The following is a 56,223-nucleotide window of genomic DNA, read 5'->3' on the forward strand; positions in this document are numbered from 1 at the left end:
CGGTTTTGGTCCACGGCATGGTGTCCTCCCTCGAATCTTTGCAAATCCGAAGGAATCACAAGCCGGCCAAAACCGCTCACCCTTTTTCGGTCAGGCTCTGAGGTCATCTCGGGGAAATAGAACCAGCGGTGGTTCGGATTGTACCTTACCGAATAGGTCTCGCCGCGACGGTTGGGATAGATTAAATCGGAAGCGACGAGATCGTCGGGCGCAACCGTCGTGCCGTCGGCCATTGCCAGCGGTGAATCGCGCAAGGGGCCGCGGATCGGCCGCCACAGATTGATCACCTGCACGCGACCCTTCAGCAACTCTTCGGCTTCGTCAGGCAGATGCTCGCGCACGCGGTTGGCGCCGGAGACGGCGGTCTGGTCGACATGCACGCGTGTCGCTGGCTGGCGCGGGCCACCGCCACGAATGTCGGCGGCGCCCTCGATGCGCTTGCGCACGGTGTGGTCGAAGATGAAGACACGATCGGCCTTCAGCGTCGCGCGCAGGAATGCCTCCACGGCGGGATAATAGACCGCCCTGACCTCCTCCTCGTTGTAGAAATCCTTCACGCGGGTCGGATGACGCACCAGCGCGAAGCCTTCGCGATCAAGCGAGAAATTCTGCGCAATCAGCCGCGCATCAAAGATCGGGACCTGATGCGGCTCGGCAAGCGCCGTGCTCTTCGGCTCGCCCGGCGGCGGATCGAAGGCGTAGGTACGCGGCTTGCCTAAGACCGGCGCGAGATAGTTGAGTTCGGCTGTGACGAAGGGAAGCGATTCGATTTTTGTTTCTTGTAGGCCCATGGCCGGTCTCCCGATGTGGTCGTCTAAAGCATCTTGGCGGGAACCGGCGTGGCGCAAGGGAGCGGGCGCAAATAGCAATGGGGATGTTGTCGGGGACGCGAAATGCAGAAGGAACGTTTCGAGAGCGGCTTTCGCGTAGAAGGGCGCATTCTCATCTCACGGACGCATGAGCAATGCGTGAGATCTCGTGCCTCGTACGCCGCCGTGTCCGAAACACAAGATCTTGCAACAGCAGCGCACCGGCTAACACGAGCCGGATCATTCCGCGGCCTCGCCGCGAACAGCCTGACGCTTCGTAATCAGTTCACGCGTCAGCGGGATCAGCTCGCGGCCATATTCAATGGCGTCGATCAGCGGATCGAAGCCGCGAATCAGGAAATGGCTGATACCGAGGTCGTAATAGTCGCCAAAGACTTCCGCGACCTGCTCGGGCGTACCGACCAGCGCGGTGGTGTTGCTGTTGGCGCCGGTGAGCTTCGCGATCTCGGTCCAGAGCCGCTTGTCGATGCGGCTGCCCTGGTCGGCGAGTGCGAGCAGGCGCCGCGCGCCGGCCGTGGCGTGGCCGTCGGCGGGCTTGCGGTAGCCGGTCTTGTCCTGAAGCGCGGTCGCGCGCGCCAGAATGTCTTCCGCCTTCTCCCAGGCCTGTTGCTCGGTCGACGCAATGATGGGCCGCACTGACAGGCTGAAACGCGGCGTCGGCCGCCCGTGCCGGACCGCCGCGTTGTGGACGCGGGAAGTGACGTCGCGTACCTGCGCATAGGATTCACCCCACAGCGCGAATGTGTCGGCGTGCTTGCCGGCAACGTCGATCGCCGCATCGGAAGCACCGCCGAAATAGACGCGGATGCCTTCCGGGCGATACGGCTTCACTTGCGAAAAGGCGTTCTCGACCTGGTAGTACTTGCCCCTGTAGGTGAACGGCTTGTCGCTGGTCCATTCCAGCTTGAGGACGTCGAGGAATTCGGAAGTACGAGCGTAACGCTCGTCCTTGTCGTCGAGCGTGTTGCCGTCCTGCCGCAGCTCGGTGGCATTGCCCCCGGTGATGACATGGATCGCGACGCGGCCGCGCGAGAATTGGTCGAGCGCCGCGAACTGCCGCGCCAGCAGCGTCGGGGCGGTGAAGCCGGGCCGCTGCGCGATCAACACGTTCAGGCGATCGGTGACCCCGAGGACGTGCTGCGCGACCTGGAGCGCATCGGGCGAGGTCGAATGAAACGCCAGCAGCGCACGATCGAAGCCGGCATTCTCATGCGCTTTCGCCACCGTCTCGATGTGGGTCGGATTGAGCACCGGCCCTTCGCGGACGATGGTCTCGGACGAATGGTTGTTGCTGATGAAGCCGATGAACTCGATCGACATGACCGTCTCCCTGATTTTTCCCGAAAGCTAGAGGCCCAATGCGGCGCGGCCGAGACCGGTGCGCGTGGAATCGTCCTGCGGTGTGTGCACGCGCCCGCACAGCACGTCGCGATAGTGACGCTCCAGCGGATTGGTGCGACTGAGGCCGTGATTGCCGGAGATCGACAGCGCGTCCTCGACCGCCGCGACGGCATTGTTGGTGACGGTGAGCTTGATGACGTTGGACTCGCTCGCAGAGAGCTGGACGCCGTCATCGAAATCGCGCGCAAAAGACTCGATCAGCCGTGCATTGACCGCGAGCCGCGCCTCGATGGCGCCGACAATCTCCTGCGCCCGCGGCAAGCTCGCGAGCGGCGCGCCGAGGCCGGCGGGAACGCGCTGCTTCAGGAACGTGATCAGCCAGTCGCGCGCGGCGCGGGCGACGCCGTCATAGATCGCGGCAACGAACACCGTATGGATGGTCGCCTGCGTCACGTCGGGCGTGCGCCAATCCGCCGGCTTGCGGAGATCGACCTCGGCATCGAGCGGGATCACGACATCGTCGAAGATGACGTCATGGCTGCCGCTGGCACGAAGGCCGTGGTGGTCCCAGGTCTCGACGATGCACGTGCCCGGCAGGCCCGCCGGCACCAGGAACTGCCCGACCCGCGGCTCCGCCTCGTCGGTCCGGGCCCAGACCAGGTACCACTTCAGGATCGGCGATCCCGTCGAATAGATCTTGTGGCCGGAGAGGCGCCAGCCGGTTCCGGTGCGCCGCGCGATCGTCGCCGGCAGACCGCCGCGCGCGGGCGAGCCGAGCTCCGGCTCGACGCGCAGCGCGTTGATCAGCGCCAGGCCCTCGACGCTTTCGCGCGCAAGCTTGCGTGACAGCCGCGCCGGCCAGGTCGGGCTCCGCGACATGACGAGATGATTGATGTAATGCATTGACAGCACCAGCGCCGTCGACGGATCGGCCTTGCCGATGATGCCGATCACGCGCGCGGCGTATCGTGCGCCGGCGCCGGCCCCACCATGAGCCGCAGGAACCGTGAGCGACAACAGGCCCGCTGCGGAGAGCTCGCGAAAATTCTCGAAAGGGAAGCTGCCATTGCGGTCATGCTCGGCGGCGCGTGCGGCAAAGCCTGCTGCCAGGTCTTCAGCACGCGCGATGTAATCGGGCTCGGTGGGGACTATGCGCCCTTTGGCTACGGGAGTCACCATGTCGCGTCCAACCCCAGCAGACCGAGAATCTGGCGGCGCAGATCGGCCAGATAGGGATCGCCGCGGTGGCGCGGATAGGGCCGGTCGACACGGATGTCGGCCTTGACCCGTGCCGGGCGGTCACTGAAGACGATGACGCGGTTGGCGAGCACCAAGGCTTCCTCGGCATCGTGCGTCACCAGCAGCGTGGTAAAGCCCTTGCGCTGCCACAGCGAGACAAGCTCGGCCTGCATGGTGATGCGGGTCAGCGAGTCGAGTTTTCCCAATGGCTCGTCGAGAACCAGGATCTTGGGATCGTTGACCAGCGCCCGCGCCAGCGCGACGCGCTGCGCCATGCCGCCGGAGAGCTGGTGCGGATAAGCGCTGCGGAAAGACGACAGCCCGACGAGATCGAGAGCATCGTCGACGCGGTGACGCTGGCTCTTCAAAATGCCCTGGGCCTCGAGGCCCAGGGCGACGTTGTCCCAGACCGACCGCCAGGGAAACAGGGTCGGATCCTGGAACACGACCACGCGCGAGGGATGTGGACTGTTGATGCGGCTCTCGTCCTCGCGCAGCGTTCCGGACCTCGGCTTATCGAGGCCGGCGACAAGCCGCAGCAAGGTCGACTTGCCGCAACCGGAGGGACCGAGCAGCGCGACAAACTCGCCGGGCTCGACAGAGATGCTGACGTCGCTGAGAACGGGCAGCTCGGCGCCGTCGATGTCGAAGGCGTGGCTGACCTGCTCGATGTCGAGCGCAGCGCCGGCAGCCGGACGCGCGATCGCTTGAGCCAGAGCTACCATTTTACGGTCCCCTTCTGCCAAACTAGCAGGCGGTCGCGGATCGAGAACAGCAGCGTAATCGCGCCGGAGCAGAGCAGCGACATCACGATCAGTGCCGCATACATGTTGGCATAGGCGGCCCAGCCCTGCGCCCATTGCAGGTACCAGCCTAGCCCGGCCTTGACACCGATCATCTCGGCGACGACGAGCACCGCGAAGGACGCGCCGAGCCCCATGAACAGCCCGACGAACACGTGCGGGAGTGCCGCCGGAATCGCGACCTTCAGCACCAGGAAGGACGGCTTGGCCCCCAAGGTCCGCGCGACGTCGTAATAGGCGTTGCTGACGCTGGCGACGCCGGACCAGGTCAAGACGGTGACCGGAAAGCCGGTCGCCAGCGCGATCAGGAAGGTCGAGGCGCTCCAGCTCGACGGGAACGTGAAGAAGGCAATCGGCAGCCACGCGGTCGCCGGCAACGGACCGATGAAGCGCAGCACCGGATGCACCCAATAACCAACTGCGTGCGACCAGCCGATCGAGACGCCGGTCAGGAAACCGATCGTGGCGCCGACCAGATAACCGCCGAGCTGCAGTTTTACGGAGGCAAAGACACTGTCGAGCAGCTTTGGCAGATCATCGGTATAGACCTCGACGATCGATTGCGGCGGCGGAAAGAACGGCAGCGGCAGCCAAGCAAATTTTGCCGTTGCGACCTCCCACAAGGTCAGGAACGCGCCGAGCGCCACCAGCCAGGGCGCGCGTTTGCGCAAGCCGCGGCCTGCGGAGCCGAGATAATCGGCACCCAGCGTTCCGAACAAGGCAACCGCAGCGACGATGAAGGCTGCAATGCCGACCGAATGCGTGCGTGACCAGTCGCCGACATCCTGCCACCACAGACAGGACAGGCCAAAGCCGATCCAGGCGATGCTTGCGAGCACGCCGACGCCGGTCTCCCGGAGCCAATTCGCAAGCAGTGGCGCGCGAGAGAGGCGCGGCGCGCCGGAGGCGAGGCCGTCAGACAGCGAATACGTCGACATAGATGCGCTCCGCGAATTTGGCCGTGTCGGTGCTCGGCTTGAAGACCTGCACGCTCTTCAGATCATCGGCATAGGCCTTGAGCTCGCGCTTGAGCACGTCGCCGACCGGATGATGATGGTGGGTGTGGTAGCGCACCATGCCCTCGATGTCGGCGAGGGTGGCCGCCTTCGGTGCGTAGGGCTGGAATGATTGTGCGGCAATCGTCGCATTCTGCGCGGTGAACATCGCGGCATCGAGCAGCGCTTGCGTGATGGCCCGGGCGATCTGCGGCTCCTCGCGCACCAGGCTGCCGCGCAGGCCGAGGATGCAGCAGCTCTTTTCGCGATACTCGCCGTCGAGATTGGAAGCGACTTCCTTGTACTGAGTATCCTTGAGCCAGAGATAGGCGAGCGGATCGGAGGACAGGAAGGCCTGCACCTCGCCCTTCTCCACAGCGACATTGAGCAAATTGCCGGGATAGGCGCGCCAATCGACGTCCTTGATCGGATCGATGCCGAGCTTGGCGAGCTGGATCGAGAAGAAATTCTTGTCGGGGCCGGCGAGGTCGCCGACCGCGACGATCTTGCCCTTGAGATCGGCGAGCTTCGCGACGCCGGAATCGCGGCGCGACAGCACCCGCATGCAGCCGCCATGGGTGCCGGCGGCGATCTTGACGTCAAACCCCTGCTCCAGCGGCTTCAGCCAGCGCAGCGCCATGCCGAGGCCGGCGTCGCTCTTTCCGGTCGCGATCGCCTCGAGCAACTGGTCGGTCGAGCCGGAATAGTTGACGAGCTCGACGTCGAGATTGTGCTTCTGGAAGAAACCGTGCTCGATGGCGACCGGCACGGGCGCGAGGCAGACGGCGCCGGCATTCCACGACAGTTTCAGCTTGCGCGGAGCGCCAGTAAGCGCAGGTGCATTCGATGCTGTCTGGCACAATGGAAATTCCGAGAAGTCGACGCCGGGCGCGAACCCGCGCGGCGCAAAGGCGTGTGCCGCACCAAGAGCGCCGAACGGCGCAGCAAAGGCTGCCGCAAGCCCCGCCTGGAGCAGATGGCGCCGGTCGAGACTCGATCCACCGCGCTTGTCGTCATTGCTCATCGGTCCCACTCCTGCGCTGGCACGGCTCCGCTACATGCGCAACGGCTCGCGTTGCGCATGTTCCGTGCGGAGCTGCGTTTGAGAGAAAATCTTTTCGCGGGCGCTTCACGCGCCGCGTTGATGCGATGCGCAAATCATGCGGCGCAGTCGCCGCATCGTCAATGAAATGGAATTTCGAATGTTCGACGAAGCGAAGTCATTCTCTCCATCGCCACCCTCGCGAACGATGAAAGGATTTTCGCCGCTGCATCCTTTGGCAGAGCGCCGGGCTTCCCGCTCCCTGCTTCTTTCCTACGCAATTTCGGCCGCGCACACCGCACTTTCTCGAAAGCATCACTTTGCTAAAACGTCCTTGCCTGTCGCCTTTGCAATACGGATAGCCATTTCATTGACTGCGCTCCGCGCGGCCCTAGACTTCATGACCTCGCTGCATCGCTCGCTCACGCGTCGTGAGCAAAGCAACAAGACAGGCCACATGCGCATCAACTCCCATCATCACCCCATCACCCGCCGTCTCGCGGCATCGCTGCTTGCCGCCGCCCTCACCTTGTCGACGGCCGCCGCATCGTTCGCGGCCGACACCGTCGTGCTGCGCGTCGGCGACCAGAAAGGCGGCAACCGGTCGCTGCTCGAAATCTCCGGTTACACGAAAGACCTGCCCTATAGAATCGAGTGGTCGGAATTCCCCGCGGCCGCGCCGATCCTGGAAGCGCTCAACGCCGGTGCGCTCGACGTCGGCTATACCGGCGATCTCTCGTTCCTGTCGGTCTATGCGGCCGGCGCGCCGATCAAAGCGATCGGCGGGACGAGGTCAGACGCCAAGACGCAGGCCATCCTGGTGCGCCAGGATTCTCCAATCAAGTCGGCCGCCGACCTCAGGGGCAAACGGCTCGCCGGCACGCGCGGCGGTTGGGGTCAGTTCCTGATCGACGCGACGCTGGAGAAGGCGCAGATCAAGCTGGAGGATGCGACCTTCGCGCCGCTCGGACCGGTCGACGCCAAGATCGCGCTGCTCGCCGGCTCGATCGATGCATGGGCGGTGTGGGAGCCCTACGTCTCCTTCGCGACGCTGAAGGACAAAGCCCGCGTGATCGCCGACGGCGAAGGCCTGACCCCAACCATCACCTTCATCGTCGCTTCCGACAACGCCATCGCCACCAAGCGCGCGGCGGTGCAGGATCTTGTGCAGCGGCTGAACAAGGCGCGGCTATGGTCGCTTGATCACCTTTCCGAGTATGCCAGGAACACGGCCGAGCTGACCAAGCTGCCGGAAGACGTGCTGCTCTCGGCCTACACCGCGCAGCGCACCAGCCCGATCGTGATCGACGAGAACGTCGTGAAGGAGGTGCAGGATGCCTCCGACCGCTCGACGCGCTATGGCATCCTGCCGAAAAAGCTCGACGTCGGCAAAGCCGTCGACCGCAGCTTCACGGCTGCGGCCGCAGGATCGAACTAAACGCACCCGGCGGGATGCGCAGGCTTCGCCTCGAGGCCGGCCCGCTGCATCTCGCCGCGATCGTGCTCATGCAATTCGCCTGTATGAGCATGATCGTGTGGCTCGCGCTCTAGCCGCGCAAAACCTTACCAATATCCGCGATAGTAAGGCCGGTGAAAGACCCGATATGGCCGGTAGTAGCCGTAACGATAGCCGTAGTACGGACGATACGGCCGATAGTATCGCGGATAAGCGTAGGCCGGCCCATAGCCGTAATAAGCCGGGGCATAACCATAGCCGTACCCCGGATAGCCATAACCGCCGTAATACGGGCCGCCATAGTAGCCATAGCCGTAAGGCGCGGTGCTGGCGGCGATGGCGCCGCCGATGATCGCACCGGCCGCGAGGCCGCCGAGACCCCATCCCCAGCCACCGCCGCGCCAATGTACCTGCGTGACATCATCGCCGACGGCAGCCTTCATGCTCGCGACGTTGGTCGGCATCGGACCCGCCGCGGCCTGCTCGATTTGGCCGGCCATGACCACGCCGGCCAGCGAACAGGCAATTGCCGTTTTCCAGATCCTCATCGTCTTACTCCCTATCTGACGTTTCGCTTGGAAATGGATCGCATCGCCATGATCGAACATCCTTGCGCCTAGTCAAAGCCTCGAATTTGCGTGCGGCGCACAAGTGCCCTTCACGTCTCGCTGCGAGACGGCCGCTGGCGGGCCAGCGCGCCTGCTCGGTCGCCATGTGACACCGGCGCGACGCCGGAGTTCGGTGGCCAAGAACGGCATCAAGCCAAAGCATTAAGCTTGCCGCGCTCGCAACTAACAACCTACTTCCCGATTTACTATTCGTGCCGTTACTATCGGTTCCAATGGGCGCGGGACCGCGGGGCTTCTCGCGACAAAAGGCCTCGGCAAGCGCCAGAGCGCGGGAGGATGACATGAGTGCCGTCGGTAGTGAACCGCTTGCCCGCCAGGCGCTGGCGTTCGTCCTCGCTGGTGGACGCGGCAGCCGGCTTTTGGAGCTGACCGACCGGCGCGCCAAGCCGGCGGTCTATTTTGGCGGCAAGTCCCGCATCATCGACTTCGCGCTGTCGAACGCGGTGAACTCCGGCATCCGCCGTATTGCGGTCGCCACCCAATACAAGGCGCACAGCCTGATCCGGCACCTTCAGATGGGCTGGAACTTCTTCCGCCCCGAGCGCAATGAGAGTTTTGACATTCTCCCGGCGAGCCAGCGCGTTTCCGAGAACATGTGGTATGTCGGAACGGCGGACGCGGTCTACCAGAACATCGACATCATCGAATCTCACGCCTGCCGCTTCATCGTCGTGCTGGCCGGCGACCACATCTACAAGATGGACTACGAGGTGATGCTGCGCGAGCACGTCGAGAGCGGCGCCGACGTCACGGTGGGCTGCCTCGAGATGCCGCGCGCGGAATCATCGGGCTTCGGCATCATGCATATCGACGAGAAGGGCTGGATCCAGTCCTTCCTGGAGAAGCCGAAAGACCCGCCGCCGATGCCAGGCAAGCCGGACGTCTCGCTCGCCAGCATGGGCATCTACGTGTTCAATGCGAAATTCCTGTTCGACCAGCTCAGGCGCGACGCCGAGGACCCGGACTCGAACCACGATTTCGGCAAGGACATCATTCCATACCTCGTCAAGAACGGCCGCGCATTCGCGCACCAGTTCTCGACCTCCTGCGTGCGCTCCAGCAGCCACAACGGCGCCTATTGGCGTGACGTCGGTACCGTCGACGCCTATTGGTCCGCCAATATCGATCTCACCGATGTCGTACCGGAACTCGACCTGTTCGACCGCGCCTGGCCGATCTGGTCCTATGCCGAGATCACACCGCCGGCCAAGTTCGTCCACGACGAGGAGAGCCGGCGCGGCCAGGCCGTGAGCTCGCTCGTCTCGGGCGGCTGCATCATCTCCGGCGCCTCGCTGCGCCGCTCGCTGCTGTTCACCGGTGTCCGGATCAACTCCTACGCCAATGTCGAGAATGCCGTGATCATGCCCTACGTGAATGTTGGGCGCGGCGCTCGCTTGAAGAACGTCGTGATCGACCGTGGCGTCGAAATCCCCGAGGGCCTCGTCGTCGGTGAAGATCCCGAGTTCGACGCCAAGCGCTTCCGCACCACCGAGCAGGGCATCTCGCTGATCACCCAGCCGATGATCGATGGGCTCAATAAATGACGCCTGTTCGCGTCCTCGCGGTCGCTTCTGAAGTCTATCCCATCGTCAAGACCGGCGGCCTCGCGGACGTCGCTGGCGCGCTGCCGGTTGCGCTGAAGGCGCATGGCGTCGAGATGCGCACCCTGATGCCCGGCTATCCCGACGTGACGCGGCTGCTCGCCGGAGCGGAGGAAATCCGGCGCTGGCCGGATTATTTCGGCGGGCCTGGACGCCTGCTCGCAGCCTCGCACGACGGCCTCGATCTGTTCGTGCTCGACGTGCCGCATCTCTATGCGCGGCCGGGAAATCCTTACGTCACCAGCGAAGGCGTCGACTGGCCGGACAACGGCGTGCGCTTCGCCGCGCTCTCGCGCGTCGCCGCCGATATCGGCCACGGCCTGGTTCCGGCTTTCGTGCCCGACATCATGCACGCCCATGACTGGCAGGCGGGGCTCGCGCCGGCCTATCTGCATTATGACAACCGGCCGCGGCCCGGCACCGTGATGACCATTCACAACATGGCCTATCAGGGCAAGTTTGCTCCCGAGCTGATTGGCGCGATCGGCCTGCCCTGGCACTCCTTGAACGTCAACGAAATCGAATATTTCGGCGGCATCAGCTTTTTGAAGGCGGGCCTGCAATTTGCCGATCGCATCACCACGGTGTCGCCGACCTACGCGCGGGAGATCCAGAGCGACGAAGGCGGCATGGGGTTCGGCGGCCTGCTTCGCGCACGCGCGAGCGTGCTCAGCGGCATTCTCAACGGCATCGACATCTCGGTGTGGAATCCGCAAACCGATCCGCACATTGCCTACCGCTTCGGCGCGGAAGACCTCACGTTCCGGGCTGCAAACAAGGCGGCGCTTCAGCAGCAGTTCAATCTCGATTCCTCCGACGAGGCGCCGTTGCTCGGCGTCATCAGCCGGCTGTCCTGGCAGAAGGGGCTCGATCTCCTGCTCGAGGCCATTCCAATCATATTGGGTGAAGGCATGCAGCTCGCGCTGCTCGGCAGCGGCGATCGCGATCTGCAGGACCGCTACCAGGCCGCCGCTCGCGCCAATCCCGGCCGGATCGGAGTCGTGATCGGCTACGACGAGATCCTGGCGCATCTGATCCAGGCCGGCTCGGACGCGCTGATCGTGCCGTCGCGCTTCGAGCCGTGCGGCTTGACCCAACTCTGCGCGCTGCGCTATGGCGCCGTCCCGATTGTGTCGCGCGTCGGCGGCCTCGAGGATACCATCGTCGACATCGGCGAGGCCGACGCATCCGGCCATGATGCCACCGGTTTCAAGTTCGGCCCCGTCACGGCGGACGCCCTCGCCGGCACGCTGCGCAAGGCCAACACCGTCTTCCACGACAAGCTGACCTGGCGCCGGCTGCAATTGAGCGGCCTTGCGACCGACGTCTCCTGGCGCAACCGCGCCGGCGACTATGCCGCGCTCTACCGCGACCTCATGGCGGCCCGCGCGTGAGCATTGCCGAATCCATGCTATAGAGCCGGCATGGACCCCTTCGCGATCAAGCTGCTCGGCTTTGCCGCCGCCACCTGCACCACCGTCGCCTATGCGCCGCAGTTCATCAAGGTCTGGAAGACGCGCTCGGCGCGCGACATCTCGCTCGGCATGTTCCTGGTCATGGTGCTGGGCCTTGTGCTCTGGCTCGTCTACGGCCTGCTCTCCGGCGATGCCCCGCTAGTCGCCGCCAACGCGATTACCGTGGTGCTCGCCGGCGGCATCCTGTTCATGAAGCTGAAATACGGGTGAGGATGCCCCCTCTCCCTTGTCGGAGAAGGAAGATCACCCACCAAACACATACGACGCCATCGCTACGCCCGCGACCTCGTCGACGAAGACGCGGCGGCCAATGTCGCTGCCGGCGGCGCCCGCCGCGACCATCAGCGGCAACAGATGGTCCTCGCGCGGATGCGCGAGGCGCGCGCTGGGCGCGTTCTCCCAGTCGACGAGCATGGCGTTGCGCCGTGTCGCGTCCGGATTGCTGATGGCCTCGTTCAGATAGGCCTCGAAGGCGTACGAGACCGGCTTGGACTCCGGTTGATTGAAGCCGCGCATGTTGTGATAGGTCAGTCCGCTGCCGACGATCAGGACACCGTCGTCGCGCAGCGAGGAGATCGCCTGCCCGACCCTGATATGCTCGGCCGGATCGTAGCTCGACTTCAGCGACAGCAATACGATCGGCATGTCGGCGTTCGGATACATCAGGCCGAGCGGCACGAAAGTGCCGTGGTCAAAGCCCTGATCGGGATCCTCGCGGCAATCGAGCCCGGCGCGCGTCACCAACGCCTTCACTTCGGCTGCGAGCTCGGGCTGGCCCGGCGCCGGATATTTGAGGTGATAGGTATGCTCGGGGAAACCGTAATAGTCGTACACCATCGGCGGATGCGCCGAGGTCGACACGGTGAAGGCGTCGGCCTCCCAATGGCCAGTGATGACGAGCACGGCCTTCGGCCTTTTCGGCAACACTTGCGGTAATCGGCCGAACTCCGCGGCGGTCTTCGCATATTGCACCCGTCTGTCCTCCATGAACGGCCAGGGGCCACCACCATGCGACAGGAACAGGGTCGGAAATCGCGTCATCAGGTCGTCTCGCTAGCAACAGGCGCGTGCGAGCTGCCCGCGCAGTTCGCGGCGAGCATAGGCAAACCGGGATGGTTAGCAAGCCGTTAACGATTTGCCTTCCAAAATCCCGCCGTGGCCGAAGCAGTCGGCCTGAAGACAAGTGAGACGTGAGATGAGGAAGTTTGCGCTGGGGGACGTCGTCAACAGTGACAAGGGCCGCCGCGGCGTCGTTCGCGCCGCCTACAAGTCACGGGACGGCCAGCAGTTCTATGCCGTCGAGAAGGATGGCGCGATGGACTATCTGGAGGAAGACCGACTGAGCCCGGCGCCGCGCGTCGAGCTCGCGGCATAAATCCCACTCATTTCCTGCCCTCACCTGCGAGCCGATCGAGACGCTCCGCGAAGGGGTCGTCTCCGCTCGCGATGCGATCGTCCGCGATCAGCAGCAGGCGATCACGGTCGGCGGCCGCGTCCCAATGGGGCAAACCGAGGCCATTGGGATCGCCGTCTTTCGCAAAATTGATCCAATAGCCGCGGATGCGGCTCGCGACCTCGCGGTCTGCTCGCGAGAAGATTCCTGCACCGGGCACGCCTTCGACACCGAAGATGAACTGCAACTCGCGTCCGTGCCCATGATCAGGATTTGCGCGCTGCGCTTCAGGCACATAGCTAAAACGATAGCGGAAGGTCGGCGCGCCGCTTGCGGCATGCAGGCGCGCAAGCAGCCTCACCGGCTCGGAGAAGTCCTTGTCGGTGAAGAATCTTGCCGCGCCCGATGACCTCGCAAGATCCGGATAAAGACTGCGCAGGTCATCGCTTGTGACGCCTGCCGACGCCAGCTCCTCCTCAACACTGAGTTCGCTGTCGAAACCGGTCTCATCGTCGTTCGAGCCGATGATCAGGGGAATGCGGCTTTGATGTCCCGCTGCAAAGCCCGCGGCGACGTCCTCAGTCACCAGGCTTCCATCCAGCATCGGCGCAAAGCTGCGCGGTGATTTGTCCAGCAGCTGTTTTCCGGCGCCAAGCAGGCGGCTCGGCGCAACGTCGCGCAAGTCCGTCCGCTCTCCTAGCGCCGCGACGAGCTGACGACCGACAGCCTCCGCCTCTTGCGCCAAGCGAAGGCGCGCACGACCGGGTAGCGATTGCAGAATGGCTTTGTGGAATAACCCGCGCGTCTGCCGGCACAGCATCAGCAGCGCGATCGACGTCGCGCCTGCGCCATTACCGAACAGGGTGACGTTGTTTGGATCGCCGCCGAACGCCGCGATATTGTCGTGCACCCAATGCAGCGCCGCGATCTGGTCCATCAGACCGTAATTGCCGGAGCCGCTTTCCGACAGCGCGGGATGCGCAAGCCAGCCGAGCACACCGAGGCGATAATTCACGGTGACGACGATGAGGCCGGCCTGCACCAGCCTGGCGCCGTCGAACAGCGGATCGTTCGCGGTCCCCGTGACGAAGGCGCCGCCATGGATGAACATCATCACCGGTAACGGACCATCGACTCCGAAGGGACGAAACACGTTCAGCGTGAGGCAATCCTCGCTCGCGCCAGGCAGCGACGGTTGAAGACAAGGCGCGCCGTAGTCGTAAGCGGTGCGCATCTCCGAGCTCTCGGCCGTCGGCTGCGGTGGGCGCCAGCGCAGCGGACCGACCGGCGGCGCCGCGTAAGCAAGCCCCTTGAAGGAGGCCACCTCACCTTCCACGGCGCCAAGCATCTGTCCTTCGCGCGTCAGCGCGAACGGAAACTGTCCGACCGGCTGGGCCAAGGCCAGGCCGGCGCAGCCCAGAACTGCGGAAGCCGCAACAAGCGCGAGCAAGGACCGCATCTTCTAGATATCTCGATGCGAGAAAGGGTTCCCGGCAGGTTATGTCCCTGACCGTCAGCGAGGCAAGTCTCTCGCCGCGTCTAACTCCCCTTGGCCAGGAGCTCCGCCAGCGCGCGGCGGGCGACGATGCCGAGCTCGCCAAGCGTGGAATGTCCCGACTGCGCCGCCTCGATCAGGCGCTCGGCGATGAACCTGCGGCTGTCGTGATCGCCGCCATGCGGCAGTTGGCGGCACGTCTCCTCCAGGACGACGTCCATGTTCGCTTTGGTTCGATCACTCAACTCTATCATGACGCCCGGTCAGTATGCGTGGCTAGTAAGCGCAAGCATACACAGAAGGATGTAGTCTGATTAGCCCGGACAATCCCGGCGATTGTGCATCGCGATGCGTGTATCGCCACAAGCCTCGCGCGGCCACGATGACGCCGCAAACGACTACCGAAGATTGCACTTGTCCTGATGACAAGCCGAACCTGCAGCGATAGCCTGCCGGCAAAACAAAATACACGGGAGGAATGCCATGCCTGACGCAAGGGTCGCCGCACGTGAATCCAGGGCGGCGAGTGGAGCAGCCCAACAGGTCGATGTCGCCGTGGTCGGCGCCGGGTTTGCCGGCCTCTATCTCCTTCATCGCCTGCGCAAGGCCGGCTTCAAGGCGATCGCCCTTGATGAGGCCGGCGACGTCGGCGGCACCTGGTACTGGAACCGCTACCCGGGCGCCCGCTGCGACATCCAAACCATCGATTACAGCTACACCTTCGATCCGGAGCTCGAGACGGCCTGGACCTGGTCCGAGAAATACGCGACCCAGCCCGAGATCCTGCGCTATCTCGGCTTCGTCGCCGACCGCTATGACCTTAGGCGCGACATCCGCTTCAACACCAAGGTCAGCGCAGCCACATGGGATGAAGCGACAGGGCGCTGGCAGCTCACCACCGATAACGGCGCGCCGGTCTCCTGCCGCCACTACATCATGGCCACCGGCTGCCTTTCGGCGCCAAAGCCGCCCGAGATCGACGGCGTCAAGGATTTTGAGGGCGAAGTCTATTTCACCGGACGGTGGCCGCATGACGGGGTCGATCTCGCCGGCAAGCGCGTTGCCGTGATCGGCACGGGCTCGTCCGCCATCCAATCGATCCCGCTGATCGCCGAACAGGCCGCGCATCTGACCGTGTTCCAGCGCACGCCAAATTTCGCGCTGCCCGCGCATAACGGCCCGGCGCTCTCGGACCGCATGAGCCTGCTGCAAAGCGACCGCGCGGCCTATCGCGAGCAGGCACGCCAATCGATGGCCGGTGTGCCTTATCCTCAGCAGACCGCGGTGAGCTGGCAGCTCAGCGACGCCGAGCGTCGCGCGCGCTTTGAAGAGGCATGGGGCAAGGGCGACCTCGTCTATATCCTGACCCAGCTCTGGGCCGACCAGGCCGTCGATGTCGACGGCAACAAGATCGTCCAGGACCTGATCCGTGAAAAGATCAGCGCCGCGGTCAAGGACCCCGAGACCGCGGCGGCCCTGATGCCGCACGATCATCCGTTCGGCGCCAAGCGTCCCTGCCTCGATACCAATTACTACGCGACCTTCAACCGGCCGAACGTCACGCTGATCAATCTGCGCCAGGAGCCGATCAAGGCGATCACCGCAACCGGCATCACGACTGCCAAGCGCAGCGTCGACCTCGACGTCATCGTGTTCGCGACCGGTTTCGACGCCATGACCGGCGCGATCCGTGCCGTGCATCCGATCACGGGACGGGGCGGCCGATCGCTCTCGGACGTCTGGGCGCAGGGACCGCAGACCTATCTCGGCCTCACGGTCGAGGGCTTCCCGAACTTCTTCATGATCACCGGCCCCGGCAGCCCGTCGGTGCTGTCGAACATGGCGGTGTCGATCGAGCAGCATGTCGACTGGGTCGTCGATCGCCTTGCGGAGCTGCGCGATGCCGGCTTCACCACGATCGAGCCGACCGAAACGGCGCAGGCCGCCTGGGGCCGGCACATGGCCGATTGTTCGATGCTGACGCTGCATCGCCTCGCCAACACCTGGTACACGGGCGCCAACGTACCCGGCAAGGTCCAGGGCCTGATGCCCTATACCGGCGGCGTCGGCCCCTATCGCAGTATCTGCGACGAGGTGGTCAGCCGCGGCATGCTCGGCTTCAGGCTCACCGGCCCCAACGTCGCGACGCAGTGCAATGACGGCGAGGTGGTGCGCCTGCAGCCGGACGTGCGGCTGGTGCTGAACCTGCTGACGTCGCTGAACCTGCCGCCGATCGAGTCGATGGGCGCGCTCGGCGCCCGCGCCTTCGTCAACGAGTTCAACGAGGGCCGGCCTGCGGGGCGGCCGATCGGCGACATCGTCGACGGCACCCTCCCAGTTACCGACGGCGCGCTGGCTTACCGTGTCTACAAGCCGGCAACCCCGGGCCCGCATCCGGTCGTGGTCTACTTCCACGGCGGCGGCTGGGTGCTCGGCGACGAGCAGTCGGACGAGCCGTTCTGCCGCGACATGGTGCGGCGGACCGGCATGATCTTCGTCAGCGTCGGCTATCGCCATGCGCCGGAGCACCGCTTCCCCACCGCGGCCGAGGACGGCTATGCGGCGACGCGCTGGATCGCCGAGCATGCCGCCGAGTTCGGCGGCATGCCGGGGCCGGTGCTGGTTGCAGGCTGGAGCGCCGGCGGCAACATCGCCGCCGTCACCTGCCAGCTCGCACGCGACCGTGGCGGACCCGAGATCGCCGGCCAGCTCCTGGTCTGCCCGGTCACCGACTGCACCTTCGATCGGCCCTCTTACAACGACAATGCGACCGGCTACTTCCTGACGCGCTCGCTGATGTACTGGTTCTGGGACCTCTATTGCTCGCCGGCCGACCGCACCGACCCGCGCGTCTCGCCGCTCCGCGGCAAGCTCGAGGGATTACCGCCGGCCTTCGTCGTCACCTGCGAGTTCGACCCGTTGCGCGACGAGGGCGTCGCCTATGCCGAGGCGATGGCCGCCGCGGGCGTCCCGGTCGAGCAGCTTCGGGCGCGCGGCCATTTCCACTCGTCGTTCGCGATGGTCGATGTGGTGATCACCGGCGTGCCCGGCCGGCTGCAAATGGCCGGAGCCCTGCGGCGCTTCGCGGGACTTCCGCCGGAGGTCAGCCGCGGCGACGAGAGCAGCCGGGGCCAGGACAGCCCGGGGCACAAAATCGCGGCCGCCGCGAGCTGAATAGGGACAGGCCGCCGGGAACCTTTTCCCGGTTGCCGCGTTGGTTGTTCGTGGCATTGAGATGCAGCGACAAGTGTGTAGGCCCCGGCACGCGACCCCGTGTGCTGGGGTCGTCTTTTGCGTGAGGCAGGACGATGGGGGACGTGGTCGGGGATTCAAAGGTCGATTTCGGCGCGCTTGCGGTGCTGCATAAATGGCCGTCGCTTGCAAACCAGCGAAGGCTGGACAGAGAATCCTACCAGGTGAGTGAAGGCACGCTCGACGAGTGCATCTCGGCCTTCATGCAGAAGCCGGCGACGACTCGGCACCTCTATGAGATTCGCACCGTGGCGCAACCACCGCTCGTCACTGAAATCCTTTCGCCCGAGCACGTCATCGAGCTCTCGCGCTTAAGGGAATTTCTCTGAGGCCTTCACAAGCACGCGAGCAGGAACCTTCTTCCGGTTTTTCCCGTTGTCAGGGATCGGAAGCAAAGACATGAGCGCCTCAAGATGCTTGACGCCGGCGTGTCATCCCCCGTCGTGCCCTACGGCGCAGACCAGACCCTGTTCGTGGTGATCGATCGCCGCGACGAGGCGACTGAAATCCGCATCGAGCGCAGCGATCTCGAAGCCACCATCGGCGAGCTTGTCGCCGGATGCTTCAACGACCCGATCAAGGTGATTTCATTCAACACGCTCGAGCATTGGATGAAGGACATTTCGACCGATGTCGCCGGCGAGATCCGCGCGCGCTGCGACATCGACGGTGTAGAGCTGCCGGATTATCTCAGCGACTTCGTCGAAAGCCATTCCTGAGCCCGCTTCTCCGATTGCGCGGGCAAAAAAAGCGCCGCTTGCGCGGCGCTTTTCGTGTGACACGCTTATCGGCGTGACACGCTTAGTGGTGCCAGAACAATGCCAGCAGCAGAACGATCGGCAGCGGTACGCCAAGCAACCAAAGCAAAGCACCTCGTCCAAAACCCATGATCTCCTCCTCCTCTTGCATCACCGAGATGACGTCGGGAAAAAGCAGAAGTTCCGCGCCTCGCGGCGAGGGCGGATGCAATCAGAGCATGGAACGGCGGATGCTAAACGCGCCGGTGCTTGCCGCCGATCACCTCGATCTCGCGGCGGCGCTCGCCCGCGAAGGTCAGGAGTTTTTCGATCGTCAGCGCATCCGTGATCCGTTTGGCCAGCCGCTCAGCGCGCGCGGCCTGATCTTCGAGATACTGGATCGTGTTCAAGCGCCGCCTCCCCCAAAGCCCCGGATTGCTGGACAGGTATGGTGCGACAGAGCAACTAACAGCCGGTTAAGCACTGCGAGCGGCTTGAGGCTCATTGCACGACGTCGAGGCGGACATTGGTGATGCCTTTGTCGACCATGCCGAGCGCCTCGGCCGCGGAAGGGGAGATATCGACCACGCGTCCGCGAACATAGGGCCCGCGATCGTTGACCCTGACGGTCACGAAGCGGCCGGAGGAGGTATCGGTCACCCGCAGCTTGGTGCCGAACGGCAGGCTCGGATGCGCCGCGGTCAATTCGTTCTTGTCGAACTTCTCGCCGCTCGCGGTCTCCGTATCCGAATAGAAGCTGGCAACGCCATGCGAGGCGGTCTGCTTTGCGTCACCGTCGGAGCCGCGCGACCTCATGATCGGCCTTGGATGCAGCGCCGCCACCCTGTGCGGGCGCTCCACCGCGGCCTGCCGGCTGGTGCCGGCGAGATCGGCCTTCTGGCGGCTGACCGGCGATTGCGCGCAGGCGGCGAGCGAGGCGGCGCCGCCGATCGCGAGCAGCAGCCGGCACGAGGTTGCGAAGGAAATCCGGGCAGCTTCGGCACGTGCAATGCGAGACATGGTACGCCCTCCGAACGGCCCCGATTTTCGGTGGGCAATGAGGGCAGAACCTTGTCGGAACAAAAGCAGGCCTGAGGCCGCCTCCGTTTCGCGCCAGCTGTGACGATTCCACCACACTGGCCTTGTCCTGAACAGGCGCGGGTTAGCGGCACGCCGGTGCGTAAACCTCCGGCGCTACGCTAAATGTGGCAGGCACCCAGTGTTTTGGGTCCGCGCGCGGATATGCCGCCGACCTTAGTAACGCGGCTCGTACATCTGCGACTGCACCAGGGCCTTCACGTCGTTGGGCGCAGGTCCGTCAGCGAGGCCGCGCTGAAAGGCGACGTCTGCGACGGCGGCGGCGATGCGGACCGAGACCTCGCGGATGCGTGGCAGCGCCGGATAAAGGCTGCCTTGCGCGAGGTCGTCCTTGCCGACGCAATCGGCGAGCGTGTGGGCGGCCGCCATGAACATTTCGTCGGTGACGAGGCGCGAGCGGCTGGCGACGACACCGAGGCCGACGCCGGGGAAGATGTAGGAATTGTTGCCCTGGCGCGGCACGAAGGTGCGGCCGTTGAGCGTCACCGGATCGTACGGGCTGCCGCAGGCGAACAGCGCGCGGCCCCCGGTGTAGCGGTAGGCATCCTCCGCCGCGCACTCGGCCTTCGAGGTCGGATTGGAGAGCGCAAACACGATCGGCTGCTCGTTGAGTTCGGCCATCGCCTTTAGCACCTCGGGGGTGAAGGCACCGCCGACAGCGGCGACACCGATGATCGCCGTCGGCTTCAGCGTCTTGATCGCAGTCAGGAAATCGGCGATCGGCGCCTGGCCGGCATGGGCATAGCGCAGCTTGTGGCCGGACAGGCCATCGCGGCCGCTGACGACGAGGCCGCGGGAATCCACCAGCCAGTTGCGCCGGAGCGCTTCGGCCTCCGCCAGCCCTTCCGCCATCATGGCGGAAACCACGAGATCGGCGATGCCGGTCGCCGCCTCGCCAGCGCCGAGGAACAGGATGCGCTGATCCCTGAGCTTGCCGGCGGAGACGCGGAGAGCCGAGAACAGACCAGCGAGCGCCACCGCCGCGGTGCCCTGGATGTCGTCGTTGAAGACGCAGGCCTCATCCCGGTATTTGTGCAGCAGCTTGAACGCCGAATGGTTGGCGAAATCCTCGAACTGGATCAGCACGCCCGGGAATGTCTTGCGCGCGGCCTGCATGAATTCGTCGACGAAGCTGTCATAGGCCTCGCCCGTCAGCCGCCGCTCGCGCAGGCCGAGATAATAGGGATCGTTCAAGAGCTCTTCGTTGTTGGTGCCGACGTCGAGCACGATCGGCAGGCACAGCTCGGGATGCACACCGGCGCAGGCCGAATAGAGCGAGAGCTTGCCGACCGGAATCCCCATGCCGTTGGCGCCGAGATCGCCGAGGCCCAGGATGCGCTCGCCGTCAGTGACGACGATCAGCCTGGCCGGATAGGGCCAGTTCTTCAGGATCTCGGCGATCTGGCCGCGATCGCGCGAGGAGATGAACATGCCGCGCGGCCGCTGGAAGATCAGGCCGTATTTCTGGCAGGCGAGCCCGACGGTCGGGGTATAGATGATCGGCTGGATCTCGTCGATGTTGTCGACGACGACGCGGAAGAACAGCGCCTCATTGCGGTCATGCAGCGCGTTCAGAGCGACGTATTTCTCCAGATCGGTCGGCAGCGTGCGCAGATTGGTCAGCACGCGCTGAGCTTGCGTCTCCATTGTCAGCACGCAAGGCGGCAGCAGGCCGCGCAGGCCCAGCGCGTCGCGCTCGGATTCGGTGAAGGCGGTGCCCTTGTTGAGCAGGGGATCGCGCAGCAGCGTCATGCCGTGTGATTGATCGGACGATGTCGGTTGGGCAGCGACCCGGGCAGGTCTATTCACGAATTCCCCCAAGGAGTTTCTTATTGAACCGCGGACATTGTCGGCCAGCGCTCCCCCGAGATCAAGGACGTTGGGACTGAGGCATCTATTGTGATCTCGCACCGCAGCGAGATCGTCGCGCGAGATCGCAGGTCGCGCGCGACGCAAAGGTTAACGCCGCAAGCTCTTGCTCCTCATGATGCGAATTGAGAGCCTGCTCTCTCCCCTCGTCATTCCCGGGCGCGCGTCGGCGCGAACCCGGAATCCATTCCGCGGCCGTCTCTGCGGCCCAATGGATTCCGGGCTCGCGACTTCGTCGCGCCCCGGAATGACGAGAATACCTCACGATCTGTCACGATGAGGAAGTGTTATGAGGCGGCAGCACTACTCAACCTTGATGTCGGCGGACCTTACGATCGGCCACCGTTTCTCGGTCTCGGCCCTCTGGACGGCCGCGAGCGCCGCGGCGTCCCACCCTTTTGTCGCCCGCTTGTCGTCAGCGGGCTGATGCCGGAGTGAACGCTGCCGGGCGAGCGGAGGCAAGCCGGAAGATGATAGAGCCGCTATCCGGCCGCCCGTCTGGGCGTCAGATTGGCGGCGCTGTCGGCCGGCGGCGCGATCTGCATCAAGATGGTCTGGGTCGCCGAGGCGACCTCGATGCCGCTCTGCTGGAAGCGCAGCTTCATGCGGCGGTTGAATTCACGCTGGACGGGCCAGCGGCCGGCCTCGGTGCAGCGGATCTGGCCGACGATCGACACCATTGCGCCATCGACCTTGTCGATGCCCCAGAGCTCGAGATCGCCACGGATCAGCGCACGGAACTCCGGCTCGCGCCGCATCTCGTCAACGATGTCCTTGAGAATCTGACCGGCGCGGTCGGTATCTTCCTTGTAGGCGACGTTGACGCTGACGGAAGCGTTGCCGGCGCCACGGCTGGCATTGGTGATGGTCGTGACCGCGCTGAACGGCACGATGTGCACGGCGCCATCGCCGGCGCGCAGGCGGATGGTGCGGATCGAGACATTCTCCACCACGCCTGACAGCCCGGACACGCTGACATTGTCGCCGACCTGCACCGTGTTCTCCAGGAGCAGGAACAGGCCCGTGATGAGGTCCTGCACCAGCTTCTGCGAACCGAAGCCGATGGCAATGCCGACGATGCCGGCGCCCGCGAGCAGCGGGGCGACGTTGACGCCGATTTCGCTCAGCGTGGTGAGGCCGACGACGGCGGCGATCAGGCAGAGCAGCGCCGTCCGCAGCATCGGCTGGAAGGTACGTAGACGCGCGGCGCGGGCATAATGTCCGTCCCGGGACAGCGTATTGATCTGCCGGTCCAGCAGCGCGTTGCTGGCTTCCCAGATCGCGGCCGCGATGAACACTGCGACGCCGATCGTCATCACGGCCGAGATCAGCCGGCTGCCGATCTGGCCGCCGTAGAACCAGACGATCGCGTCCACGCCCCAGACTTCGAGCACCGCCACGAAGCCGATGAAGGCGATCACGCCAGATACGATCTTGCGCAGCAGCGGTAGATAGCGGTTGGCACGGATCTCGAGGCCGGGAAAGCGCTGAAGGATCTCCGGCCTGATCCGGAAGCCGCGGTCGATCAGGCTCAGCGTCAGCATGATGGCGACGCGAGTCATCAGCGCCACCACGACCGTCCCGACGAAATACTGCAAGAGCAGCGAATAGCCGTTGCGGATGTTGAGCGCCCACACGGCCCACAGCGCAAGATCGAGCCCGATGGCAAGATAGTGCCAGCCGCCGGCGATGCGATTGCGCAGACGGGCCGCGATCCCCTGCCGGTCGGCCGGCGCACGGATCGCTTCGGCGACCTGGCGGCGGCATTGCAGGATGATGACGACGATGAAGAGGTGCACGACCAGCATCACCATGCGCAGCAGCGCGGCATAGCCGGCACGATGCAGGCCGAGCAGCAGGGCCACATTGGCAAAGGCGATGCCGGATATGCCGACGCCGACGATGCGGCGCGCCCAGATCTCGACGTAGGCTGCGGTCTCGGCCCGAACCGGGAACAGGCCGAACGGTCCCGCCAGCGCCCGGATCACGCAGATGAGGCCGCGGGAGAACGCATAGGCGTTGACGACCGCGAGGATCACGAGACGTACTGTCGTGGGCTCGCCGATCTCGGTCCCGAGCAGCGCGGTGGCGATGCCCACGAAGACGACCACCGGCAGCAGTTCGAGCACGAGGCGTCCCAGCACGAAGGGCACCCGCAGCAGGATCTGCCAGACCCGCGCCAGACTGTGGCGGCGCCTGTGCAGTTCGGGCGCGGGGGTGACATCGGCCACCGATGACGGCGGATCGGCAATCGGCAGCGCCTGTGCTGGCAGGCGCGCGGTCTGCGGCACGCGTCCTTCCAGGAACGCAACCGGACGCCGGATTAGGCGGAACATCACCCATTCGGCCGAAAGGGCGCAGCCGAGCACCAGCGCCAGCTTCCAGGCGGTCTCGATCAAAAGATTGTAGGCGGCGGGATCGTTCGCGGTCCGCATGATCCAGTAATAGAACGCCGGAAAATGCGTGAGCGTCCGCGCCATGCTGGCGATCTCGCTCGATATCGAACCGATCTCCTCCGACACGGTGAGCAGGAGCTGTGCACCGAGGCCATCGGCCGAGAGCGGGATCGGCGATTTCTGCTCAGGCGCGGCCGGTGCCGGCTGCTGACCAGATGCATTCGCGATCGCGCGCAGCGTGTCGATCATGTGCGCACGCTTCTTGTCGTCCTGCAGTGTCTCCAGCGCGCGCTTGGCTTCCTCAGGCGACAGCGCGGCCGTACTGCTCGCAGCCGGCGTCTCGGCGCGGGCGCCGCAGAGAGATGAGATCGCGAGGAAGAGAGCAGCGAGGAGCGCCGGGGCGAACTTATGCGACACGAAGATTCCTTGGATAAAACAGATGCGCCGGCGGAGTCGGAATCGTCACCACCGAAGCACATGCGTCATGTCGGATGACCGTTATTCGCCCCGGACCTGTGTCGGAAGTTGGCCTTCGAGGCGACATTCTCTTGGCATTTGCCGCAATGCAGGATCGAAGATGGCGCGGGCTCAGCGCAGCTGAGACGTCATGAGAACACTGCGCGCGCAAGGGCTCTCCCGCTGTTCCGCAAGGCTATCGCATCTGGGAAGCGGAATCCCTGCGGCCGATCCTTCGAGCCGCCCGCTTTGGCGGGGACTCGAGGCCAATTAGCCTCATCCTGAGGAGACCGCGGAGCGGTCGTCTCGAAGGACGAGGCGCTTGCTCAGGCCGGTCCAAGAGATCGCATGCGACTGCCCTGCGCCATTCCGGGAATTGGCCCGGAATGACGACAGGGAGGGAGGAGGGACAAGGCAGGACTTCAATACGTACGTCGCGGCGGGCCTCGGCGCGGCCAGCCCATGATCGACGTGATGCAAAATACAGCGCCGGGAAGGTAGGGGCTTTGCCTCACTGATGCAGCCCGCTAAACCTTGACCCGGCGTGCCGTTCGCGGTTTCGCCGCTATGCGATAGTCCGAACGAGCTCCATCGCACTTAGCGGCTGGATCTGCGGAGGTGGTGTCATAGACCTCCCCTTGCTCATGAGGTGGACGTTGCGCGTCGCTTGTTTGCGACCACTGCGATGCTCCTCCCGAGACACAAAACTGTCAAGCGGGATCGATGATCTGAAGGATCACATTTGAAGGCGCGAGTTCCCTGAACGGGGCATGGTGACATCATGCTCCTGTTTTGCCCGACGTGTCAAACCGACTTCGTAAAATCCGCAAGCGCGCGACGTGACCGGCAAGCCATTGATTCCACTATCCCCGGCTACTGTGCATGGGGTTGTTTTCGCAGTTTTTGTCCATGGCCGGCTTGCCTAGAGAAACATATCTGCCAGATCGACCGACGAGGACTTCCCGACCCGGTCGAAGTTTTGCGCCAGCCAGCTTTGCGCCGCCGCGCGGCCCTCGTCGCGCAGGCGGCACAACAGGCTCCATTCCGGGTGGAATTGCGTGGCCGTGCCGAGCTGCGACATCAGCTGGTCGTTGCCGATCCAGTGCATGTACATGCGGCTGTGCCTGTCGCTGTCGAGCTCGCCGTCGTCGATCAGCCGCGTGGCGAAGGCGATCGCGCGCATTTCTCGCATCAACGACGAATTGAAGCTGATCTCGTTGATGCGGTGGAGGACGTCAGCCGCACTGGTCGGCAGCGCGTCGCGCCGGATCGCCGTGACCTGCACGATGATAACGTCGTGGCTGCCCTTGCGGTAGATGAGCGGGTAGATCGCGGGATTGCCGAGATAGCCGCCATCCCAATAATGCTCGCCGTCGATCTCGACGGCCTGAAAATAGGGCGGCAGGCAGGCCGAGGCGAGCACGGTTTCTGCGGTGAGAAACGGGCTCTGGAATACCTTGATCTTGCCGGTGCGGACGTTGGTGGCGTTGAGAAAAAGCTGCGGCGCCTCGGGCGAGGAATTGAGCCTGTCGAAATCGACCACGCGCTGCAGCAGCGAGCGGAGCGGATTGAAGTGGAACGGATTGAGCAGGTTCGGCGGCAGCGTGTGCGTCAGCGTGTGGATGACGGCGTGGACCGGATGATATTCCGGCGGCAGCTTCAGGGCCTGGATCCACTGGTTGAGCGGCGAGAGCAAATCGTACGCCCTGTCCATGCGCGAGACTTCGTACCAGAATGCGTGCAGGCTCTGCCGCGCCGCCTCCGCGCCCCCGTTTGCCATGCCGGAGGCCAGCGCCACCGCATTCATCGCGCCGGCGCTGGTGGCGCTGATCGCTTCGATCGCGAGCCTGCCGTCCTCGAGCACCTGGTCGAGCACGCCCCAGACGAAGGCGCCGTGCGCGCCGCCGCCCTGGAGCGCGAAGTTGACGTTCTTGCGATCCGCGGTGCCGGTGGCTGTCACTTTGCCCGCTTCTTGCCTCCCTTTCCTTCTTTCTCCAGCTCCTTGCGCACCTCGTCGAACTCCTGCAGCGAGGCCTTGTCGACACGAGGAAATTTCAGGTCCAATCTTTCGAGCGCAGCATTGATCACGGAGCCGATCACGACGCGGGCGAACCATTTGTGGTCGGCGGGCACCACGTACCACGGCGCATGAGGTGTCGACGTGTGCCGCACAATGTCCTGATAGACGGCCTGGTAGCGCGGCCACAGCGCGCGCTCCTTGATATCGTCCATCGAGAACTTCCACTGCTTGGCCGGCTCTTCCAGCCGGTCGAGGAAGCGCTCGCGCTGCTCCTCCTTGGAGACATTGAGGAAGAACTTCAGCACCACGGTGCCGTTGCGGCAGAGATAGCGCTCGAAGGCGGAGATGTCCTCGAACCGCTCCTTCCAGATGTTCTTGGTGACGAGCTTTGCCGGCAGCTTCTCCTTGGCGAGGATCTCCGGATGCACCCGCGTCACCAGGCATTCCTCGTAATGGGAGCGGTTGAAGATGCCGATACGGCCGCGCTCCGGCAGCGCGACCACGTGGCGCCACAGGAAGTCGTGATCGAGCTCCTTGCTGCTCGGCGCCTTGAAAGAATGGACCTCGCAGCCCTGCGGATTGATGCCGTCGAAGATCGCCTTGATCGCACTGTCCTTGCCGCCGGCGTCCATGGCCTGGAATACGATCAGAAGCGACCAGCGGTCCTGGGCATAGAGCGTCTCCTGAAACGCGATCAGCCGCGTCTTGTTGGCCTCCAGGATCTCCTGCGCCTTCTCCTTGTCGAGATCGCCCTTCTCGTCGGTCTTGTGGTCCTTGAGGCGAAACTTACCGGATCCATCATAACGGAACGGCGTAATGTAACGGTCGAGCTCCTGGGCGATCGATCTGGACGGCTTCTTGTTCATGAGTTCGGGGACACCTTGCGTTGCGGCTTCAGTCGGTCGAGCACGCTACCAAGAATGCCCTTGGGAAGGAATATGATGAAAAGCACGAGCAGCACGCCATAGACGAGATTGTCCCAGCCGACCGCCCTGGTGCCGAAGCCGATGCGCAAGGTCTCCGCAAGCAGGATGGTGATGATGGCGCCGACGGTCGGGCCGAGCGAGACGAACAAGCCGCCGACGATGGCCGCGAACACCATCTGGAGCGACACGGCGATGCCGCTGACAGTATCGGGCGTGATGAACATCTGGTACTGGCAGTAGATCGCGCCGGCGAGCGCCGTCATCAGCGCGCTGAGCAGCGTGATCTTCAATTTCTCCGCGGTGACGTCGACGCCGGCCGCGGCGGCGGCATCCTCGTCCTCTGAGATCGCCTCCAGCGCATGGCGAGCCATGCTGCGGTCGACCCAGTGCCAGACCACGATGCCAAAAAGCCAGATCGCGAGCGCGATCAGATACCAGGTGGTCTTGTCGTCGAATTGCAGCGCCAGCAGCCTGTTGCCGGACGCCCGGTTCGGCGTGTAGCCGAGCGAGCCGCCGGTATAATCGCGCGTCGCGGTGATCACCTGGAGCACGATGCCTGATAGCGCCAGCGTCACCAGCACGAAATAATGCCCGGTGATGCGGAAGCGGAAGCAGGGATAGCCGACGATCAGCGCCAGCGCACCGGCCGCGGCCATGCTGACGGGAATGCCGACCCATGGCGATAGGCCGAGGTGATTCCACAACAGCGCGGTGACATAGGCGCCGATCCCCATGAAGCCGCCGTGCCCGAGCGAGACGAGGCCGAACCGCCCCATCATCGACCAGGACGTATAGGCGAACGACCAAATCAGGATCAGCACCAGGATATGCAGGTGATAGGGATCACGATAGACGAAAGGGAGCGCGACCAGCGCCGCCAGACCGATCCCCCAGGCTGCAAGTCGTCCCTGCCCCATCATCGGCGCCTCGCCAGGAGGCCTGCGGGCCGGATGAACATCATGACGATGAAGAAGGCGAAGGCGAGCACGTAGCCCCATTCGAGATCGGAGAACAGGCCGCCGAGCGAGATGATCTCGGCGAACACGAAGGACGCGATGAAGCCGCCGATGAAATTGCCTAAGCCGCCGAGCACGCAGATCAGGAACGTGATCGGCCCGAAGGAGAGGCCGACGAAGGGATGCACGTCATATTGCAGCACCAGAAGGCAGGCAGCGAGCCCGGCCAGCGCACCTCCAAGAGCCGAGGTGATGAGATAGATCCGCTTGGTGTCGACCCCCATCAGCGCCATGATCTGCCGGTCCTGCGAGATGGCGCGGATCGCGGTGCCGGTGAAGGTGCGCGTCATGAACAGGTAGACCGCAACCATGCCGACCAGTGCCGCCACGAAGGACAGCAGCCGTGCGTAGCTGAAATTCATGTCGCCGAAGGCGAGCACCGGTAGGCGGATGCCGAGATTGCGGAAGTCGATGCCGAAGGCGACGGTGGCAAAGCTCTGGAGCACGAACAGCACGCCGCCGGTCGCGAGCAGTTGATTGATCGGCGGCGCCGTGAGCAGCGGCGCGATCACGAGGTAGTGGAGCGCCGCGCCGAGGAGCGCAACCAGCAGGATAGTGAAGGGCGCAGCGATGAAATAGCTGACGCCGTAATACTGCACCATGAAATACATGGCGTACATGCCGATCATCACGAGCTCGGCATAGCAGATCCAGGTCACGTCGATGACGCCGAAGATCAGGTTGAGGCCGAGCGCGAGCAGCGCCAGCACGCCGCCGAGCAGGATGCCGTTGATCACGGCCTCCAGCAGATAAATGTCGAAGACGTCCAGAAATGCCTGCATGCCCCCTCACACCCCGAGATACGCTTCCTTGACCGTGTCGCTCGCCAACATCTCGGCCGAGGTGCCGGAAGCGCGGATCGTGCCCGCCTCGATCAGATAGGCGCGATCGACCACTTTCAGCACCTGCTGCACGTTCTGCTCGACGATCAGCACGGTCAGGCCGCTGGCACGGATCCGCTTCACCAGCTCGAACACCTGCTGCACTACGACTGGCGCGAGGCCCGCCGACGGCTCGTCGAGCAGCAGAAGCTTCGGATTGGACATCATCGCGCGGCCGATCGCGCACATCTGCTGCTCGCCGCCGGACATGGTACCGGCCAGTTGGTGGCGGCGCTCCTTCAGGCGCGGAAACAGCTCGAACACGACGTCGAGCCGCTGGGCATAGTGCGCGCGCGCCTCCCTCATGAACGCGCCCATCTTGAGATTGTCGTCCACCGTGAGCTGCGGAAATAGCCGCCGGTTCTCCGGCACATGCGCAATGCCGAAACTGACGATCTTGTGCGACGGCGTCGCCACGACATCAACACCTTCCATCTTGATCGAGCCGCGCGAGGGCCGGATCAAGCCGGAGATGACGCGCATCAAGGTGGTCTTGCCGGCGCCGTTGGGGCCGATGACGCCGACGGCTTCGCCGGCCTTGACGTCGAGATTGACATCGAACAGCGCCTGGAACGTGCCATAGCCGGCATTGACGCCGCGGAGCTCCAGCATCATTGCCCTCCCGCGCGACGGCGCGCTTCGGCGGCCGCGGCCTGCGTGGTCTCGGCATCAGTCCCGAGATAGACCTCGATCACCCGCGGGTCGCTCGCAACCGCGCTCGGCAAGCCTTCCGAGATCTTCTCGCCGTGATCGAGTACCATGACGCGATCGACCACGCGCATCAAGACGCCCATGATGTGCTCGACCCAGATGATGGTGATGCCGAGCTCGTCGCGGATGTTGCGCAGCATGTCGGCGGCCTGGTCCATCTCGGTCTCGTCGAGGCCGCCGAGGCTTTCGTCCGCCAGCAACAGCTTTGGCGCGGTGGCGAGCGCCTTCGCAAGCTCGAGCTTCTTCAGGCCGGCTGCGCCAAGTCCATCGACACTGGCATGGCGATCAATCGGCAGGCCGACCATCGCCAGCGACCGCTCGGCCGCTTCCTCGGCCTTGACTCGACTGTGGCGGCCCTGGCCGTAGAAGCCGGCGAGCGCGACATTCTCGAAGATGGTCAGTCGACGGAAGGGCCGCGGAATCTGGAAGGTGCGGCCGATGCCGCGGTTGATAATCCGGTGCGGCGCAAGGCCTGCGATCTCATTCCCGGCGAACAAGATCGAACCGGAGGTCGGCGCCAGCGTGCCCGAGAGCATGTTGAAGATCGTGCTCTTGCCCGAGCCGTTGGGTCCGATCAGGCCGAGGATCTCGCCCTGTTCGACCCTGAACGAGACGTTGTTGACGGCTGTGAAGCCGCCAAACCGCTTCACCAGCCCGCTGACTTCCAACACCGAAGCACTCCGCCGCTACTGGTTGCTGTAGGTGGTGCCTTTCGGCAGCGGCAGCACCGCCTCGCGCTGCGCCTGGCTCTTGGGCCACACCACGGAGGACTTGTCGTCGATGTACTGGATCACCACGGGAAACGAGCGTTCGTTCTGCCCGGCCATCGGCGTGCCCTCACCGTAGAACTTCACGCCGAAGCCGAGCATGGTGCCGCCCTCGGGAATGTCGGTGTCGAGCGCCGCCTTGCGCAGCGCGTCGGGATCGACACCGCCATACTTCTTGATCGCTCGCGGCAGCACGTCGCTCATGAATACATACGTGTTGGACGCGCCGATGCCGACATGGGCCGAGCGGATGGCGACGCCCGGCCTGATCTTGTCGAATTCGTCGCCGACCATCTTGATCACGGGCGGGAGCTTCGGATCCATGGTCTTCTGGTTGGCGAGCCAGATCGATATCGGGTCGGTGTTGAAGATGTACGCGGCGTCCGCGCCCATGCCTTCCTTCAGCTTCTCGTAGACGCCATAACCGGCGCCATGCCCCATCAACGCGCCGAACTTCAGGCCCTGCTCGCGGGCCTGGCGCAGCAGCAGCGTAATGTCGGGATTGTAGCCCGTGTGGAAGATCACGTCGGGCTTGGCGCGCTTGAGCTTGGTCACCAGCGCGGAGAGGTCCGGTGCGGTCGCCGAATAGCCCTCCTTCAGCACGATGTTGAAGCCGGCCTTCTTCGCACCGGCCTCGTTGCCCTTGGAGACATCGACCCCATAGGCCCCGTCCTCGTGAATGATGGCGACGCGCAGGTCCTTCGGCTCCTTGCCGAACTTCTCCTTGGCGTTCTGCGCGATGAAATCCATCGTCATCATGCCGAACTGGTCGCCGCTCGCCTGCGGACGGAACACGTATTTGTAACCCTTGTCGTTGAACACGGCCGACGAGATGCAGGTCGTGATCCACATGAACTTCTTGAGCTGCTCGACGCGGGCGGCGACCGGTACGCATTGCGCCGAGGAGAAGAAGCCGAGCACCATGTCGACCTTCTCCTGCTCGAGCAGGCGGACAGATTCGTTGATGGCGATGTCAGGCTTGCTTTGCGCGTCGGCGTAGACCGCCTCGACCTTGTAACCTTCGACCCCGGTCTTGGCGAAATGGTCGAGGATGATCTTTGCGCCGATATAGCCGAGCTCGGAGCCGCCGCCGGCGAGAGGTCCGGTCAAATCGAAGACGACGCCGATCTTGATCTTCTTCTCCTGAGCCTGGGCGGACACCGCCAAGCCCGCCGCGGCAATCGCGACCAACAGCCCACGTACCAAACGGGTAGCCATGCGCAGGCGCATCAGAACCTCCCTGGACGATTGTGCATCGCATTCTTGTTGCTCTTGCTTTTTCGCCCATCACATGGGCTGAGCGAAGCGATGTCAAGCCTCGCGCGTCAGCGAGAGGCGAGCCGCTGCGCTATAAAGGCCGTGACAAATCGCGGCATGGACGGCGTGAGATCGCTCATCCCGCGCACGAGATGAATGGCCGACAGTTCGGGCTCGGCCTCGCGCGCGAGATTGGCTTCGATCCGGGCGCGGGCCACCTCGCCCGGCATGTCCAGGTTGAGGACTTGAATCATCGCAATCACACGACCGGAGACCACGCAGTGCCAGTCCGCCTCCGCCGCGTAGTCGTCGGCGGTCAGCCCCGTCTCCTCTGCGACCTCGCGGACGACGCTGCCGGGAATGTCGAGAGCGCCGTCCCTGATGTCGTCGAGGTCGGGCGTGCCCGAAGGGAAATAGATGCGGCCCGAATTGGCCGTGTGCTGCGCCATCTCGCCCAGGACGAAGGCGCCGTCGGACGTGCGCAGCGCGCCCATGCCAAAACCGTTGAACACGGCCGGATCAGGAAAGCCCCAGTCGCGCCAGGCGAGGAAGCTGGCGAAATCGGTCTCGAAATAGGTCGCGGCGAAATGCCCGTCCGTGAACACGGCGTCGCGCCCGAGCAGCACGCGACCGTTCCAGATCTTCGGCCGCTCGCGCTGCTTCTCGGCAAAATGCGCCGCGATCTCGGCGCGACGCTCCTCGGCGAACGGCCACACGACCGGCCGCACCGCAAGATCAAGCGCCGTGACGCGATGAATGACCGGTGACGTCATGACGCCTGACCACTACGCCTTCGCGTCACTTATTTGGCAGTCCCCGTCGTCTTCTTGGCCTGATCGACGAACTTGTTGGTGAACGTCTTGCTGACGTCGATCTTGGCGCTCGCCACCTCGGGCGAACCGACGCTGAACACCGCAAGCACGGCCTCCGCGCCCTTCGGGTCCATCTTGCCGGTTTCGGAAAACATCGGGATCGTGTTCTTCAGCGCAGCGAGATAGAGATCCTTGTTCTTGCCGACAGTCTCCTCCGGCATCTTCGCCATGATCTCCTCGGGCGAATGCGAATGGATCCAGGCGAGCGTTGCCAGGATCGCATTCGTAAGCGCCTGTGTCTCCTTCTCATGACCGTTGACCCAGGCTGCCGTCGAGTACAACGCGCCGCCCGGATATTCGCCGCCGAACGTCTCGAGCGTGTCCTTCTGGGTGCGGGTGTCGGAAAGAATGCGTAAATCCTTGTGGTTGCCCTGAAGCACGGTGACGGACGGATCGAGCATCACGGCCGCGTCGATCTGGCCCTGCTCCATGGCTGCGACCGCGGTGGCGCCAAGGCCGACGCCGATCACGGCGGTGCCGGCGGGATCGAGGCCGTTCTTCTTGAGCATGTACTTCAGGAAGAAGTCGGTGGAGGAGCCAGGGGCGCTCACGCCGACCTTCTTGCCGGCGAGATCCTTGACCGACTTGATGTCGTTGGTCCGAGAGGGCGCGACCACCAGCACGAGACCGGGATAGCGGTCATAGACCACGAAGGCCTGAAGCTCCTGCTTCTTGGCGGCGAGATTGACGCAATGGTCGAAATAGCCGGAGACGACGTCGGCGCTGCCGCCGAGCACGGCTTTGAGTGCGTCCGACCCGCCCTTGAGGTCGACCAGCTCGACACTGACGCCGGCCTTCTCGTATTCGCCGAGCTGCTTGGCCAGCACGGTGGGCAGGTAGCACAGGCAAGAGCCGCCGCCGACCGCGATGGTCACCTTGCTTTGCGCCGCGGCAAGACCGATGGTGAGCGTCAGCGCGAGCAGCGCGCCGGCGAGCCTGGCAATCGTGTTCTTCATTGGTTTCCTCCGTTCGGCCGGCGGCACCATAGAGCAGCGGGGCTGGCTTGAGAAGCACCGCCTAAGTGGGCTGGCCATCGGCCCTGCGGCGCAATAGCATGCCCAAACAAGAACAATTCTTGATGGGGAGGATCATCCATGAATCGCCTTGCTGCCGGGCTGTCGATCACCGCCGCCTTTGCCGCCGGATGCGGCGCCACCCACCTGCTCCGGCCGGCGCTCGCCGCCGAAAACATCACCGCACAGATCATCCATACCGGCGAGATGGAGGGCGATGCGCTCGGGCCCGCAAACGCTGTCGGCTACCGCTCCAAGATGTTCGCGAGCGCGGACGGTGCCACCGTCTCGACCCAGGTCGGCAACGTGCCCAAGCACATGCATCCCAACACCAACGAGATTCAGTACATCCTGGACGGCACCGGGACGATCTGGCTCGGCGACAAGGAGGTGACGGTGAAGCCCGGCGATCTCGTGATCATCCCGAAGGGCACGCCGCATGGCGGCACCAAGCCGATCAGCGGCCAAGTCAAGGCGATCGCGATCAAGACGCCGCCGCAGGCACCCGACGACACCAAGCTGCTGGATTGAACGTTCGCGATCGGGGCTCGCGCCAACGCGCGGCCCCTTGCGCCCTAGCCGCGACCGTCCGACGCCGTCGGCCGCCAAACCAATAGCCGCCGCTCCACCAGCGTGACGCCAAAGTCGATCAGGATCACGAAGGCCGACAGCACGAACATGCCGGCGAAAACGCCGGCGACGTCGAAGATGCCTTCGGCCTGCTGAATGAGATAGCCGAGCCCGGCCGCCGATCCGAGATACTCGCCGACGACCGCGCCGACCACGGCGAAGCCGACCGACGTATGCAGCGAGGAGAACATCCAGGACAGCGCCGACGGCCAATAGACGTGCTGCATCAATTGGCGCTCGCTCATGCCGAGCATGCGGCCATTGTCCAGTACGGTGCGGCTGACTTCCTTCACGCCCTGATAGACGTTGAAGAAGACGATGAAGAAGACCAGCGTCACACCGAGCGCGACCTTGGACCAGATACCGAGGCCGAGCCACAGCGCGAAGATCGGCGCCAGCACGACGCGCGGCAGCGCGTTGACCATCTTGACGTAAGGGTCGAACACGGCTGCGACCAGTGGCTGGCGCGCAAACCAGAAGCCGACCAGCACGCCCCCGGTCGAGCCGATCACGAAAGCCAGGATCGATTCCGCAAGCGTGATTCCGAGATGTTTCCAGATCACGCCGGACGCGAACCACTTCACGATCTGGCTGAACACGTCGAACGGATTGGAGAAGAAGAACGGCGGCAGCAGGATCTTGCCGAAGACGGGGACGGTCGATAGCACTTGCCACAGCACAATGCAGACGACCGCGACCAGGACTTGCAGCGCAAGCAGCATCGGGCGCGACATCAGACCGCCTCCGCCGCCTGCGTGGATTGCATATAACCCTTCATCACCTCGTCCTTGAGCACGCCCCAGATCTCGCGATGCAGTGAATGAAACTCCTTATCGAGCCGTACCTCAAAAATGTCGCGCGGGCGCGGCAAGCGCACGCGCCAGTCACCGATGATGCGCGAGGACGGCCCCGCCGACATGATCACGACGCGATCGGCGAGTGCGATCGCCTCTTCGAGATCGTGGGTGACGAACAGCACAGCCTTGCGGTCGGCATTCCAGAGATCGAGCAGCAGATTGCCCATGACCTGGCGCGTCTGCGCATCGAGCGGCCCGAACGGCTCGTCCATCAGCAGGATTTTTGGATCGCGGATCAGCACCTGCGCCAGCGCCACGCGCTTGCGCTGGCCGCCCGAGAGCATGTGTGGATAGCGGCCTGCGAACGCACCGAGGCCGACGGAGGTCAGCCATTGCTGCGCCCGCGGCAGCGCTTCGGAGCGCGGCGTGCCCTTGATCTCGAGCCCGATCGCGACATTGTCGAGCGCGGTCTTCCACGGGAACAGTGCATCGGATTGGAACAGGTAGCCGGCATCCCGGTTCAGCCCCGCGAGCGGCTGGTCGAATATCCTGACGCTGCCGGCTGCCGGCTTGAGCAGCCCGGCGGCGACGTTGAGCAGCGTGGATTTCCCGCAGCCGGTCGGGCCGACAATGGCGACGAACTCGCCCTGCGCCACCGTGAGATGGGCTTTCTCCACCGCCGTATAGACCCGTCCGTCCCGGAGGTGGAACGCGACCTTGGCATCTTCCAGCGCCACTGCCGTGGGCGTCGTCATGTGCTTCCTCCAAACCTGGACCGATGCCTTAGCCGCTCGCGCGACCAAGTTCAATCAAGGCGCCAAGCGTGCTACGCATGGAGCTCTTATCCCCTTCACCCTCCCGCTGCAGGGGAAGGTAAGAGCGAGCTTACCCGCGATGCCCTCCAAGCTGGCGATCAGCTATGCACGTGTCACCAAGAGCTTCGGCCCGCTCAAAGCCGTCGACGACGTGTCGCTCGATATCGCCGAGGGCGAGTTTCTGGCCATCGTGGGTGGCTCGGGCTCCGGCAAGACCACCCTGCTGCGGCTCGCCAACCGGTTGATCGAGGCGGACAGCGGCACGATCACGGTGGAGAACGAGGACGTGCAGAATGTCGATCCGGTCGCGCTGCGGCGGCGGATCGGCTACGTGTTCCAGGCCGGTGGGCTGTTTCCGCATTTGAGCGTTGCCGACAATATCGGTGTCACGCCAAAGCTGCTGGGCGTCTCGGCTGCCGATATTGCCGTGCGCGTCGACGAGCTGCTGGAGCTCGTGCAGCTCGACCGCGCCGCGCATCGCGACCGGCTGCCGGAGGCGCTCTCCGGCGGCCAGCGCCAGCGCGTCGGCGTGGCGCGGGCGCTCGCGGCAAAACCTCGGATCGTGCTGATGGACGAGCCGTTCGGCGCGCTCGATCCCCTCACCCGCGATGCGCTCGGCGAGGATTTTCGCGACCTGCACCGCAAGCTCGGCCTGACCTCTGTCATGATTACGCATGACATGACGGAGGCCATTCTGCTCGCCGACCGCATTGCGGTGATGCGCGCTGGAAAGCTGCTCGCACAGGGCACGCCGGCAGAGCTGTCGAAAAGCGGCGACGCCTACGTGCTGGAATTGTTGCGCACGCCGCGGCGCCAGGTCGAGCGATTGAATGCGCGGCTGCCAACGAGCGGTGCGGCATGAGCCTCTTCACCGATCCGCGCTGGGGCGAGGCGCTGTCGCATTTGCCCGACTATCTCGGCAACCATGTGCGGGTGAGTCTCGCCGCGCTTGCGCTGGGCCTGATTGCGAGCCTGCCGTTGGCACTCCTCACACGCAACCACCCGGCGCCCCGGGGCATCCTGCTTGCGCTTGCCAGCATCGTGCAGACAGTCCCTGGACTTGCGCTTCTTGCGCTGTTCTATCCGCTCCTGCTGCTGCTGGCCTCCGTTACGCTCGCCTGGTTCGGCTTTTCCTTTTCCGCTTTCGGCTTCCTGCCGGCCGTGCTGGCGCTCGCGCTCTATTCGATGCTGCCGGTGCTGCGCAACGGCATCACCGGCCTCAACGGCATCGATCCCGCGTTGATCGAAGCCGCCAAAGGTGTCGGCATGACCGCGCGACAATCGCTGGTGATGGTCGAGCTGCCGCTGGCGCTGCCGGTGATGATGGCGGGGATCCGCACCGCCGCGGTATGGGTGATCGGCACCGCGACGCTATCGACACCGATCGGCCAGACCAGCCTCGGTAACTACATCTTCGCAGGGCTTCAGACCCAGAACTGGGTGTTCGTGCTGTTCGGCTGCCTGGCCTCGGCCCTGCTCGCGCTTGCCGTCGACCAACTGCTCGGCCTGCTCGAGACCGGCCTGCGCCAGCGCAGCCGCATGCGCACCGGGCTCGGCGCGATCGGGATCGCGGCACTGGTCGCCGCAACGCTGGTGCCGACGATGGGGCGTTCGTCCCAGAGCTACGTCATCGGCGCCAAGACTTTCACCGAGCAATATGTGTTGTCGGCCCTGCTCAGGGACCGCCTCCAGGCGGCTGACCTGTCGGCGACGGCGCGATCCGGCCTCGGCTCCAGCGTGATCTTCGAGGCACTGAAGGCCGGCGACATTGATCTCTATGTCGATTATTCCGGTACACTCTGGGCCAATCAGTTGCATCGCACCGACATTAAGCCGCGCGCGGAATTGCTCGCAGAGCTGAAGACAGCCCTCGCGAAAGAGAACATCACCTTGCTCGGCGAGCTCGGCTTCGAGAATGCGTATGCGCTGGTGATGCCGCGCAAGCGCGCCGAGGCGCTTGGCATCCGCAGCATCGCCGATCTCGCCGCGCACGCATCGACCATGTCGATCGCCGGCGACTACGAGTTCTTCTCGCGCCCCGAATGGGCCGCGCTGCAAAAGGCCTATGGGCTTTCGTTCCGCACCCAACGCCAGATGCAGCCGGACTTCATGTACGCGGCGGTCGCGAGCGGCGAGGTCGACGTGATCGCCGGCTACACCAGCGACGGCCTGATCGCGAAATACGATCTCGTCGCGCTCGATGATCCCAGGCACGCCATCCCGCCTTACGATGCGATCCTGCTGCTCGCGCCCATGCGAGCCGGTGACGAGCGGTTGCAGGCTGCGCTGAGGCCGCTGCTCGGCAGGATCGACATCGCGACGATGCGCGAAGCCAATCTGCGCGCGAGCGGCAACGATGCGAATTCATCGCCCGACGCAGTGGCGAAGTGGCTGTGGGAGAAGGTGAGCAATAGGTAGGCTGGCGCGACTGGTTCAGCGTCGTCATGGCTTTCGCCCATGGGCCTTCGCCAGGACGACGTTGGAGGGGCATGTGTGCTCCACCGGCGCTCTCCTCGCAAAGAGCTGAAAGACACTACAGCCCCCGGATCATCCCCGCGTTGATCAGCAGCCGGTTCAGCCGCCGCGCCTCGGCGCCATCCCTGCAGCCATAGAAGATGCCCTTGCAGCGGAGCATGATCTCCTTCTGCTCGGCGAAGGACGGATCGAGCGGGATGCCGGCGGCTTCCTGGATCACTAGCGGCAGATAGGGACCGTCGATCGTGTCCATCACGGCATCGCTCTTCACCGGCTCGAAATTGACGGCGTCGATCGCATAATAGGTTGCGTAGAGACGCGGATCGTAAGCGTCGAGCTTCTTGCCGAGGGCGCCCTCGTCGAGGCCGGGCTCAAGCAGGTTCGGCGCGAATTCCGGCTGGTGATCGCCGTAGCGCACGATCAGGAAAGGCTCGCCGGGAAAGTTCTTCTTCAGACCGGCGACGAAAGCTTTGTACTGCTCGGCGCTCATCACCTGGCGGCGCAGATATTCGTCGATGGACGGCAAGTTGCCCGGCGCGCGCCAGTTCGGCAGCAGATCAGGACGGAAGCGCGTCTCCCAGGGGAAATGATTGGCGCCGAGATAGATGAAGGTGAACAGCGGCTTGTTCGGCGGTTGTTGCCCCATCAGCTGAAGCGCCTTGTCGTAGAAGAAGGAGTCCGGCTCGACGTCCTTGGCGCCCAGATCCTCCGAATCGAGGAAACGTTCGATGCCGGTCGTCATCTGGAAGCTGCGCGCGCCCATGAAGCCGCCATGGGCGGGGTAAAGCGACAGGGTGTCGTAGCCGCAACGGCGCAGTGCCAATGGCAGGCCGCGTTCGACGCGGTTCGAGGCGATGCGCGTCACGAAATAGGCGAAGCGGCCGAACGAACGCGACGAGAGCCCCGCAAGCACGTTGTATTCGGTGAACCAGCTCGGCCCGCCATTGCTCTCGGCCAGGAACGTGCGCTGCTTGCCGTCCCAAGACGTGAAATGGTCGCCGTAACGCGGCGGCACCTTGATGCCCTGCGCGGCGCGGATGTCGAAGCTCGATTCATCATGGATCATGATGATATTAGGGCGGCGGCCCGCAGGATGGCAGGCGTCCACCAGCGGCACGTTGAGCCGCTCGTTGGTTGAGGCTGCGGATTCCATGAAACCGTACTGCACGAAGTCGGCGACCGCGGTGACGCCGGAGCGGAAGAATTTCGAGAGATAGCCGTCGTCGTAATAGCCGCGCCAGGCCTGGTCAGGATGATAAAGCGAATAGCCGACCAATGCGGCAACGCAGGCGAGCTTGCAGGCGAGCGCCGGCAGCCGGCGGATCCGGAACGGATCAAGCCACCACAGCGCATACATCAGCGGCAACGTGACGAGGCCGGCCAGGATCACCGACCAGCGCAGATTCGGGAAGATCGTGAACAGGAACGCAACGCTGTCGCGGTCGATCATCATCAGATCGATGAAGTTGACCGTCATCTGCACGACTTCGTGCTTGAGGCGCGACAGCAGCACCAGCACGACGACCATGGTCAGGGACAGCGCGCCCGACAGCGCCGGGCGCCGCAGCAGCGTGATCCAGAAGAAGTTGAGGATGCCCCAGGCCAGGGCGAAGGAGAGGCGCGAGCCGAAATCGGTCTCGGTCTCGTACATCAGCGCCAGCGCTGCGAAATGTGGCGCCGTGACCGCGAGCAGCCGCCAGATGCCGAGCGCGGCGACGCTCGCAAGCACGGCGGTGGTGGCAGAAGGACCTGGATTGGGCGCGGACGCCATCGACGACACGCAACTTTTGGTCCGGCGCGGTGATGCCAAGCCGCTTGGCCGGCATCGAGACAGCTGGCGGCGCCCGGCGCAGCCGGAAGCCTGCGCCGTGTCATAAAACTGTAACGGAACGGTCAACGTCAGGCAACGCGTCCGGCGATCCGACATCGCTTATTGTTGGCGAAAGACGGGTTGGGCCGCAGCCGGCAGGCAGCTGCTCAACGTCAGGGTTGGGCGATCCCCGCGATGAACAGGTCGATCACCCCCTCCGCCATCCGCTCGATCTGGCCGTCCTCGATGCCCCAGCGCGGAAAGTGGCCATCGAGATTCATCCGGGCAAAACCGTAGACCAACGCGCGACTGGCGATCTGGATGCGCTTCAGATCCGCCGACCTCAGCAGGCCCTGCTCGGCCGCATCAGTCAGCATCCGTTCCGACAGCGCGATCAGCTCGGTATTGTCGCGGGTCAGGTCCGCCGAGCTGCCATGGGCGAAGTAGCGCCCGGTGGAGATGATCTCGAAATGAGCCGGATTGCGCATGGCCCAGCGCAAGTAAGCGAGTCCAAAGGCGCGAAAACGCTCCAGTGGACCCTTGGGCGGCTCCTCGCCCAGCGCCGCCTCGATCTCAGCGCGGAAACGCCGCTGCGCCTCCTCGGCCACCGCCGCCATCAAGGCATCGCGGTTCGGAAAGTGCCGGAACGGCGCGCCCGGCGACACCGCGGCCCGGCGCGCCGCCTCGCGGACGGAGACCTCCGCACCTTCGGCCGCCAATTGCAGCGCAGCGTCAATCAGCACACGGCGAAGGTCGCCGTGGTGATACGGCCGGGCTTCGGGTGTTCGGCGGGCACGCGGTTTGGACGTCTGACGGGCGGGCATAGCGTCTTCTAGCATCACCCGAACGTGAATGTAAGCAGCGATTACACTATTGACGATTTTGTTGCTCTATATGTAATCATTGATTACATCCTTGAGGAGATCGCCATGTCACAACGTCAAAGCTGGCTCGAAGGCTGGCGGCTGCTTGCCGTCCTAACGCTCAGTCTGATCGCCCTGAGCCTGTGGATCGCCTCGATGCGGCTGTTCGAGGTTGAGGGCGTTCGTATGGTGATCCGCTTCACGGCGCGAAGTTCGCTGCTGCTGTTCTGCCTCGCCTTCAGTGCCGCGGCGCTGGCGCGGCTCTCGCCCAATGCCTGGACGCGCTGGCAGCACCGTAACCGCCGCTATCTCGGCTTGAGCTTCGCGGCCTCCCACGCCATCCACGCGGCGGCGATCGTCGCGTTCGCCAGGATGGATCCGGCCGGCTTTGCCCAGGCGACCTCCGCCGCCTCCTACATCTTTGGCGGCATCGGCTATGGCTTCATCATCGCGATGAGTGCGACCTCGTTCGACCGCACCGCCGCGCTGCGCGGATTGCGCACCTGGCGCATACTGCACGTTGCGGGCGGCTACTATCTCTGGTTCCAGTTCATGGTGTCGTTCGGCAAGCGCGTGCCGGCCATGCCGCTCTACGCCGCATTCCTCGTTCCGCTGCTGATCGTGCTGACGTTGCGCATGATAGCGATGGCCCGCCACCCGCGCAGGCAAACCGTCGCCGCGGGCTGAAAACGCCCAAACTCACTGCGGCAGCAATCCGAGCCGCTTGGCGATGATGCGGTCGAGCGTCCGTTTCGGTAGCACGGCCGCAATCAGGTGGCGGAGCGGGTCCGGCGTGATCTGGTAGCGCACCTTCGGGCTTGGCGCCGTCAGCGCCTCGAACACGATCTCGGCGATCCGCTCGGCGGGCAGGCCCTTGGCGCCGATGTCCATCATGAACGCCATCACCTTGTTCAGCGCCGGCAGATAGGGCGAGTTCTGGTAGACGGAAAGGTCGATCTCTTCGGCCTTGCTCCAGATCGGCGTCTTCACCGCGCCGGGGGCGACGATGATGACGTCGATGCCGAACAGCATCAGCTCGCGGCGCAGGCTCTCCGACAGGCCCTCGATGGCGTGCTTGGAGGTGCTGTAAGGCGCCGACAGCGGATTGCCGCTCTTGCCAGCGACCGAGCTGATCATCACGATCCGGCCCTTCGGCCCCTTCAGCAAGGGGTCTGCGCCGAGCAGCGGCCCGAACGCCTGCGTCGCGATGACAGGGCCAATGACGTTGACGTCCATCTGGCGGCGGAAATCATCGGCCGACAATTCGAGCACGGGACCGGCAACCGCGATGCCGGCATTGTTGACGAGACCGGCCAGCGTCTCGCCGCCCAACGCTCCGCGAACTTTTCGCCCGGCGGCGAGGACTGCTGCCTCGTCGGTGACGTCGAACAGCAGCGGGGCAAAGTTCGCACCGAACTCGCCTTGCAGCCGGTCGGCGTCGGCCTGCTTGCGGACACTGCCGAACACGCGATAGCCGCGCCCGATCAGGAATTTCGCAACGGCCCAGCCGATGCCCGTAGACGCCCCGGTAACGACGACAGATCGCATGGTCTTTCCACCTCGGGTTGCCGTGATCATGCAGGAGGAAGGTGCCTGTGTGCAAATGGCGCCCAGCGCGCAAGTCCGCGCAGCAGGTGTCGGTTGTTAAGATGAAGCGGCGCGCGAACGTTGCGACATGAGGTCGAAGGCACCTTGAAAAGGCGGATGAAGAGCCGAATCTTTCACTCTGACGACGCAGCCCTTTTCACGATCAGGGAGTTCTAGAAATTTTTGAAAAGGGACGCGAGATCAAGAATGTGGTTTAAGCGTCAGTTCTTGGCGTTCAAGCAGCGCATCAACTCGCGAAGAATTTGAATGAAGCAACTATGCTTCGCGCGAGAAGGAAGAGAAAGATCGCGTTTGCGATCTCGCTCGAACATAGTCGCGAAGGCTTAAAGATTTGTTTGGCGAGCGAAGCTTTCGCTCGCGTGTCCCGGACAAGGCGCAGCGCATAAGCAATGCGTCGCGGAGCCGGGATCCAGAGGCCGCTTGGCCCCGGATCAGCAGGGCATCACCAAGGTGCTGCGCTGCGTCCGGGGCACAACGGCTTAGCTTAGTTCTTGCTCTTGTCGACCAGCGCACCCTTCTTGATCCAGGGCATCATGTCGCGCAGTTTCGCGCCGACCTCTTCGATCGGGTGTGCGGCGAGCTTGGCGCGGGTCGCCTTGAAGGAGGTCTGGTTGACCTTGTTCTCGAGCATCCAGTCGCGCGCGAACTTGCCGCCCTGGATGTCGGCGAGAACCTTCCGCATCTCCTTCTTGGTCTCGTCGGTAATGATGCGCGGACCGGTGACATACTCCCCGTACTCGGCGGTGTTGGAGATCGAGTAGTTCATGTTGGCGATGCCGCCTTCATAGATCAGGTCGACGATCAGCTTCACTTCGTGCAGGCACTCGAAATAGGCCATCTCCGGGGCGTAGCCGGCTTCGACCAGGGTCTCGTAGCCGCCCTTGATCAACTCGACCAGGCCGCCGCAGAGCACCACCTGCTCGCCGAACAGGTCGGTCTCGCACTCTTCCTTGAAGGTGGTCTCGATGATGCCGGCGCGGCCGCCGCCGATCGCGGAGGCATAGGACAGGCCGAGGTCATGGGCGTTGCCCGAGACGTCCTTGGCGATCGCAATCAGGCAGGGCACGCCGCCGCCGCGCTGGTACTCCGAGCGCACGGTGTGGCCGGGGCCCTTCGGCGCGATCATCAGCACGTCGAGGTCGGCGCGCGGATCGAGCAAATTGAAGTGGACGTTGAGGCCGTGCGCGAACACGAGGGCGGCGCCCTTCTTCATGTTGTCGTGCAGGTGCTCGCGATAGATGTCGCCCTGAAGCTCGTCCGGGGTCAGCATCATGACGAGGTCGGCCCATTTGGCGGCTTCGGCGACTTCCATCACCTTGAAGCCGGCGTTCTCCGCCTTCTTGGCCGAGGCCGACCCTTTGCGCAGCGCAATCGCTACCTCCTTGACGCCGGAGTCCTTCAGGTTCAGCGCATGGGCGTGGCCCTGGCTGCCATAGCCGACGATGGCGACCTTCTTGCCCTTGATCAGGTTCAGGTCGGCGTCGCGATCGTAATAAACACGCATAGTTCGTTTCCTCGTTCGGGGCCGGAAATCGGCCGATGGTCAGATATTTCGAAGGTGAATTGACGGATTTCGGGGGCTGTCTAGAGCATTTTAGGGCCGCTGGGAAACCCGTTTCTGCATGGAAATCTGCGGCATCATGCATCCATGAAGACGGGGTAGAGGGAAGCGAGCAGCAGGACGGCCATCAGCACATTGAAGGCACGGACCAGCCGCTCTGAGGTCAGGACCGGCCGCAATGCGGAGCCGAACAGAGCCCAGACCACGGTCGAGACCGTGCCTACGAGCAGGCTGATCAGGGTCTGGATTGCGATGTTGAGCGGGAATTGGGCGATCGCCGCGTAGGCGGTAATGGTGCCGATCACGATCACCCAGCCTTTGGCGTTGATCCATTGGAACATCGCCGCGCCCCAGAAGGTCATCGGGCCGCGGGCGGCGCCGTCGCCCGGCTTGGTCGGCCCGGACATGGCGATCGCGGCGGCGAGATAGATCAGGTAGGCGGCACCGGCATATTTCAAGATGGTCTGAAGGACCGGATAGGCCAGGAACACGGAGCCGAGCCCGAGGCCGACCGCGGCGACCATGAAGGCGAAGCCGATGACGATCCCGACGATGTGGGGGATGGTGCGCCGGAAGCCGTAGGTCAGGCCCGAGGACAGCAGCATGATGTTGTTCGGCCCAGGCGTGAAGTACATCACGACCATGAAGGTGAGGAAGGCATAGAACAGCGACTGGGACATGTTCGCCTCACGCGACTTTCGGCAGCGGCTCTTTGGGCGATGCCTTGGGCCGCTGCGCCAGCACCATCACCGCGATACCGCCGATCACGGTCAGCATGCCGGCGAGGCGCAGGGGTCCGAACCGCTCGCCGAACACGATGCTGGAGGCGGCCGATCCCACGAACGGCACCAGCAGCGCGAACGGCACCACCTGCGCCGCCGGATAATCGCGCAGCAATCGTCCCCACAGCCAGTAGGCGATGCTGGTGGAGACGGCGCCGATCACCAGCAGGCAGATCAGGCCTGTCAGAGACATGTGGATCAGCGACTGCCAGGTCGGCGTTGGCCCGTTGACGACCAGCGCGAGCGCGAACAGCGGCACCGCGGCAGTAAGGCACAGCCAGCCGAACAGGTCGAACATCGGCGCACCACGGGCGCCCCGCAGCAGCAGATTGCCGACCGCAAAGCAGACCGGCGCGATCATCAGCACCCCGAAGGCGCCGACGCTGAAATCGTAGCCGACGGTCCCGCAGATCATCAAAAGGCCGGCTGCTGCGATGACGATGCCGAGCGTCTGCATCGGCGTCGGGCGTTCGCCGAATGCGACAGCGGCGAAGCCGATCGTGAACAGCGCCTGGCTCTGCACGACCACGCTGGCCAGGCCGACCGGCACGCCGTGGGCGATGCCATAGGCCTGGCTCAGGAACTGGCCGAGGAACAGCGTGACGCTGATCGCGATCAGGAGCGGCCAGGCGACCTTCGGCTTGGGAATGAAAAGGCACGGTACTGCAGCAATGGTGAAGCGCATTGCCGTCATCAGCTCCGGCGAGAACTCGTCGAGCGCGATCCGGCTCGCCACGAAGGCAAGCCCCCAGATGATCGCCACCAGGACGGCGATGAGGATGTCGGCCGGCTTCATTGTTGTTCCCGGTCCTGCCCTGTCGTGCAGTCCCTGTTATTGTTCTGATCTAGCCTTGCTCGCCGGCTTTCGGTTTCCGCAGCAGATAGGTGCCGTGCATCGGGGCGTGATAGTCGGCCGAGACCAGCCTGAAGCCGACGTCGGTCAGCATCCGTTCCATCACCCAGCCGAAGGTGGAATATTCGTCGCGCATGTGCGCGACGACACCTTCACGCGAAAAGTCGTGGTTCTTGATCTGGAAGTCGGCCCATTGCTCGACGTCGCGCTCAATGGCGTCCGGCATTGAAGTGTAGACGATGTCGCGCAGGTAGAAGCTCGCGCCCGGCTTCAGCGCGCGATAGATCCGCGACATCGCCACCGCCTTCCAGAAGTCCGGCAGATGGTGCAGCGTGAACTCGCTGACGATCAAATCGTAGGATTCCGGATGGTAGGAGAAGCTCAGCAGGCCGGCCGATTGGGTGCGGACCGGCGCCTTGCGGTCACGTGCATAGATCTCGGCGAGCGCCAGCATCGCGGGCGAGATGTCGATAGCATCGACCTCGGCGCCCATTAGCGCCGCTTCGGTGGCCAGCACGCCGTTACCGCAGCCGATATCGGCGATGCGCCAGCCGCGCTGGACCCCGAGCATTTTCAGCGCGGCGCGCGCCCGCAGGTCGGCATCGTCATGGCTGTCATAGATCGACGCCACTGCGGGCTCGATCCCCATCCGGTTCCGCTCATTATAGTACCAGTCGCGCGCCAGCATGGTTCACATCCCTTCAGGCCCGCGACCAATCGCGGCAACGCCGGTGCGCGACACCTCGACGAGGCCGAGCGGGCGCATCAGGTCGATATACTGATTGATCTTGTCCGTATTGCCTGTGATCTCGAACACGAAGCTCTCGGTGGTGGCGTCGATCACGCGGGCGCGGAACGCATCCGCAAGCCTCAGCGCCTCGACCCGGTGCTCGCCCTGCCCGCGCACCTTCACCATCGCGAGCTCCCGCTCGATCGAGCGCTTGGTCTGCGTCATGTCGACGACGCGATAGACCGGAATCATGCGATCGAGCTGGTGCTTGATCTGCTCGATCACCATTGGCGTGCCCGTCGTGACGATGGTGATGCGCGAGAGGTGCTTCTGGCTCTCGGTCTCCGAGACCGTGAGGCTCTCGATGTTGTAGCCGCGGCCCGAGAACAGACCGATGACGCGCGCAAGCACGCCGGGCTCGTTCTGCACGAGCACGGCGAGCGTGTGCGTCTCGTTGGGATCGTGACGGTCCTCGATGAAGTAGGCGGATGCCGGCTGGTTCATTGTCGTCCCCTCAAATCCTTTTCGTCATGTCCGCGAAGGCGGGCCGCCAGTAATTGCCACGGCCTGAGATCCCTACACAGCGAGCGGCGTACTGGATCGGCCGGTCGAGCCGGGCGATGGCAGCGGAGCTTGTGACCATTGCGCTCACACCAGCGCCTTGCCGCCGGCGAATGCCTTTGCGGTGGCCGCGTCGTTGGCCTGCTCCGGCAACAGCATTTCGTTGTGCGCCTTGCCGGAGGGGATCATCGGGAAGCAGTTTTCGAGCGCAGCGACGCGGCAGTCGAACAGCACCGGGCGCTTGACCGCGATCATCTCGTTGATGGCGCCCTCGAGATCGCCAGGCTTGTGCACCTGGAGGCCAATGCCGCCATAGGCTTCGGCGAGCTTGACGAAATCCGGCAGCGCCTCCGAGTAGGAATGCGACAGGCGGTTGCCATGCAGCAGCTGCTGCCACTGCCGCACCATGCCCATGTACTGGTTGTTCAGGATGAAGATCTTGATCGGCAGCTCGTACTGCACGGCCGTCGACATCTCCTGCATCGTCATCTGCACCGAGGCATCGCCCGCGATGTCGATGACGAGGCTGTCCGGGTGGGCAACCTGCACGCCGATCGCGGCCGGCAGGCCGTAGCCCATGGTGCCGAGGCCGCCCGACGTCATCCAGCGATGCGGCTCCTCGAAGCCGTAGAACTGGGCGGCCCACATCTGGTGCTGGCCGACCTCGGTCGTGATGTAGGTATCCTTGCCGCGCGTCGCTTCGAACAGGCTCTGGATCGCATGCTGCGGCAGGATGACGTCGTTGCTCTTCTTGTAATACAGCGAATTACGGGCACGCCACTGCGCGATCTGCTGCCACCACGATTTGATGTCGGGCTTCTTCGCCTCTGCCTTGAACACCTGGAGGATGTCGCCGAGGATGTTGCCGCAATCGCCGATGATCGGCACGTCAACCCGGATGTTCTTGTTGATCGAGGATGGGTCGATGTCGATATGGATCTTCTTCGAGCCCGGCGAGAACGCATCGACGCGACCGGTGATGCGGTCGTCGAAGCGCGCGCCGACGCACAGCATGACGTCGCAATCATGCATGGTCATGTTAGCTTCATAAGTGCCGTGCATGCCGAGCATGCCGAGCCAGTTCTTGCCCGAAGCTGGATAGGCGCCGAGGCCCATCAGCGTGGAGGTGATCGGGAAACCAGTGACCTCGACCAGCTCGCGCAAGAGCTTGGTCGCCTCGGGACCGGAATTGATGACGCCACCGCCGCTGTAGATCACCGGACGCTTGGCGTTGGCGAGCAGCGCCACCGCCTTGCGGATCTGCGTGGCATCGCCCTTCACGCGCGGCGCATAGGAGCGGTGCACGTCGGACTTGCGCGGCGGATGATAGGTACCGGTCGCGAACTGCACGTCCTTGGGAACGTCGACCAGCACCGGACCCGGACGGCCGGAGGTCGCGACGTAGAAAGCCTCGTGCAGCACCTTGGCGAGATCGTTGACGTCGCGCACCAGCCAGTTGTGCTTGGTGCAGGGGCGCGTGATGCCGACGGTGTCGCATTCCTGGAAGGCGTCGTTGCCAATCAGATGCGTCGGCACCTGGCCGGAGATGCACACCAGCGGGATCGAATCCATCAGCGCGTCGGTCAGCGGCGTCACCATGTTCGTGGCGCCGGGACCGGAGGTCACCAGCGCGACGCCCGGCTTGCCGGTCGAGCGCGCATAGCCCTCGGCGGCATGGCCGGCGCCCTGCTCGTGGCGGACCAGGATGTGCTGGACCTCGCTCTGCTGGAAGATCTCGTCATAGATGGGAAGCACCGCGCCGCCGGGATAGCCAAAAATGTCGGTCACGCCATGATCGATGAGCGCGCGGACGATCATCGCGGCGCCGGTCATCTGGTTCGGATCGTGGCTCTTCTCGCTCATTGGCTTGCTCCGGATGCGCTGTTGTCAGCGGCTTCGTTCGTGTCGGGTTCGGGAAATAAAAAAGGCCCCGAAGAGGGCCCACGCACACCGCCTGTCTTGTGGATGGCAGCTAGCCACCCCCGGCGGTGTGCCTGGGTACGACGGCGATAAGGAGTTTGGTAATAATGTTACGCATGGCAGGCGCTCGGCTTCCCAAAGGTTGCGCGAAACATAGCGGCCAAAGCCCGGATGTCAAGGCAATGTGGCCGTTCCCGCGCGATTTTGGCAGTGTAGCGGTGTTCCCCGGGTTCGGCGAGCGGTAAATTCGGGAACCGGGTACAAAAGCTCGTCAGTTCGCATCCCGTGTCGCGTCCACGATCGCGGCGAGCCATCCCCTCGCCTCCTCCGGCTTCACCCATTCGAACTCAGGCAATTGATGCCGGAACCAGGTGAACTGGCGCTTGGCGTAGTGGCGGGTGTCGGCGCGGCCGATTGTGGCAGCTTCTTCCAGGCTGAGCTCGCCGCGCAGATGCCGGATCAGCGCCGGCACGCCGTGGGCCTTCGTGGCCGGCAACAGCGGATCGAGGTGTCTGGCGGCAAGCCGCTCGACCTCCCTGAGCGCGCCGGCGCTCAACATGGCATCGAAGCGCGCATCGATGCGGGCATAGAGTTCGTCGCGCGCGGGGGCGAGAAACACCGCGCGAAAATTGTCCTTCGGCAGCAACGGCGGCTGGCCTTCGCCGTGCCAGTCGAGCAGCGAACGGCCGGTCGCTTCGACTACTTCCAGCGCGCGCGCGATCCGGGTGCGGTCGCGCAGATTCAATCGTTCGGCCGCACGCGGATCGCGGTGCGCGAGTTCCGCGTGTAGCGCTTCGACGCCGTTCTGCTGCAGCCGCGCGCGCACATCCTCGCGCACCTCGGCAGGAATTGGCGGCACTACGGAGAGGCCCGCCGTCAGTGCCTTGAAATAGAGCCCGGTGCCGCCGACGAAGATCGGCAGGCGGCGTTCGGCCATCGCCGCTTCGAGCGCCTTCGCCGCGTCGCTCACCCAGGCACCGGCCGAGAAATTCACGGCCGCATCGACATGGCCATAGAGACGATGCGGCACGAGCGCCTCATCAGCCCCTGTCGGCCGTGCCGTGATGATGCGCAGATCGCGGTAAACCTGCATGGAATCGGCGTTGATGATGATGCCGCCGGTGGCGAGCGCAAGCTCGAGCGCCAGCGCCGACTTGCCGCTGGCGGTCGGGCCTGCGATAAGCACGGCCTTGCCAACACGCCTTCCGCTGACTTGCCCCTCGCTCACGAAAACCTCAAATGTCCCTCGTCGCCACGCTGATCTGCAATCCCGACAATCCTGCGCTCGACTCTACCATCGTCGACGGCGCCCGCGCTGTGCTGCCACAAGCAGCTCCCGCGCACTGGTTGTTCGAAGGGGTTGCGGTCGACATTCCCTTCGGCGCCGAAAGTAACCTCGAAGGCGACCGCCACGCCATCGAACAGCGGCTCCGCGAGCTTCGCGGCGACCTGCCCATCGACATCGTCGTGCAGCCAGTCGGCTTCCGGCGCAAGAAGCTTTTTCTCGCCGACATGGATTCCACCATGATCGGCCAGGAATGCATCGACGAACTCGCCGACTTGGTCGGGGTGAAGGCGCATGTGGCCGCCATCACCGAACGCGCGATGCGCGGCGAGATCGAGTTCGAGCCGGCGCTGCGCGAGCGCGTTGCGCTGCTCAAGGATCTGCCCGCCAGCGCGGTCGACGAAGTACTGGCCAAACGCATCACGCTGACCCCCGGCGGCCGTGAGCTGGTCGCGACCATGCGCGCGCACGGCGCCTACACCTGCCTCGTCTCGGGCGGCTTCACGCTGTTCACGAACGCGGTCGCCGCCAAGATCGGCTTCCAGGAAAACCGCGCCAACGAACTCGTCGTGCGCGACGGCAAGTTCACCGGCGAGGTGAAGGAACCGATCCTGGGCCGCGCCGCGAAACTCGCGACACTGTTGGATCTGATGGAATCGTTTGATCTCGACGACCTCGAGTCGATCGTGGTCGGTGACGGCGCCAATGACCTTGGGATGATCCAGGCGGCGGGGCTCGGTGTGGCGTATCACGCCAAGCCGGCGGTGGCCGCGGCCGCGGCAGCGCGGATTGATCACGGCGATCTCACCGCGCTGCTGTATGCGCAAGGGTATCGGCGCGAGGAGTTCGTGGAGGGGTAACGTTCTCTGCGTCATTCCGGGTGATGCGAAGCATCGAACCCGGAATGACAATGAATGGTAGGACGACCAGCCCTTCCTATTGCACGCTCAACGCCACGAAGCGCAGCTCGCCGTCGGCATTGGAGACGAGCAGCAGCACCGACTTCTTGCCGTCCTTCTTGAGCTGATCGACCCGCTTCTGGATGTCGGCGCCGCTCGACACCGCCTCCTGCGCCACCTCGACGATGACGTCACCGGCGGAGAGCCGCTTCTCGGCGGCGTCGGAATTGGCCTCGACATTGGTGACGACCACGCCCTTGACGGTGTCCTTGATCTTGTAGCGCGTGCGTAGATCCTTGCTCAGCGTTGCCAGATCGAGACCGAGCGCCTTCTGCGTCACCGGCTTCTCGGGTGCGGGCTCGTCGGTTTTCACCGCGGCCTGCACCTTCTCGGGATCCTGGAGCCGGCCGAGCGTGACCTTCTTGGCCTGTTCCTGGCCTTTGCGGATGATGATCACGTCGACCTCCTTGCCAACCGCCGTGTCGGCGACGACGCGGGACAGGTCCTTCGGATCCTTGACGTCCTTGCCATCGAATTTGACGACGACGTCACCAGGCTCGATGCCGGCGGGCTTCGCCGGACCCTTGTCGTCCACGCCGGCGACCAGCGCGCCGCGCGCCGGCTTGATGTTGAGGCTCTCGGCGATCTCGTCGGTGACGCTCTGGATGCGCACCCCTAACCAGCCGCGGCGCAGCTCGCCGAACTGCCGGAGCTGGTCGACGACGCCAACGACCGTCTTCGACGGCACGGCGAAGCCGATGCCAATGGAGCCGCCGGAGGGCGAGATGATCAGCGTGTTGACGCCGATGACGTCGCCGTCGAGGTTGAACAGCGGGCCGCCGGAATTGCCGCGGTTGATGGAGGCGTCGGTCTGGATATAGCTGTCATATGGCCCTGAGGAGATGTCGCGGTTCTTGGCCGAGACGATACCGGCCGTGACCGTGCCACCGAGACTGAAGGGGTTGCCGATCGCGACCACCCAGTCGCCGAGCCGGAGCTTGTCGGAGTCGCCGAACTTCACCGCGACCAGCGGCTTCGGAGGCTTGATCTTGAGCACGGCGAGGTCGGTCTTCTTGTCGACGCCGACCAGCTCGGCCTTGATCTTGGTGCCGTCGTTGAGGATGACATGGATCTCGTCGGCATCGGCAATGACATGGTTGTTGGTAACGACCACGCCTGCTGTGTCGATGATGAAGCCGGAGCCGAGCGAGTTGGTCTTGCGCGGCGGGTTGTTGTCGCCGCCCTTGCTGCCACCGCCGGGACCCCTGCGGTTCTTGAAGAAGTCGTCGAAGAACTCCTCGAACGGCGAACCTGGCGGCAGTTGCGGCATGGTATTGCTGCCGCCGCCCTTGGCCTCGACGGTCTGCGACGTAGAGATGTTGACGACCGCGTCGATCACCTTCTCGGCGACGTCGGCGATGCCGTCCGCTCCACGCGCATGGGCCGGCGTGCCGAACGCGCCGAAAGCACCGATGGCGAGCGCGGCCAGCCCAGTTCGCACCCAATGGCGCAAGCGGGACGGGGCAATGGTGGCAGCGGTCATTGTGATCTCCAGAGAATAGGGTTCGGCGCCAGCCTGCGCTCGAACGGGGGGACGGCGCAAGCGCAGAGCTTAACGGGTCTCAACACCCCGATAATACGGCGAAAAACCGGTCGATTGCCTTCACTTTGGCGTTGGCATGATGCTTAAACCGGGCGCCGCATCACCCAGATCAGGATCAGGCCGGCCACGGCCGAACCGATTCCGACAGCCCGCAGGATGTTGTCCGGCGTGGCGATAGCACTCTTCATGGCCTTGCGCATCCAGTTGGGACTGGCCGCGAACATCAAGCCTTCCAGCACGAACAGGATGCCTAGGCCGATGAGGAAGTCGGCAAACGCAATGGACCTCATCGGAATGGAACCTCCCGTTATGCTGTTCTTGTCTGGGCAAGGGCGGCCAAGCCGGCCGCCCTGTCTAGCTTACGGCTTCGCCGGCGTCTCGGTTGCCATCTTGCCGGACGGGTTACTGAAGTACCGGAAGAAATCCGAGTCTGGCCGCAGCAGGAAACGGGTATCGTTCGAACGCAGCCCGTTCTCATAGGCCGTCATCGACCGGTAGAAGGCGAAGAAATCGGCGTCCTTGCTGTAGGCTTCCGCAAACAGGCGGTTGCGCTCGGCATCGCCTGCACCGCGGGTCTGCTCAGCCTGCGAATTGGCCTCCGCGACGATGATGGTCGCCTCGCGATCGGCCTTGGACTTGATCTCCTGGGCCTTCTGGCCACCCTGTGCACGGAACTCAGCGGCCTCCCGCTCGCGCTCGGTCTTCATGCGCTGGTAGACCGCTTGGCTGTTCTGCTCCGGCAGGTCGGCACGGCGGATCCGGACGTCGACGACCTGAATGCCGTAGCCATCGGCCTCGCGGTCGAGCTGGTCGCGGATGCGCTGCATCAGCTTCTCGCGATCGTCGCGAACCACGTTGATGAAGGTGACCTCGCCGAGCACGCGGCGCAGCGCCGCGTTGAGGAGCGTGGTCAGCTGAATGTTGGCGGCCTGGATCGAGCCGACGCTCTGATAGAAGCGCAACGCATCCTTGATGCGGTAACGCGCGAAAGCGTCGACCACCAGCCGCTTCTGGTCGGAGGCGATCGCTTCCTGCGACGGGTTCTCCAGGTCGAGGATCCGCTTGTCGATGTTGATCACCGAATTCCACGGCGCCTTGAAATGCAGGCCGGGTGCGGTGACGACGTCGACGGGCTTGCCGAACTGGAGCACGATGGTCTGCTCGGTCTGCTGCACCGTGAACAGCGACATGTAGCCGACGATCACGACCAGCAGGAGTCCGAGCAGCGAGACGAAACCTGTAACCGGAGACCTCATCGGTTGCCTCCGCTCGACTGCGGACCGGTCGTAGGCTGCCGCTTGGGCGTCAACTCGGGAAGCGGCAGATAGGGCACGACACCCTGACCCGCAGGGCCGCCGTCATAGACCAGCTTCTCGGCGCCGCCGAGCACGCGCTCCATCGTCTCCAGATAAATCCGTTCACGCGTCACGTCGGGCGCCTTCTTGTATTCGTCGTACACTTTCAGGAAGCGCGCGCTCTGGCCCTTGGCCTCGGCGACCGCCTGCTCCTTGTAGCCTTCGGCGGCCTGCAGGATCTGCGCTGCACGTCCGCGCGCCTGCGGCACCACTTGGTTGGCGTAGGTCTGCGCTTCGTTTTGCAGCTGCTCCAGATTGGCGCGCGCCGCTTGCACGTCACGGAAGGCGTCGATCACCTGCGCCGGCGGATCGACCTTCTGCATCTGCACCTGGGTGATGAGAATGCCTGCGCCATAGCTGTCGAGAGTCTTCTGGATCAGTTCCTGCACCCCCTGCTCGATCGTATTGCGGGCACCGGTCAGGATCGGCTGGATCTGCGAACGGCCAATGACCTCACGCATCGCGCTCTCGGCGACCGCTTTCACGGTGCCTTCGGGGTTCTGGATGTTGAACAGAAAATCGCCCACGCCGCCGGCGTCGGGCTTGATGCGCCAGAGCACGGTGAAGTCGACGTCGACGATGTTCTCGTCACCGGTCAGCATCAGGCTCTCTTCCGGCACGTCGCGAATGGAGCGGCCGCGCCGCGCCGGATCCTCGATCACCGTCATGCCGATGGAAGTCGTGGAGACGCGCAGCGCCTTCGGCAGCAGCACGGTCTCGATCGGATAGGGCAGGTGGTAATTCAGGCCCGGATCGACGGTGCGGACATGCTTGCCGAAGCGCAGCACGACGCCGCGCTCTTCGGACTGCACGCGGAAGAAGCCCGACAGCAGCCAGAACGCGACGATGAGCAGGATGATCAGCGTGATGCCGACGCCGGAAAAATAGCCGCCCGGCATGATCTGCTGGAGGCGGTCCTGGCCGCGCCGCAGGAGGTCTTCCAGATCCGGCGGCCTCGGCCCGACCGGTTGCGGGCCGGAGCCCCATGGTCCCTTTGGACCCGAGCCCCATGGGCCACCGCCCTGATTCTTCCACGGCATTCGACGCTCTCCTCGGCAGGGTGGCATTGCCCCCGCCCGCTTTGTCCGGTCCGGCTTTATAGGGGACAGGCAGGTCCCTTACAACGCAGCCCTGACCGTCCTCCGAGCTATGCTCGGGCGCGAAAAAGTCAATGTAAACATTGGCGAATGCGGTTAATGGCCCGCCCGCCGACGATATGTCACATAGGAGAAGTCGGCGCTGTCGTCGGGGCCGGCAGGATGACGGATGCGCGCCACCTCGTCCCACTCGGCCTTGTCGATGTCGAAATACGTGTCGCCTTGGGGCCGCGCATGCACTTCGGTGATTTCGAGCCGATCGGCGCGATCGATCCATTGCCGAAAGATCTCGGCGCCGCCGATCACCGCGATCTCAGTGACCGAACGCCGCAGGGCGTCGCCCCGCGCAACCGCGTCCGCATCAGCCGCCGATGTCGTGACGATGGCTCCGATGGCGCGATAACCCGCATCGCGCGTGATCACGATGTTGGTGCGGTTCGGCAGCGGCCGGGGCAGGGATTCGAAGGTCTTGCGGCCCATGATCACGGGCTTGCCGATCGTGAGCGCCTTGAAGCGCGCCATGTCGGATTTCAGTCGCCACGGCATGGTGTTGCCCGCGCCGATGATTCCGTTCTCGGCGATCGCGACGACGAAGACGATCTCCATCAGGTCGCGCTCCCGGCAAGCCGTGTCAACGCTGGCCCGGTGACGCGACACAGCGTCCAGTCGTCCATCATGACGGCACCGAGCGATTTGTAGAACGCGATCGACGGCGCATTCCAGTCGAGCACCGCCCATTGCAGGCGCGACCAGCCGTTGTCGACGCATTCCTTCGCGAGATAGACCAGCAGCGCCTTGCCGAGGCCCCTGCCCCGATGCGACGGCCGCACATAGAGGTCTTCGAGATAGATGCCGTGGCGGCCGCTGAAAGTGGAGAAATTCGCAAACCACACCGCAAAACCGGCCGCCTCGCCGTTCCATTCGGCGATCGCGCAATGGAGCTGCGGCCGCTCGCCGAACAGCGCGTCCGCAATCATCGCCTCTGTTGCCTCGACCTCGTGCGAGAGCT

Annotated in this window: 53 protein-coding genes and 1 pseudogene (1 of these 54 only partly in view); 13 read left to right on the plus strand and 41 right to left on the minus strand. The window is 64.3% G+C overall.

Translation table 11 applies throughout. The features are described from left to right. From IVA96_RS26595 to IVA96_RS26620, 6 genes are all read right to left on the minus strand, one after another. Positions 1-791 (minus strand): CmcJ/NvfI family oxidoreductase (locus IVA96_RS26595; RefSeq protein ID WP_247420247.1); only part of this gene is annotated, 791 nt, incomplete at its 3' end. A 258-nt stretch (positions 792-1,049) separates the two neighbouring features. Continuing rightward, a complete protein-coding gene (locus IVA96_RS26600; protein ID WP_247420249.1) occupies positions 1,050-2,150 on the minus strand; it encodes an LLM class flavin-dependent oxidoreductase in 1,101 nt (366 codons plus the stop codon). A gap of 27 nt (positions 2,151-2,177) precedes the next feature. Continuing rightward, positions 2,178-3,350: an acyl-CoA dehydrogenase family protein gene (locus IVA96_RS26605; protein WP_247278577.1), complete on the minus strand. Its 1,173-nt coding sequence runs from the start codon at positions 3,348-3,350 to the stop codon at positions 2,178-2,180. After that, the gene (locus tag IVA96_RS26610; protein WP_247278576.1) at positions 3,344-4,135 is read right to left on the minus strand and encodes an ABC transporter ATP-binding protein; all 792 of its coding nucleotides are present in this window, start codon (positions 4,133-4,135) and stop codon (positions 3,344-3,346) included. The genes IVA96_RS26605 and IVA96_RS26610 overlap by 7 nt, the downstream gene beginning before the upstream one ends. Beyond that, on the minus strand, positions 4,129-5,151 hold the full coding sequence (locus IVA96_RS26615; protein ID WP_247278575.1) for an ABC transporter permease subunit: 1,023 nt from the start codon (positions 5,149-5,151) through the stop codon (positions 4,129-4,131). The genes IVA96_RS26610 and IVA96_RS26615 overlap by 7 nt, the downstream gene beginning before the upstream one ends. Further along, positions 5,129-6,232, minus strand: coding sequence for an ABC transporter substrate-binding protein (locus IVA96_RS26620; RefSeq protein ID WP_247278574.1), 1,104 nt, complete (start codon positions 6,230-6,232; stop codon positions 5,129-5,131). Before IVA96_RS26620 ends, IVA96_RS26615 begins: the two co-directional genes overlap by 23 nt. Positions 6,233-6,707: 475 nt before the next feature. Here IVA96_RS26620 and IVA96_RS26625 point away from each other — a divergent pair, with 475 nt between their 5' ends. Next, positions 6,708-7,688 (plus strand): ABC transporter substrate-binding protein, encoded by a 981-nt coding sequence (locus IVA96_RS26625; protein WP_247278573.1) that lies wholly within the window; start codon positions 6,708-6,710, stop codon positions 7,686-7,688. Between the two features lie 125 nt (positions 7,689-7,813). Here IVA96_RS26625 and IVA96_RS26630 read toward each other — a convergent pair whose 3' ends face one another. Continuing rightward, positions 7,814-8,254: a hypothetical protein gene (locus IVA96_RS26630; RefSeq protein WP_247278572.1), complete on the minus strand. Its 441-nt coding sequence runs from the start codon at positions 8,252-8,254 to the stop codon at positions 7,814-7,816. A 362-nt stretch (positions 8,255-8,616) separates the two neighbouring features. Here IVA96_RS26630 and glgC point away from each other — a divergent pair, with 362 nt between their 5' ends. Genes glgC through IVA96_RS26645 form a run of 3 tightly spaced genes read left to right on the plus strand, consistent with a single transcriptional unit; the run spans position 8,617 to position 11,621 of the window. Then, the gene (gene glgC / locus IVA96_RS26635) at positions 8,617-9,879 is read left to right on the plus strand and encodes a glucose-1-phosphate adenylyltransferase (RefSeq protein ID WP_247278571.1); all 1,263 of its coding nucleotides are present in this window, start codon (positions 8,617-8,619) and stop codon (positions 9,877-9,879) included. Further along, the gene (gene glgA, locus IVA96_RS26640) at positions 9,876-11,330 is read left to right on the plus strand and encodes a glycogen synthase GlgA (RefSeq protein WP_247278570.1); all 1,455 of its coding nucleotides are present in this window, start codon (positions 9,876-9,878) and stop codon (positions 11,328-11,330) included. Before glgC ends, glgA begins: the two co-directional genes overlap by 4 nt. Positions 11,331-11,360: 30 nt before the next feature. Next, positions 11,361-11,621 carry a SemiSWEET transporter gene (locus IVA96_RS26645; RefSeq protein WP_247278569.1) on the plus strand — a complete coding sequence of 87 codons (261 nt, stop codon included), beginning with the start codon at positions 11,361-11,363 and terminating at the stop codon, positions 11,619-11,621. A gap of 33 nt (positions 11,622-11,654) precedes the next feature. On the opposite strand, the gene IVA96_RS26650 is transcribed toward IVA96_RS26645, so the two are convergent. Then, on the minus strand, positions 11,655-12,452 hold the full coding sequence (locus IVA96_RS26650; RefSeq protein ID WP_247278568.1) for a class III extradiol ring-cleavage dioxygenase: 798 nt from the start codon (positions 12,450-12,452) through the stop codon (positions 11,655-11,657). A 154-nt stretch (positions 12,453-12,606) separates the two neighbouring features. Between IVA96_RS26650 and IVA96_RS26655 the strand changes: the two genes are divergently transcribed. Beyond that, positions 12,607-12,786, plus strand: coding sequence for a hypothetical protein (locus IVA96_RS26655; RefSeq protein WP_247278567.1), 180 nt, complete (start codon positions 12,607-12,609; stop codon positions 12,784-12,786). 7 nt (positions 12,787-12,793) lie between these two features. Here the strand turns inward: IVA96_RS26655 and IVA96_RS26660 are convergent, their stop codons facing one another. Next, a complete protein-coding gene (locus IVA96_RS26660; RefSeq protein ID WP_247278566.1) occupies positions 12,794-14,263 on the minus strand; it encodes a carboxylesterase family protein in 1,470 nt (489 codons plus the stop codon). Between the two features lie 80 nt (positions 14,264-14,343). After that, positions 14,344-14,520 (minus strand): hypothetical protein, encoded by a 177-nt coding sequence (locus tag IVA96_RS26665; RefSeq protein WP_247278565.1) that lies wholly within the window; start codon positions 14,518-14,520, stop codon positions 14,344-14,346. 262 nt (positions 14,521-14,782) lie between these two features. Here IVA96_RS26665 and IVA96_RS26670 point away from each other — a divergent pair, with 262 nt between their 5' ends. The 3 genes from IVA96_RS26670 (at position 14,783) to IVA96_RS26680 (ending at position 18,270) form a co-directional block, all read left to right on the plus strand. Then, complete coding sequence (locus IVA96_RS26670; RefSeq protein WP_247278564.1) at positions 14,783-17,473, plus strand: alpha/beta hydrolase fold domain-containing protein; 2,691 nt, start codon at positions 14,783-14,785, stop codon at positions 17,471-17,473. A 134-nt stretch (positions 17,474-17,607) separates the two neighbouring features. Then, positions 17,608-17,880: a hypothetical protein gene (locus IVA96_RS26675; protein ID WP_247278563.1), complete on the plus strand. Its 273-nt coding sequence runs from the start codon at positions 17,608-17,610 to the stop codon at positions 17,878-17,880. An 84-nt stretch (positions 17,881-17,964) separates the two neighbouring features. Further along, complete coding sequence (locus tag IVA96_RS26680) at positions 17,965-18,270, plus strand: hypothetical protein (RefSeq protein ID WP_247278562.1); 306 nt, start codon at positions 17,965-17,967, stop codon at positions 18,268-18,270. Between the two features lie 272 nt (positions 18,271-18,542). Here the strand turns inward: IVA96_RS26680 and IVA96_RS26685 are convergent, their stop codons facing one another. The 13 genes and pseudogenes from IVA96_RS26685 to IVA96_RS26745 form a co-directional block, all read right to left on the minus strand. Beyond that, a complete protein-coding gene (locus IVA96_RS26685; protein ID WP_247278561.1) occupies positions 18,543-18,698 on the minus strand; it encodes a hypothetical protein in 156 nt (51 codons plus the stop codon). Positions 18,699-18,789: 91 nt separating this feature from the next. Then, positions 18,790-19,308: a septal ring lytic transglycosylase RlpA family protein gene (locus IVA96_RS26690; RefSeq protein WP_247278560.1), complete on the minus strand. Its 519-nt coding sequence runs from the start codon at positions 19,306-19,308 to the stop codon at positions 18,790-18,792. A 234-nt stretch (positions 19,309-19,542) separates the two neighbouring features. Further along, on the minus strand, positions 19,543-21,195 hold the full coding sequence (locus tag IVA96_RS26695; RefSeq protein ID WP_346015503.1) for an NAD-dependent malic enzyme: 1,653 nt from the start codon (positions 21,193-21,195) through the stop codon (positions 19,543-19,545). 542 nt (positions 21,196-21,737) lie between these two features. Further along, positions 21,738-24,068, minus strand: coding sequence for a mechanosensitive ion channel domain-containing protein (locus IVA96_RS26700; RefSeq protein WP_247278559.1), 2,331 nt, complete (start codon positions 24,066-24,068; stop codon positions 21,738-21,740). A 961-nt stretch (positions 24,069-25,029) separates the two neighbouring features. Next, positions 25,030-26,067: a patatin-like phospholipase family protein gene (locus tag IVA96_RS26705; RefSeq protein WP_247278558.1), complete on the minus strand. Its 1,038-nt coding sequence runs from the start codon at positions 26,065-26,067 to the stop codon at positions 25,030-25,032. Beyond that, positions 26,064-26,993 (minus strand): polyphosphate kinase 2 family protein, encoded by a 930-nt coding sequence (locus IVA96_RS26710; protein WP_247278557.1) that lies wholly within the window; start codon positions 26,991-26,993, stop codon positions 26,064-26,066. Before IVA96_RS26710 ends, IVA96_RS26705 begins: the two co-directional genes overlap by 4 nt. Then, positions 26,926-27,973, minus strand: a pseudogene (locus IVA96_RS26715) (branched-chain amino acid ABC transporter permease). Before IVA96_RS26715 ends, IVA96_RS26710 begins: the two are co-directional and overlap by 68 nt. Beyond that, a complete protein-coding gene (locus IVA96_RS26720; RefSeq protein ID WP_247278555.1) occupies positions 27,970-28,851 on the minus strand; it encodes a branched-chain amino acid ABC transporter permease in 882 nt (293 codons plus the stop codon). The pseudogene IVA96_RS26715 and the gene IVA96_RS26720 overlap by 4 nt, the downstream one beginning before the upstream one ends. Before the next feature lie 6 nt (positions 28,852-28,857). Continuing rightward, entirely contained in the window at positions 28,858-29,562 is a 705-nt protein-coding gene (locus IVA96_RS26725) for an ABC transporter ATP-binding protein (RefSeq protein ID WP_247278608.1), read from the minus strand. Then, entirely contained in the window at positions 29,562-30,332 is a 771-nt protein-coding gene (locus IVA96_RS26730; protein WP_247278554.1) for an ABC transporter ATP-binding protein, read from the minus strand. Before IVA96_RS26730 ends, IVA96_RS26725 begins: the two co-directional genes overlap by 1 nt. A gap of 15 nt (positions 30,333-30,347) precedes the next feature. Further along, positions 30,348-31,658, minus strand: a complete 1,311-nt coding sequence (locus tag IVA96_RS26735; protein WP_247278553.1) for an ABC transporter substrate-binding protein — start codon at positions 31,656-31,658, stop codon at positions 30,348-30,350. Between the two features lie 95 nt (positions 31,659-31,753). Further along, positions 31,754-32,458: an NUDIX hydrolase gene (locus tag IVA96_RS26740; protein WP_247278552.1), complete on the minus strand. Its 705-nt coding sequence runs from the start codon at positions 32,456-32,458 to the stop codon at positions 31,754-31,756. 29 nt (positions 32,459-32,487) lie between these two features. Beyond that, the gene (locus IVA96_RS26745; protein ID WP_247278551.1) at positions 32,488-33,513 is read right to left on the minus strand and encodes an ABC transporter substrate-binding protein; all 1,026 of its coding nucleotides are present in this window, start codon (positions 33,511-33,513) and stop codon (positions 32,488-32,490) included. A gap of 138 nt (positions 33,514-33,651) precedes the next feature. Here IVA96_RS26745 and IVA96_RS26750 point away from each other — a divergent pair, with 138 nt between their 5' ends. Then, on the plus strand, positions 33,652-34,101 hold the full coding sequence (locus IVA96_RS26750; RefSeq protein ID WP_247278550.1) for a cupin domain-containing protein: 450 nt from the start codon (positions 33,652-33,654) through the stop codon (positions 34,099-34,101). 44 nt (positions 34,102-34,145) lie between these two features. On the opposite strand, the gene IVA96_RS26755 is transcribed toward IVA96_RS26750, so the two are convergent. Together IVA96_RS26755 and IVA96_RS26760 are read right to left on the minus strand one after the other, a co-directional pair. Beyond that, positions 34,146-34,934, minus strand: coding sequence for an ABC transporter permease (locus tag IVA96_RS26755; protein WP_247278549.1), 789 nt, complete (start codon positions 34,932-34,934; stop codon positions 34,146-34,148). Then, positions 34,934-35,752, minus strand: a complete 819-nt coding sequence (locus IVA96_RS26760) for an ABC transporter ATP-binding protein (RefSeq protein ID WP_247278548.1) — start codon at positions 35,750-35,752, stop codon at positions 34,934-34,936. The genes IVA96_RS26755 and IVA96_RS26760 overlap by 1 nt, the downstream gene beginning before the upstream one ends. A gap of 139 nt (positions 35,753-35,891) precedes the next feature. Here IVA96_RS26760 and IVA96_RS26765 point away from each other — a divergent pair, with 139 nt between their 5' ends. Next, complete coding sequence (locus tag IVA96_RS26765; RefSeq protein ID WP_247278547.1) at positions 35,892-36,674, plus strand: ABC transporter ATP-binding protein; 783 nt, start codon at positions 35,892-35,894, stop codon at positions 36,672-36,674. Then, positions 36,671-38,230: a glycine betaine ABC transporter substrate-binding protein gene (locus tag IVA96_RS26770; RefSeq protein ID WP_247278546.1), complete on the plus strand. Its 1,560-nt coding sequence runs from the start codon at positions 36,671-36,673 to the stop codon at positions 38,228-38,230. Before IVA96_RS26765 ends, IVA96_RS26770 begins: the two co-directional genes overlap by 4 nt. 115 nt (positions 38,231-38,345) lie before the next feature. On the opposite strand, the gene IVA96_RS26775 is transcribed toward IVA96_RS26770, so the two are convergent. Continuing rightward, complete coding sequence (locus tag IVA96_RS26775) at positions 38,346-40,058, minus strand: sulfatase-like hydrolase/transferase (RefSeq protein WP_247278545.1); 1,713 nt, start codon at positions 40,056-40,058, stop codon at positions 38,346-38,348. Between the two features lie 212 nt (positions 40,059-40,270). Beyond that, on the minus strand, positions 40,271-40,921 hold the full coding sequence (locus IVA96_RS26780) for a TetR/AcrR family transcriptional regulator (protein ID WP_247278544.1): 651 nt from the start codon (positions 40,919-40,921) through the stop codon (positions 40,271-40,273). Positions 40,922-41,026: 105 nt separating this feature from the next. Between IVA96_RS26780 and IVA96_RS26785 the strand changes: the two genes are divergently transcribed. Next, entirely contained in the window at positions 41,027-41,647 is a 621-nt protein-coding gene (locus IVA96_RS26785; protein ID WP_247420259.1) for a hypothetical protein, read from the plus strand. Positions 41,648-41,659: 12 nt separating this feature from the next. On the opposite strand, the gene IVA96_RS26790 is transcribed toward IVA96_RS26785, so the two are convergent. From IVA96_RS26790 to miaA, 8 genes are all read right to left on the minus strand, one after another. Continuing rightward, positions 41,660-42,508: an SDR family oxidoreductase gene (locus tag IVA96_RS26790; protein WP_247278542.1), complete on the minus strand. Its 849-nt coding sequence runs from the start codon at positions 42,506-42,508 to the stop codon at positions 41,660-41,662. A 544-nt stretch (positions 42,509-43,052) separates the two neighbouring features. Continuing rightward, entirely contained in the window at positions 43,053-44,072 is a 1,020-nt protein-coding gene (gene ilvC, locus IVA96_RS26795) for a ketol-acid reductoisomerase (RefSeq protein WP_035700280.1), read from the minus strand. Positions 44,073-44,206: 134 nt separating this feature from the next. Beyond that, positions 44,207-44,809, minus strand: coding sequence for a LysE family translocator (locus tag IVA96_RS26800; protein WP_247278541.1), 603 nt, complete (start codon positions 44,807-44,809; stop codon positions 44,207-44,209). Positions 44,810-44,816: 7 nt separating this feature from the next. Continuing rightward, the gene (locus tag IVA96_RS26805) at positions 44,817-45,707 is read right to left on the minus strand and encodes an EamA family transporter (RefSeq protein ID WP_247420262.1); all 891 of its coding nucleotides are present in this window, start codon (positions 45,705-45,707) and stop codon (positions 44,817-44,819) included. Between the two features lie 49 nt (positions 45,708-45,756). Next, positions 45,757-46,452, minus strand: a complete 696-nt coding sequence (locus tag IVA96_RS26810) for a class I SAM-dependent methyltransferase (protein WP_247278539.1) — start codon at positions 46,450-46,452, stop codon at positions 45,757-45,759. A 3-nt stretch (positions 46,453-46,455) separates the two neighbouring features. Further along, positions 46,456-46,998 (minus strand): acetolactate synthase small subunit, encoded by a 543-nt coding sequence (ilvN, locus tag IVA96_RS26815; protein ID WP_247278538.1) that lies wholly within the window; start codon positions 46,996-46,998, stop codon positions 46,456-46,458. A 144-nt stretch (positions 46,999-47,142) separates the two neighbouring features. After that, a complete protein-coding gene (locus tag IVA96_RS26820) occupies positions 47,143-48,918 on the minus strand; it encodes an acetolactate synthase 3 large subunit (RefSeq protein WP_247278537.1) in 1,776 nt (591 codons plus the stop codon). 328 nt (positions 48,919-49,246) lie between these two features. Further along, the gene (miaA, locus tag IVA96_RS26825) at positions 49,247-50,203 is read right to left on the minus strand and encodes a tRNA (adenosine(37)-N6)-dimethylallyltransferase MiaA (RefSeq protein WP_247278536.1); all 957 of its coding nucleotides are present in this window, start codon (positions 50,201-50,203) and stop codon (positions 49,247-49,249) included. 11 nt (positions 50,204-50,214) lie between these two features. Between miaA and serB the strand changes: the two genes are divergently transcribed. After that, positions 50,215-51,120 (plus strand): phosphoserine phosphatase SerB, encoded by a 906-nt coding sequence (gene serB, locus IVA96_RS26830; RefSeq protein ID WP_247278535.1) that lies wholly within the window; start codon positions 50,215-50,217, stop codon positions 51,118-51,120. 76 nt (positions 51,121-51,196) lie between these two features. On the opposite strand, the gene IVA96_RS26835 is transcribed toward serB, so the two are convergent. The 6 genes from IVA96_RS26835 to IVA96_RS26860 all read right to left on the minus strand — a co-directional run. Then, positions 51,197-52,702, minus strand: a complete 1,506-nt coding sequence (locus IVA96_RS26835) for a Do family serine endopeptidase (protein ID WP_247278534.1) — start codon at positions 52,700-52,702, stop codon at positions 51,197-51,199. A 143-nt stretch (positions 52,703-52,845) separates the two neighbouring features. Next, complete coding sequence (locus tag IVA96_RS26840) at positions 52,846-53,052, minus strand: DUF2065 domain-containing protein (protein ID WP_027560516.1); 207 nt, start codon at positions 53,050-53,052, stop codon at positions 52,846-52,848. Positions 53,053-53,121: 69 nt separating this feature from the next. Then, entirely contained in the window at positions 53,122-54,018 is an 897-nt protein-coding gene (locus IVA96_RS26845) for a protease modulator HflC (RefSeq protein WP_247278533.1), read from the minus strand. Further along, on the minus strand, positions 54,015-55,157 hold the full coding sequence (hflK, locus tag IVA96_RS26850; RefSeq protein ID WP_247278532.1) for an FtsH protease activity modulator HflK: 1,143 nt from the start codon (positions 55,155-55,157) through the stop codon (positions 54,015-54,017). Before hflK ends, IVA96_RS26845 begins: the two co-directional genes overlap by 4 nt. Positions 55,158-55,310: 153 nt before the next feature. Next, positions 55,311-55,820, minus strand: coding sequence for a dihydrofolate reductase (locus IVA96_RS26855; protein ID WP_247278531.1), 510 nt, complete (start codon positions 55,818-55,820; stop codon positions 55,311-55,313). After that, positions 55,820-56,223: the 3' portion of a GNAT family N-acetyltransferase gene (locus IVA96_RS26860; RefSeq protein ID WP_247278530.1), read on the minus strand. 82 nt of this gene lie beyond the right edge of the window; only the last 404 of its 486 coding nucleotides appear in the window; its start codon lies beyond the right edge, outside the window — the gene reads right to left on this strand; the stop codon is at positions 55,820-55,822. The genes IVA96_RS26855 and IVA96_RS26860 overlap by 1 nt, the downstream gene beginning before the upstream one ends.

This window comes from Bradyrhizobium sp. 159, assembly GCF_023073795.1.
GTDB lineage: Bacteria > Pseudomonadota > Alphaproteobacteria > Rhizobiales > Xanthobacteraceae > Bradyrhizobium.

What these genes read in the sequence shown, in the direction of transcription:
- ilvC (WP_035700280.1), bottom strand. Translation starts at nt 44,072, where the DNA reads ATGCGTGTTTATTACGATCGCGACGCCGACCTGAACCTGATCAAGGGC.
- IVA96_RS26755 (WP_247278549.1), bottom strand. Translation starts at nt 34,934, where the DNA reads ATGTCGCGCCCGATGCTGCTTGCGCTGCAAGTCCTGGTCGCGGTCGTC.
- IVA96_RS26780 (WP_247278544.1), bottom strand. Translation starts at nt 40,921, where the DNA reads ATGCCCGCCCGTCAGACGTCCAAACCGCGTGCCCGCCGAACACCCGAA.
- serB (WP_247278535.1), top strand. Translation starts at nt 50,215, where the DNA reads ATGTCCCTCGTCGCCACGCTGATCTGCAATCCCGACAATCCTGCGCTC.
- IVA96_RS26800 (WP_247278541.1), bottom strand. Translation starts at nt 44,809, where the DNA reads ATGTCCCAGTCGCTGTTCTATGCCTTCCTCACCTTCATGGTCGTGATG.
- IVA96_RS26605 (WP_247278577.1), bottom strand. Translation starts at nt 3,350, where the DNA reads ATGGTGACTCCCGTAGCCAAAGGGCGCATAGTCCCCACCGAGCCCGAT.
- IVA96_RS26725 (WP_247278608.1), bottom strand. Translation starts at nt 29,562, where the DNA reads ATGCTGGAGCTCCGCGGCGTCAATGCCGGCTATGGCACGTTCCAGGCG.
- glgC (WP_247278571.1), top strand. Translation starts at nt 8,617, where the DNA reads ATGAGTGCCGTCGGTAGTGAACCGCTTGCCCGCCAGGCGCTGGCGTTC.
- IVA96_RS26665 (WP_247278565.1), bottom strand. Translation starts at nt 14,520, where the DNA reads ATGGACGTCGTCCTGGAGGAGACGTGCCGCCAACTGCCGCATGGCGGC.
- IVA96_RS26835 (WP_247278534.1), bottom strand. Translation starts at nt 52,702, where the DNA reads ATGACCGCTGCCACCATTGCCCCGTCCCGCTTGCGCCATTGGGTGCGA.
- IVA96_RS26750 (WP_247278550.1), top strand. Translation starts at nt 33,652, where the DNA reads ATGAATCGCCTTGCTGCCGGGCTGTCGATCACCGCCGCCTTTGCCGCC.
- IVA96_RS26660 (WP_247278566.1), bottom strand. Translation starts at nt 14,263, where the DNA reads ATGCGGTCCTTGCTCGCGCTTGTTGCGGCTTCCGCAGTTCTGGGCTGC.
- IVA96_RS26600 (WP_247420249.1), bottom strand. Translation starts at nt 2,150, where the DNA reads ATGTCGATCGAGTTCATCGGCTTCATCAGCAACAACCATTCGTCCGAG.
- IVA96_RS26760 (WP_247278548.1), bottom strand. Translation starts at nt 35,752, where the DNA reads ATGACGACGCCCACGGCAGTGGCGCTGGAAGATGCCAAGGTCGCGTTC.
- IVA96_RS26845 (WP_247278533.1), bottom strand. Translation starts at nt 54,018, where the DNA reads ATGAGGTCTCCGGTTACAGGTTTCGTCTCGCTGCTCGGACTCCTGCTG.
- IVA96_RS26855 (WP_247278531.1), bottom strand. Translation starts at nt 55,820, where the DNA reads ATGGAGATCGTCTTCGTCGTCGCGATCGCCGAGAACGGAATCATCGGC.
- IVA96_RS26805 (WP_247420262.1), bottom strand. Translation starts at nt 45,707, where the DNA reads ATGAAGCCGGCCGACATCCTCATCGCCGTCCTGGTGGCGATCATCTGG.
- IVA96_RS26745 (WP_247278551.1), bottom strand. Translation starts at nt 33,513, where the DNA reads ATGAAGAACACGATTGCCAGGCTCGCCGGCGCGCTGCTCGCGCTGACG.
- IVA96_RS26615 (WP_247278575.1), bottom strand. Translation starts at nt 5,151, where the DNA reads ATGTCGACGTATTCGCTGTCTGACGGCCTCGCCTCCGGCGCGCCGCGC.
- IVA96_RS26680 (WP_247278562.1), top strand. Translation starts at nt 17,965, where the DNA reads ATGCTTGACGCCGGCGTGTCATCCCCCGTCGTGCCCTACGGCGCAGAC.
- IVA96_RS26785 (WP_247420259.1), top strand. Translation starts at nt 41,027, where the DNA reads ATGTCACAACGTCAAAGCTGGCTCGAAGGCTGGCGGCTGCTTGCCGTC.
- ilvN (WP_247278538.1), bottom strand. Translation starts at nt 46,998, where the DNA reads ATGAACCAGCCGGCATCCGCCTACTTCATCGAGGACCGTCACGATCCC.
- IVA96_RS26840 (WP_027560516.1), bottom strand. Translation starts at nt 53,052, where the DNA reads ATGAGGTCCATTGCGTTTGCCGACTTCCTCATCGGCCTAGGCATCCTG.
- hflK (WP_247278532.1), bottom strand. Translation starts at nt 55,157, where the DNA reads ATGCCGTGGAAGAATCAGGGCGGTGGCCCATGGGGCTCGGGTCCAAAG.
- IVA96_RS26690 (WP_247278560.1), bottom strand. Translation starts at nt 19,308, where the DNA reads ATGTCTCGCATTGCACGTGCCGAAGCTGCCCGGATTTCCTTCGCAACC.
- IVA96_RS26675 (WP_247278563.1), top strand. Translation starts at nt 17,608, where the DNA reads ATGGGGGACGTGGTCGGGGATTCAAAGGTCGATTTCGGCGCGCTTGCG.
- IVA96_RS26790 (WP_247278542.1), bottom strand. Translation starts at nt 42,508, where the DNA reads ATGCGATCTGTCGTCGTTACCGGGGCGTCTACGGGCATCGGCTGGGCC.
- IVA96_RS26610 (WP_247278576.1), bottom strand. Translation starts at nt 4,135, where the DNA reads ATGGTAGCTCTGGCTCAAGCGATCGCGCGTCCGGCTGCCGGCGCTGCG.
- IVA96_RS26650 (WP_247278568.1), bottom strand. Translation starts at nt 12,452, where the DNA reads ATGACGCGATTTCCGACCCTGTTCCTGTCGCATGGTGGTGGCCCCTGG.
- IVA96_RS26820 (WP_247278537.1), bottom strand. Translation starts at nt 48,918, where the DNA reads ATGAGCGAGAAGAGCCACGATCCGAACCAGATGACCGGCGCCGCGATG.
- IVA96_RS26735 (WP_247278553.1), bottom strand. Translation starts at nt 31,658, where the DNA reads ATGCGCCTGCGCATGGCTACCCGTTTGGTACGTGGGCTGTTGGTCGCG.
- IVA96_RS26670 (WP_247278564.1), top strand. Translation starts at nt 14,783, where the DNA reads ATGCCTGACGCAAGGGTCGCCGCACGTGAATCCAGGGCGGCGAGTGGA.
- IVA96_RS26775 (WP_247278545.1), bottom strand. Translation starts at nt 40,058, where the DNA reads ATGGCGTCCGCGCCCAATCCAGGTCCTTCTGCCACCACCGCCGTGCTT.
- IVA96_RS26740 (WP_247278552.1), bottom strand. Translation starts at nt 32,458, where the DNA reads ATGACGTCACCGGTCATTCATCGCGTCACGGCGCTTGATCTTGCGGTG.
- IVA96_RS26765 (WP_247278547.1), top strand. Translation starts at nt 35,892, where the DNA reads ATGCCCTCCAAGCTGGCGATCAGCTATGCACGTGTCACCAAGAGCTTC.
- IVA96_RS26620 (WP_247278574.1), bottom strand. Translation starts at nt 6,232, where the DNA reads ATGAGCAATGACGACAAGCGCGGTGGATCGAGTCTCGACCGGCGCCAT.
- IVA96_RS26810 (WP_247278539.1), bottom strand. Translation starts at nt 46,452, where the DNA reads ATGCTGGCGCGCGACTGGTACTATAATGAGCGGAACCGGATGGGGATC.
- IVA96_RS26720 (WP_247278555.1), bottom strand. Translation starts at nt 28,851, where the DNA reads ATGCAGGCATTTCTGGACGTCTTCGACATTTATCTGCTGGAGGCCGTG.
- IVA96_RS26625 (WP_247278573.1), top strand. Translation starts at nt 6,708, where the DNA reads ATGCGCATCAACTCCCATCATCACCCCATCACCCGCCGTCTCGCGGCA.
- glgA (WP_247278570.1), top strand. Translation starts at nt 9,876, where the DNA reads ATGACGCCTGTTCGCGTCCTCGCGGTCGCTTCTGAAGTCTATCCCATC.
- IVA96_RS26710 (WP_247278557.1), bottom strand. Translation starts at nt 26,993, where the DNA reads ATGAACAAGAAGCCGTCCAGATCGATCGCCCAGGAGCTCGACCGTTAC.
- IVA96_RS26655 (WP_247278567.1), top strand. Translation starts at nt 12,607, where the DNA reads ATGAGGAAGTTTGCGCTGGGGGACGTCGTCAACAGTGACAAGGGCCGC.
- IVA96_RS26645 (WP_247278569.1), top strand. Translation starts at nt 11,361, where the DNA reads ATGGACCCCTTCGCGATCAAGCTGCTCGGCTTTGCCGCCGCCACCTGC.
- IVA96_RS26770 (WP_247278546.1), top strand. Translation starts at nt 36,671, where the DNA reads ATGAGCCTCTTCACCGATCCGCGCTGGGGCGAGGCGCTGTCGCATTTG.
- IVA96_RS26630 (WP_247278572.1), bottom strand. Translation starts at nt 8,254, where the DNA reads ATGAGGATCTGGAAAACGGCAATTGCCTGTTCGCTGGCCGGCGTGGTC.